51 protein-coding genes are annotated in these 57,151 nt (G+C 71.7%); 17 read left to right on the top strand and 34 right to left on the bottom strand.

Annotated features, from left to right (window positions below; translation table 11 throughout):
* Positions 1-21: 21 nt before the first annotated feature.
* From ACFWGN_RS11170 to ACFWGN_RS11155, 4 genes are all read right to left on the bottom strand, one after another.
* On the bottom strand, positions 22-327 hold the full coding sequence (locus tag ACFWGN_RS11170; RefSeq protein WP_191804654.1) for a thioredoxin family protein: 306 nt from the start codon (positions 325-327) through the stop codon (positions 22-24).
* A gap of 141 nt (positions 328-468) precedes the next feature.
* Positions 469-1,038: a SixA phosphatase family protein gene (locus tag ACFWGN_RS11165; RefSeq protein WP_377616903.1), complete on the bottom strand. Its 570-nt coding sequence runs from the start codon at positions 1,036-1,038 to the stop codon at positions 469-471.
* 14 nt (positions 1,039-1,052) lie between these two features.
* Positions 1,053-1,820, bottom strand: coding sequence for an enoyl-ACP reductase FabI (gene fabI, locus ACFWGN_RS11160; RefSeq protein ID WP_191804652.1), 768 nt, complete (start codon positions 1,818-1,820; stop codon positions 1,053-1,055).
* A gap of 130 nt (positions 1,821-1,950) precedes the next feature.
* Positions 1,951-2,679, bottom strand: a complete 729-nt coding sequence (locus ACFWGN_RS11155) for a beta-ketoacyl-ACP reductase (protein ID WP_377616902.1) — start codon at positions 2,677-2,679, stop codon at positions 1,951-1,953.
* A 172-nt stretch (positions 2,680-2,851) separates the two neighbouring features.
* Here ACFWGN_RS11155 and ACFWGN_RS11150 point away from each other — a divergent pair, with 172 nt between their 5' ends.
* From ACFWGN_RS11150 to ACFWGN_RS11140, 3 genes are read left to right on the top strand one after another with little or no spacing between them, the layout of a single operon-like run.
* Positions 2,852-3,289 (top strand): DUF3099 domain-containing protein, encoded by a 438-nt coding sequence (locus tag ACFWGN_RS11150; RefSeq protein WP_377616901.1) that lies wholly within the window; start codon positions 2,852-2,854, stop codon positions 3,287-3,289.
* Positions 3,282-3,530: a hypothetical protein gene (locus ACFWGN_RS11145; protein ID WP_056647148.1), complete on the top strand. Its 249-nt coding sequence runs from the start codon at positions 3,282-3,284 to the stop codon at positions 3,528-3,530. The genes ACFWGN_RS11150 and ACFWGN_RS11145 overlap by 8 nt, the downstream gene beginning before the upstream one ends.
* Positions 3,527-4,597: an SURF1 family protein gene (locus ACFWGN_RS11140; protein WP_377616900.1), complete on the top strand. Its 1,071-nt coding sequence runs from the start codon at positions 3,527-3,529 to the stop codon at positions 4,595-4,597. Before ACFWGN_RS11145 ends, ACFWGN_RS11140 begins: the two co-directional genes overlap by 4 nt.
* Positions 4,598-4,705: 108 nt before the next feature.
* Here the strand turns inward: ACFWGN_RS11140 and ACFWGN_RS11135 are convergent, their stop codons facing one another.
* Positions 4,706-6,304 carry an ABC-F family ATP-binding cassette domain-containing protein gene (locus ACFWGN_RS11135; RefSeq protein WP_056647151.1) on the bottom strand — a complete coding sequence of 533 codons (1,599 nt, stop codon included), beginning with the start codon at positions 6,302-6,304 and terminating at the stop codon, positions 4,706-4,708.
* 535 nt (positions 6,305-6,839) lie between these two features.
* Between ACFWGN_RS11135 and ACFWGN_RS11130 the strand changes: the two genes are divergently transcribed.
* Complete coding sequence (locus ACFWGN_RS11130) at positions 6,840-7,742, top strand: neutral zinc metallopeptidase (protein ID WP_377616899.1); 903 nt, start codon at positions 6,840-6,842, stop codon at positions 7,740-7,742.
* 175 nt (positions 7,743-7,917) lie between these two features.
* The gene (locus tag ACFWGN_RS11125; protein WP_377616898.1) at positions 7,918-8,526 is read left to right on the top strand and encodes a dihydrofolate reductase family protein; all 609 of its coding nucleotides are present in this window, start codon (positions 7,918-7,920) and stop codon (positions 8,524-8,526) included.
* 141 nt (positions 8,527-8,667) lie between these two features.
* Here ACFWGN_RS11125 and ACFWGN_RS11120 read toward each other — a convergent pair whose 3' ends face one another.
* A complete protein-coding gene (locus tag ACFWGN_RS11120) occupies positions 8,668-10,281 on the bottom strand; it encodes an FAD-dependent oxidoreductase (RefSeq protein WP_377616897.1) in 1,614 nt (537 codons plus the stop codon).
* 345 nt (positions 10,282-10,626) lie between these two features.
* Here ACFWGN_RS11120 and ACFWGN_RS11115 point away from each other — a divergent pair, with 345 nt between their 5' ends.
* Complete coding sequence (locus tag ACFWGN_RS11115; RefSeq protein ID WP_191805885.1) at positions 10,627-11,286, top strand: Rid family hydrolase; 660 nt, start codon at positions 10,627-10,629, stop codon at positions 11,284-11,286.
* Between the two features lie 570 nt (positions 11,287-11,856).
* Here the strand turns inward: ACFWGN_RS11115 and ACFWGN_RS11110 are convergent.
* From ACFWGN_RS11110 to ACFWGN_RS11095, 4 genes are read right to left on the bottom strand one after another with little or no spacing between them, the layout of a single operon-like run.
* Positions 11,857-12,633 carry a PP2C family serine/threonine-protein phosphatase gene (locus ACFWGN_RS11110; RefSeq protein ID WP_377616896.1) on the bottom strand — a complete coding sequence of 259 codons (777 nt, stop codon included), beginning with the start codon at positions 12,631-12,633 and terminating at the stop codon, positions 11,857-11,859.
* Positions 12,634-13,308: a VWA domain-containing protein gene (locus tag ACFWGN_RS11105; protein ID WP_377616895.1), complete on the bottom strand. Its 675-nt coding sequence runs from the start codon at positions 13,306-13,308 to the stop codon at positions 12,634-12,636.
* Positions 13,309-13,341: 33 nt separating this feature from the next.
* Positions 13,342-15,618 (bottom strand): hypothetical protein, encoded by a 2,277-nt coding sequence (locus ACFWGN_RS11100; RefSeq protein ID WP_377616894.1) that lies wholly within the window; start codon positions 15,616-15,618, stop codon positions 13,342-13,344.
* Positions 15,615-16,007 carry a helix-turn-helix domain-containing protein gene (locus ACFWGN_RS11095; RefSeq protein WP_377616893.1) on the bottom strand — a complete coding sequence of 131 codons (393 nt, stop codon included), beginning with the start codon at positions 16,005-16,007 and terminating at the stop codon, positions 15,615-15,617. Before ACFWGN_RS11095 ends, ACFWGN_RS11100 begins: the two co-directional genes overlap by 4 nt.
* A gap of 253 nt (positions 16,008-16,260) precedes the next feature.
* Between ACFWGN_RS11095 and ACFWGN_RS11090 the strand changes: the two genes are divergently transcribed.
* Positions 16,261-16,590 (top strand): hypothetical protein, encoded by a 330-nt coding sequence (locus ACFWGN_RS11090; protein ID WP_377616892.1) that lies wholly within the window; start codon positions 16,261-16,263, stop codon positions 16,588-16,590.
* 527 nt (positions 16,591-17,117) lie between these two features.
* On the opposite strand, the gene ACFWGN_RS11085 is transcribed toward ACFWGN_RS11090, so the two are convergent.
* The 8 genes from ACFWGN_RS11085 to ACFWGN_RS11050 all read right to left on the bottom strand — a co-directional run bounded on the left by ACFWGN_RS11085 (position 17,118) and on the right by ACFWGN_RS11050 (position 24,206).
* Positions 17,118-17,465 (bottom strand): metal-sulfur cluster assembly factor, encoded by a 348-nt coding sequence (locus tag ACFWGN_RS11085; protein WP_056647167.1) that lies wholly within the window; start codon positions 17,463-17,465, stop codon positions 17,118-17,120.
* Positions 17,462-18,010 (bottom strand): Fe-S cluster assembly sulfur transfer protein SufU, encoded by a 549-nt coding sequence (gene sufU, locus ACFWGN_RS11080; protein WP_191805886.1) that lies wholly within the window; start codon positions 18,008-18,010, stop codon positions 17,462-17,464. Before sufU ends, ACFWGN_RS11085 begins: the two co-directional genes overlap by 4 nt.
* Positions 18,011-18,085: 75 nt before the next feature.
* Positions 18,086-19,384 carry a cysteine desulfurase gene (locus ACFWGN_RS11075; RefSeq protein WP_377616891.1) on the bottom strand — a complete coding sequence of 433 codons (1,299 nt, stop codon included), beginning with the start codon at positions 19,382-19,384 and terminating at the stop codon, positions 18,086-18,088.
* 72 nt (positions 19,385-19,456) lie between these two features.
* On the bottom strand, positions 19,457-20,221 hold the full coding sequence (gene sufC / locus ACFWGN_RS11070; RefSeq protein ID WP_377616890.1) for a Fe-S cluster assembly ATPase SufC: 765 nt from the start codon (positions 20,219-20,221) through the stop codon (positions 19,457-19,459).
* Between the two features lie 44 nt (positions 20,222-20,265).
* A complete protein-coding gene (locus ACFWGN_RS11065; protein ID WP_191805889.1) occupies positions 20,266-20,607 on the bottom strand; it encodes a non-heme iron oxygenase ferredoxin subunit in 342 nt (113 codons plus the stop codon).
* A gap of 10 nt (positions 20,608-20,617) precedes the next feature.
* Positions 20,618-21,850, bottom strand: a complete 1,233-nt coding sequence (sufD, locus tag ACFWGN_RS11060; RefSeq protein WP_191805890.1) for a Fe-S cluster assembly protein SufD — start codon at positions 21,848-21,850, stop codon at positions 20,618-20,620.
* Positions 21,851-23,305: a Fe-S cluster assembly protein SufB gene (sufB, locus tag ACFWGN_RS11055; RefSeq protein WP_191791376.1), complete on the bottom strand. Its 1,455-nt coding sequence runs from the start codon at positions 23,303-23,305 to the stop codon at positions 21,851-21,853.
* Between the two features lies 1 nt (position 23,306).
* A complete protein-coding gene (locus ACFWGN_RS11050; RefSeq protein ID WP_377616889.1) occupies positions 23,307-24,206 on the bottom strand; it encodes a helix-turn-helix transcriptional regulator in 900 nt (299 codons plus the stop codon).
* Positions 24,207-24,377: 171 nt separating this feature from the next.
* Between ACFWGN_RS11050 and ACFWGN_RS11045 the strand changes: the two genes are divergently transcribed.
* The gene (locus tag ACFWGN_RS11045; protein ID WP_377616888.1) at positions 24,378-25,337 is read left to right on the top strand and encodes an ABC transporter ATP-binding protein; all 960 of its coding nucleotides are present in this window, start codon (positions 24,378-24,380) and stop codon (positions 25,335-25,337) included.
* Positions 25,334-26,149, top strand: coding sequence for an ABC transporter permease (locus tag ACFWGN_RS11040; protein ID WP_377616887.1), 816 nt, complete (start codon positions 25,334-25,336; stop codon positions 26,147-26,149). The genes ACFWGN_RS11045 and ACFWGN_RS11040 overlap by 4 nt, the downstream gene beginning before the upstream one ends.
* 59 nt (positions 26,150-26,208) lie before the next feature.
* Here the strand turns inward: ACFWGN_RS11040 and ACFWGN_RS11035 are convergent, their stop codons facing one another.
* Positions 26,209-26,970: a hypothetical protein gene (locus tag ACFWGN_RS11035; RefSeq protein WP_377616886.1), complete on the bottom strand. Its 762-nt coding sequence runs from the start codon at positions 26,968-26,970 to the stop codon at positions 26,209-26,211.
* A gap of 180 nt (positions 26,971-27,150) precedes the next feature.
* Here ACFWGN_RS11035 and ACFWGN_RS11030 point away from each other — a divergent pair, with 180 nt between their 5' ends.
* The 3 genes from ACFWGN_RS11030 to ACFWGN_RS11020 all read left to right on the top strand — a co-directional run bounded on the left by ACFWGN_RS11030 (position 27,151) and on the right by ACFWGN_RS11020 (position 30,145).
* Positions 27,151-28,089: a heme A synthase gene (locus ACFWGN_RS11030; protein ID WP_191805895.1), complete on the top strand. Its 939-nt coding sequence runs from the start codon at positions 27,151-27,153 to the stop codon at positions 28,087-28,089.
* Between the two features lie 194 nt (positions 28,090-28,283).
* Positions 28,284-29,315, top strand: coding sequence for an ATP-binding cassette domain-containing protein (locus ACFWGN_RS11025; RefSeq protein ID WP_377616885.1), 1,032 nt, complete (start codon positions 28,284-28,286; stop codon positions 29,313-29,315).
* Complete coding sequence (locus tag ACFWGN_RS11020; RefSeq protein ID WP_377616884.1) at positions 29,312-30,145, top strand: ABC transporter permease; 834 nt, start codon at positions 29,312-29,314, stop codon at positions 30,143-30,145. The genes ACFWGN_RS11025 and ACFWGN_RS11020 overlap by 4 nt, the downstream gene beginning before the upstream one ends.
* Before the next feature lie 81 nt (positions 30,146-30,226).
* Here ACFWGN_RS11020 and ACFWGN_RS11015 read toward each other — a convergent pair whose 3' ends face one another.
* Positions 30,227-33,604, bottom strand: coding sequence for a BTAD domain-containing putative transcriptional regulator (locus ACFWGN_RS11015; RefSeq protein ID WP_377616883.1), 3,378 nt, complete (start codon positions 33,602-33,604; stop codon positions 30,227-30,229).
* Between the two features lie 187 nt (positions 33,605-33,791).
* On the opposite strand from ACFWGN_RS11015, the gene ACFWGN_RS11010 reads away from it, so the two are divergent.
* The 3 genes from ACFWGN_RS11010 (at position 33,792) to ACFWGN_RS11000 (ending at position 35,914) form a co-directional block, all read left to right on the top strand.
* The gene (locus ACFWGN_RS11010) at positions 33,792-34,553 is read left to right on the top strand and encodes a DeoR/GlpR family DNA-binding transcription regulator (RefSeq protein ID WP_377616882.1); all 762 of its coding nucleotides are present in this window, start codon (positions 33,792-33,794) and stop codon (positions 34,551-34,553) included.
* Between the two features lie 83 nt (positions 34,554-34,636).
* The gene (locus tag ACFWGN_RS11005) at positions 34,637-35,224 is read left to right on the top strand and encodes an MFS transporter (protein WP_377616881.1); all 588 of its coding nucleotides are present in this window, start codon (positions 34,637-34,639) and stop codon (positions 35,222-35,224) included.
* Between the two features lie 129 nt (positions 35,225-35,353).
* Positions 35,354-35,914: an MFS transporter gene (locus ACFWGN_RS11000; RefSeq protein ID WP_377616880.1), complete on the top strand. Its 561-nt coding sequence runs from the start codon at positions 35,354-35,356 to the stop codon at positions 35,912-35,914.
* 103 nt (positions 35,915-36,017) lie between these two features.
* Here ACFWGN_RS11000 and ACFWGN_RS10995 read toward each other — a convergent pair whose 3' ends face one another.
* On the bottom strand, positions 36,018-36,647 hold the full coding sequence (locus tag ACFWGN_RS10995; protein WP_191805900.1) for a sugar O-acetyltransferase: 630 nt from the start codon (positions 36,645-36,647) through the stop codon (positions 36,018-36,020).
* A 73-nt stretch (positions 36,648-36,720) separates the two neighbouring features.
* Between ACFWGN_RS10995 and ACFWGN_RS10990 the strand changes: the two genes are divergently transcribed.
* The gene (locus ACFWGN_RS10990; protein WP_191805901.1) at positions 36,721-37,293 is read left to right on the top strand and encodes a TetR/AcrR family transcriptional regulator; all 573 of its coding nucleotides are present in this window, start codon (positions 36,721-36,723) and stop codon (positions 37,291-37,293) included.
* A gap of 174 nt (positions 37,294-37,467) precedes the next feature.
* Positions 37,468-39,762: a glycoside hydrolase family 3 N-terminal domain-containing protein gene (locus ACFWGN_RS10985; RefSeq protein ID WP_377616879.1), complete on the top strand. Its 2,295-nt coding sequence runs from the start codon at positions 37,468-37,470 to the stop codon at positions 39,760-39,762.
* Between the two features lie 138 nt (positions 39,763-39,900).
* Here the strand turns inward: ACFWGN_RS10985 and ACFWGN_RS10980 are convergent, their stop codons facing one another.
* From ACFWGN_RS10980 to ACFWGN_RS10920, 13 genes are all read right to left on the bottom strand, one after another.
* Positions 39,901-42,870, bottom strand: coding sequence for a glycoside hydrolase family 48 protein (locus ACFWGN_RS10980; RefSeq protein WP_377616878.1), 2,970 nt, complete (start codon positions 42,868-42,870; stop codon positions 39,901-39,903).
* A 263-nt stretch (positions 42,871-43,133) separates the two neighbouring features.
* Positions 43,134-43,778 (bottom strand): NUDIX domain-containing protein, encoded by a 645-nt coding sequence (locus ACFWGN_RS10975; protein WP_377616877.1) that lies wholly within the window; start codon positions 43,776-43,778, stop codon positions 43,134-43,136.
* Between the two features lies 1 nt (position 43,779).
* Complete coding sequence (locus ACFWGN_RS10970; RefSeq protein WP_377616876.1) at positions 43,780-45,456, bottom strand: CTP synthase; 1,677 nt, start codon at positions 45,454-45,456, stop codon at positions 43,780-43,782.
* Positions 45,457-45,572: 116 nt separating this feature from the next.
* Positions 45,573-47,261, bottom strand: coding sequence for a murein biosynthesis integral membrane protein MurJ (murJ, locus tag ACFWGN_RS10965; RefSeq protein ID WP_377616875.1), 1,689 nt, complete (start codon positions 47,259-47,261; stop codon positions 45,573-45,575).
* Positions 47,258-48,181, bottom strand: a complete 924-nt coding sequence (locus ACFWGN_RS10960; protein WP_377616874.1) for a hypothetical protein — start codon at positions 48,179-48,181, stop codon at positions 47,258-47,260. The genes murJ and ACFWGN_RS10960 overlap by 4 nt, the downstream gene beginning before the upstream one ends.
* Positions 48,182-48,184: 3 nt before the next feature.
* Positions 48,185-49,258, bottom strand: a complete 1,074-nt coding sequence (locus ACFWGN_RS10955; protein ID WP_377616873.1) for a copper transporter — start codon at positions 49,256-49,258, stop codon at positions 48,185-48,187.
* Between the two features lie 85 nt (positions 49,259-49,343).
* A complete protein-coding gene (gene steA, locus ACFWGN_RS10950; protein WP_191805907.1) occupies positions 49,344-50,528 on the bottom strand; it encodes a putative cytokinetic ring protein SteA in 1,185 nt (394 codons plus the stop codon).
* Positions 50,529-50,533: 5 nt separating this feature from the next.
* Complete coding sequence (recN, locus tag ACFWGN_RS10945) at positions 50,534-52,279, bottom strand: DNA repair protein RecN (protein ID WP_377616872.1); 1,746 nt, start codon at positions 52,277-52,279, stop codon at positions 50,534-50,536.
* A 2-nt stretch (positions 52,280-52,281) separates the two neighbouring features.
* Complete coding sequence (locus ACFWGN_RS10940; RefSeq protein ID WP_377616871.1) at positions 52,282-53,283, bottom strand: NAD kinase; 1,002 nt, start codon at positions 53,281-53,283, stop codon at positions 52,282-52,284.
* Positions 53,280-54,350: a TlyA family RNA methyltransferase gene (locus ACFWGN_RS10935; protein ID WP_377616870.1), complete on the bottom strand. Its 1,071-nt coding sequence runs from the start codon at positions 54,348-54,350 to the stop codon at positions 53,280-53,282. Before ACFWGN_RS10935 ends, ACFWGN_RS10940 begins: the two co-directional genes overlap by 4 nt.
* A 2-nt stretch (positions 54,351-54,352) precedes the next feature.
* Positions 54,353-54,583, bottom strand: a complete 231-nt coding sequence (locus ACFWGN_RS10930) for a hypothetical protein (RefSeq protein ID WP_191805916.1) — start codon at positions 54,581-54,583, stop codon at positions 54,353-54,355.
* A 115-nt stretch (positions 54,584-54,698) separates the two neighbouring features.
* Entirely contained in the window at positions 54,699-55,715 is a 1,017-nt protein-coding gene (locus ACFWGN_RS10925) for an HAD-IIA family hydrolase (protein WP_377616869.1), read from the bottom strand.
* The coding region (locus ACFWGN_RS10920; RefSeq protein ID WP_377616868.1) for a primosomal protein at positions 55,712-57,151 on the bottom strand (1,440 nt) is incomplete at its 5' end. The genes ACFWGN_RS10925 and ACFWGN_RS10920, both read right to left, overlap by 4 nt.

The following is a 57,151-nucleotide window of genomic DNA, read 5'->3' as shown; positions in this document are numbered from 1 at the left end:
CCAGGACGCCTGCAACGGGTGCTAGCCCACGTTCGTGAGCGCGTCGACGAGCTGTCCGACCGTGGGCGCCCCCGCGAGACCCTGCGGGGTCGGGTAGAGACGGCAGGCCAGCCCGCTCGCCTCCTGGTGCTCGAACAGGTCGCGCCCGTCGAGACGAAGCGTGGGTGACCCCGGGAAGGCGAGCGCCGCGGCGTGCTCGTCCGTCAGGACCTCGACGAGCTCGACGGGTCGACCGGGAACGCCCACGAGCTCCAGGGCCTGCGCGAGGTTGTCCCGCGCGACCGTCCAGCTCGGACACCCTTCGAAGTACAGGAGCTCGATCGTCATGGCTCCATGATGGCCGATCCGCGCGCCGTCGCCGGGGCGGACGGCCTGAGGGCACAACGGACCGCGAGCAGGTACGTCGAAGCCCCTTCCTCCCGTCGTTCGGGTGGAAGGGGCCTCGTGCTTCGCGCGGTGTGCTCCCCCTCAGCTCGAGGGGCGCCCGACGTACGACAGGTTGGCGACCGCGCCGTCCCACTCTCCCCACGGGGTCGATGACTCCAGGACGCTGTACGTCGCCGTGGGGACCCCCACCCGGACCTGGGCGAGCGCGCCCGAGTCGGAGCCGGGGCCGGCCAGGTGCGCCGCGGTCGCGGCCATGGTCGGCTCGTGACCGACCACCAGGAGCGTGCGCACCCGGGAGTCGGCGCCGCGCACCATGTCCAGCACGTCCCGCACCCCGGCGGCGTACAGGGTGTCGGTCACCACGACCTCCGGGGCGACGTCACCGAGGTGCGCCGAGAGGAGGTCCCACGTCTGGCGTGTGCGCAGGGCCGAGGAGCACAGGACGAGCTCGGGGACGAGCGAGGAGTGCGCCAGCGCGGCGCCGACCCGGCCGGCCTGGCGCCGTCCGTTGAGCGCCAGCGGGCGAAGGACGTCGTCGACGCCCCCGGCAGGCTCCGCCTTGGCGTGCCGGAGCAGCACCAGGCGGTGCGTGCCGCCTGCCGCCCCGGAACCGGCGGCGTCGGACGCCACCGACGATCTGCCGTCTCGCACGTTCGCCCCTCTCGTCACAGCCCCATGGCGTGCACGCCGCCGTCGACGTGCACGATCTCCCCCGTGGTCGCCGGGAACCAGTCTGACAGCAGCGCGACGACCGCGCGTGCGGCGGGCTCCGCGGTCAGCTGGTCCCAGCCGAGCGGCGCACGCGTGGGCCAGCCGTCCTCCATCTGCTCGAAGCCGGGGATCGACTTCGCCGCGGTCGTGCGGATGGGTCCGGCGGAGACGAGGTTGGTGCGGATGCCCTCCGGGCCCAGGTCGCGCGCGAGGTAACGGTTCGCCGACTCGAGCCCGGCCTTCGCGACGCCCATCCAGTCGTACACGGGCCACGCGAACTGCGCGTCGAACGTGAGCCCGACGACGGCACCACCGTTGGTCATGAGCGGCTTGGCGGCCACGGCGAGGGACTTGTAGGAGAAGGTCGAGACCTGCAGCGCGGTCGCGACGTCCTCCCACTTCGCGGAGAGGAAGTTGCCGCCCATGACGCTCTGGGGCGCGAACCCGATCGAGTGCACGACGCCGTCGAGCGTGTCCACGTGCTCGCGGACCGCGTCGGCCAGTCCGGCCAGGTCCTCCTCGTTCGTCACGTCGAGCTGCACGACGGGCGCCTCGACCGGCAGACGCTTGGCGAAAGCCTGCGTGAGCTTCATCTGGCGACCGAACGAGGAGAGCACGACCGTGGCCCCCTCCTCCTGCGCGAGCCGGGCCGCGTGGAACGCGATCGAGGAGTCGGTGAGGACGCCGGTGATCAGGAGCTTCTTGCCTTCGAGCAGACCCATCAGTTCTTCTTCCGTTCTTTCGTCGTGCGCTGCTTGAGCGTACTCATGGACGACCTGCCCGGGGTAGTTCTCGGGGGTCGTGCGGTGTGTCGAGGAGCACGCCGTGCGCCTCGACGACGTCAGGTGGTGGTCAGTGCCCCATGCCGAGGCCGCCGTCGACCGGGATCACGGCGCCGCTGATGTAGCCCGCGTCGGGGGACGCGAGGAACTGCACGACGCCCGCGACCTCGGTCGCCTGGGCGAAGCGTCCCGCGGGGATGTTCGCCTTGTACTGCTTCTGGCGCTCCTCGGGCAGCTCGGCGGTCATGGCCGTCTCGATGAACCCCGGGGCGACGACGTTGGCCGTGATGCCGCGACCGCCGAGCTCGCGCGTGATCGAGCGCGCCATGCCGACCAGCGCGGCCTTCGAGGCCGAGTAGTTGACCTGTCCGGGACCGCCGTAGAGGCCCACGACCGAGGAGATGAGGATGATGCGGCCGCGACGCAGGCGGATCATGCCCTTGGAGACGCGACGCACGCACCGGAAGGTCCCGGTGAGGTTGACGTCGATCACGGACTCGAACTCGTCGTCGGTCATGCGCATGAGGAGCTGGTCGCGGGTCACGCCCGCGTTCGCGACGAGGACCTCGACGGGGCCGAGCTCGGCCTCGATCGCGGTGAAGGCCGCGTCGACGGCCTCGGTGTCGGTGATGTCGCCCACGACGCCGAACACGCCCTCGGGCAGGTCGCCGCTGCGGTAGATCGTCGCGACACGGTCACCGTTGGCGACGAACCGCTCGGCGATCGAGCGACCGATGCCCCGGTTGGCGCCCGTGACGACCACGGTGCGCGGGCTGGGGGAAGCGGGGGCTTCGGACACGACATCTCCTCGTTCGGGTGGCCTGGGAGGCGTCGTCCGCGGCGGGGTGTCCCCCGCTCGTCCGGCACGTCGCCGCAACGACCGTACCGCGAGCGCCCGACGACGTGCGCGCAGGGACCATCACAGGCGACCGGGGTCCTTTGTCGGGTTCCGACAAACGTAGGATGGAGGGGTGAGCAGCAACAACAAGGTGCCGAGCATCTCGGACGCACCGGAGTCGCTCGCGCAGGACCAGGCCCGGCGCACCAAGCGCTACCTCATCCAGATGGGGATCCGGCTCGTGTGCTTCGTCGGGGCCGTGATCGTCCACGGGTGGTTCTCGTTCGTCCTGATCGGGGCCGCGATCGTCCTCCCGTACGTCGCGGTGCTGCTCGTCAACGCCGGCCGCGACCAGCGGACCTACGACGTCTCGCCCATGGAGCGCCTCCAGGTGGAGGCCGCCCCCGACCACCCGAGCCTCGGGCGGGTCGTCGAGCTCGACGAGGACGGCCAGGTGCGCAGCGACGCCTCGGACTCCCCCACCCACCCCGGCGACGGCACCGACGGGCCCGCCGACCCCGCCGGCCGGACCACCGACCGAACGAACACGCAGGAGCCGCACGATGGTTGACCTCCTCCACCTCGCCGACCCCGTCGACGAGGGTGAGTTGCTGTGCAGCGCCAAGGGTTGCCGCGCCGAGGCGGCGTGGGGCCTGCTCTGGAACAACCCCAAGCTCCACACGCCTGAGCGCCGCAAGGTGTGGCTCGCGTGCGACGACCACCGCGAGCACCTCGAGACGTTCCTGGGCGCCCGGGACTTCTGGAAGCAGACCGTGCCGGTCGCCGACCTCGAGCGTCGGCCCGAGCTGTGACGCCTCCCTCCCCCGAGCGCCCGGACGCCCCGGCGAACCCCGAGCCGCCGACGCCCCCTGAGACCTCGGGACCGCAGGCGCGCACCCCCGACGCGGCCCAGCTCGCCCACGACGTCGCCCGCGACGCCAAGGCCGAGCCCCGGACCGTCCGCCAGTGGATCACGCTCGCGCTCGGCGTCCTGCTCGTGGCGGCGCTGTGCGTGCTCGCGGGGCGCTGGCAGTGGCACCGCTACGAGTCGCGCTCGGCCCAGATCGAGATCATCGAGTCCAACTACGACGCGACCCCGGTCCCGCTCGCCGACGTCCTGCCCGGGCCGGGCGCCGAGCTGGACCCGCAGCGGGTCTGGCAGCAGGTCACGCTCGAGGGCAGCTACGTCCCCGAGGCGACCGTGCTGCTGCGCAACCGTCCGGTCGCCAGCAAGGCCGGGTTCCACGTCCTGGTCCCGTTCGTCACCGAGCCCACGGACGGCAGCGAGCCGGTCGTCATGGTAGTCGACCGCGGCTTCGTGCCGCTGGGCGCCGACGCGAGCGCACCCGACGAGGTGGCCGCTCCGCCGTCGGGCAGGGTCGAGGTGACCGTGAGCCTGCGCGTCGACGAGCCCGCGTCGAGCCGCGAGGCCCCGGACGGGCAGGTCCAGGCCATCAACACGGCCCAGGTGCTCGCCGAAGGGCCCGACGGCGGCGCGTGGGCCGACGGGATGACCGTCGGCGCCTACGGCTCGCTCCGCGCCGAGGACCCGGCCCCTGCCGCCTCGCTGCGAGCCCTGGCCGTCCCGGACACCGATCCCGGCTCGCACCTGTCGTACACGTTCCAGTGGTTCGTGTTCGCGGCGGGCGCGATCGGCGGCTTCCTCGTCCTGATCCGCCGCGAGAAGCGCGAGACCGTGACGGCGGGAGACCTCCTGGGCGAGCAGCGCGCGTCGGGCCGCGCCCCCGGGGAGCCCGCTCCCCGGCGTCGTCGCGGACCGACCGCCGAGGAGGAGGAGGACGCCCTCCTCGACGCGCAGGCGGCCGCGCAGGACCCCGCGGCGCACGGGCCCGCGACGCACGACGACGCGCGGACCTGACCGGCCCGCCCGCCGCGCACGCTCCACCGGGAACGACGAACGGCCCGCCTGCTCCGAGGAGCAGGCGGGCCGTTCGTGTCGCTGCAGGTACCGGTGGCTACCGGTCGCTCAGGCCAGCGAGATGAGCTCGGCGTAGGAGTCGTTCCACAGGTCCTCGTCGCCGTCGGGCAGCAGCAGGACACGCTCGGGAGAGAGCGCCTCGACCGCGCCGTCGTCGTGGGTGACCATGACCACGGCTCCCTCGTAGTTCTTCAGGGCATCGAGGATCTCCGCGCGCGAGGCCGGGTCCAGGTTGTTGGTGGGCTCGTCGAGGAGCAGCACGTTCGCGCCCGACACGACGATGGTCGCGAGCGCGAGGCGCGTCTTCTCGCCGCCGGACAGGACGTGCGTGGGCTTGTTGGCGTCGTCGCCCGAGAACAGGAACGAGCCGAGCACCGAGCGCACCTGCGTGTCGGTGAGGTCCGGCGCCGCGTGGCGCAGGTTCTCGACGACCGTCACGTCCATGTCCAGGGTGTCGTGCTCCTGGGCGTAGTAGCCCAGCTTGAGCCCGTGCCCCGCGATGACCTCGCCCGTGTCGGCCTTCTCGACGCCCGCCAGGATGCGCAGCAGCGTCGTCTTGCCGGCACCGTTGAGCCCGAGCACCACGACCCGGCTTCCCCGGTCGATCGCCAGGTCGACGCCCGCGAAGATCTCCTGCGACCCGTAGGACTTGGACAGCCCCTCGGCCGTGATGGGCGTGCGCCCGCACGGGGCCGGCGTGGGGAAGCGCAGCTTGGCGACCTTGTCGCTCACGCGCTCGCCCTCGAGGCCCGAGAGCATGCGCTCGGCGCGCTTGATCATGTTCTGCGCGGCCACGGCCTTGGTCGCCTTGGCGCGCATCTTCTCGGCCTGCGCGAGCAGCGTGCCGGCCTTCTTCTCGGCGTTGGCGCGCTCGCGGCGGCGACGACGCTCGTCGGTCTCGCGCTGCTCGAGGTACGCCTTGTAGCCCAGGTTGTACTGGTCCAGGACGCCGCGGTTCGCGTCGAGGTAGAAGACCTTGTTGACCGTCGCCGAGAGCAGCTCGACGTCGTGGCTGATGACCACGAACCCGCCCGAGTAGTTCTTGAGGTAGTCGCGCAGCCACAGGATCGAGTCGGCGTCGAGGTGGTTCGTCGGCTCGTCGAGCAGGAGCGTCTCGACGCCCGAGAACAGGATGCGTGCGAGCTCGATGCGGCGGCGCTGACCACCCGAGAGCGTGTTGAGAGGCTGCGCGAGGATGCGCTCGTCGAGGCCCAGGTTCGAGGTGATGCGCTGCGCCTCGCTCTCCGCGGCGTACCCGCCCGCGGCCGTGAAGCGCTCCTCGAGCTTGGGGTAACGGTCCATCGCGGCCAGGTGGGTGTCCGCGTCGGCGCTCGCCATCTCGCCCTCGGTCTCGCGCATCTTGCGCACGAGGACGTCGAGCCCGCGCGCCGAGAGCACGCGGTCCATCGCGATCACGTCGAGATCGCCCGTGCGGGGGTCCTGCGGCAGGTAGCCGACCTCGCCCGTGCGCACGATCTGCCCGGCCGTGGGCTGGGTCTCCCCCGCGAGGGTCTTCGTCAGGGTGGTCTTGCCCGCTCCGTTGCGACCCACCAGACCGATCCGGTCTCCGGCAGCGATGCGGAAGGACGCCTCGTCCAGCAGGACGCGGGCGCCGACGCGCAGCTCGACGGCATGGGCAGTGATCACAGAGAGTTCCTCCGGCGGGGTCGTGGGGTGTCCAGGAGTCTTGCCCGGCGCGGGACCGCGCCGTGTGCGAGACACAAACGCCACCGATTCTAGTGCCGCGCGGCTGCGGACGGAACGGGATTTCGCGGGCTGGTCCGTCACAGTGGGTGACGCGGGTGCGGCAGGGCGACCCCGGCGCAGGTACCGGTCCCGTTCCCGGTCGAGGCCGCGCGCGCCGACGGGGCTGCCGGGGTAGCCGGCGTCGACAACGTTGCCGGGTAGCCGGCGTCGAGAACGAGGTTGCGTTCGTTCTGAGGCCCAGGACGGACGCGACCTCGTTCTCGGCGACCACCTTCCCCGCCCGACGACGTCGCTCGCCTCCCCGGGGCACGCCGCGGCGGGGCGAGACGACGGCGCGCGGCGAGCTGCGCCGTCGGGCCGGAAGGGGCGGCTCCCCCGCTGACGGAGCCCGCCCACGGCGAGGCGCGCCAGGAAGTCACCGACCGAACCGCGACCGCAGGGCGCCGTGACCTGCGGCGACGGGTAGCGTTGACCTGTGACGTTCAACGAGGGTGGTTCATTCGAGGGCGGCCGTGTCCGCAAGGGTGGCCGGGGCAAGGGTCCCGTGATCGCGGGCGGCGGCATCGCGGCCGTGCTCGTGGCGGTCGTGGTCGCGCTGCTCAACGGCGGCGACCTGGGCAGCGTGCTGGGCGCGGTCGGCGACCAGGTCCAGACGACCAGCACCGAGGACACGGGCCAGCAGCAGTTCGTCGACGACTGCACGGTCGAGGAGGCCAACACCGAGCGCGAGTGCAGGCTGTCCGCGACGTCGTACTCGCTCGACGACTACTGGTCCGAGGCGCTGCCCGCGCAGGTCGGTGTGGCCTACGTCGTGCCCGACGTCGTGAGCTTCACGGGCTCGACGCAGACGGCGTGCGGCGCCGCGACCAGTGCCGTCGGGCCGTTCTACTGCCCGCCCGACCAGAGCGTGTACCTCGACGTGTCGTTCTTCGACGAGCTGCGCGACCGCTTCGGCGCCTCGGACGGGAGCCTCGCCGAGATGTACGTCGTGGCGCACGAGTTCGGTCACCACATCGAGCAGCTCTCAGGGGCCATGTCGTCCGCGGACCGCTCGGGCACCGGACCCGACTCCGACTCGGTCCGCATCGAGCTCATGGCCGACTGCCTCGCGGGCATGTGGGTCGGCAACGCGTCGAAGGTCGTCGATCCCCAGACAGGTGTCAAGTACCTCGCCCCCATCACGCAGGCCCAGCTGAAGGACGCCCTGTCTGCGGCCTCCGCCGTCGGTGACGACCGCATCCAGCAGTCAGCGACCGGCTCGGTGAACCCCGAGGCGTGGACGCACGGCTCGAGCGAGCAGCGCCAGCGCTGGTTCATGACGGGCTACGACGGCGGGACCGTCCAGGCCTGCAACGCTCTCGAGGCGTCGACGCTCTGAGCGCTCTCGTTCCCGCTTCCCCTGACGGCGATCGTCGGACTGCGCACTATTGCCGAGCGCAAGCGCTCCTCCGGCGGACCGATGAGTTCTCGGTCGCGCACCCGTCTCACTGGTGAGACCAGGCCGCCCTCGGGCGGCATCACCGCACGGGAACACCGAGGACGGGGACGGACCCATGGCTGAGCTGCTCGTCGACTTCATCACCTCGCTCGACGGCTACGCGTCGGGAGAGGGCTGGCCCGGGTTCTGGGGGCTCGAGGGCCCCGAGTACCTCGGGTGGCTCCAGGAGCAACCCGAGGTCACCTATCTGATGGGCGCGACCACCTACCGGCTGATGTCGGGCTTCGCGGCGGGCCAGGTGCCGGAGGGGACGGACGAGTTCACCGCTGACGAGGAGGCGTCCGTCGACGAGCTCACGGCGGCACGGAAGGTGGTCTTCTCCAGCACGCTCGACGAGCCGCTGACGTGGGCCAACTCCACGCTGGTGCGGGGCGACGCGGTGGAGGCCGTCCGCGCCATGAAGGACCACGAGGACGGCATCCTCAGCACGATCGGCAGCCTCAGCGTGGCGCGCGCGCTGCTGCGGGCAGGGCTCGTCGACCGGTTCCGGGTCGGGATGTTCCCCGTGATCACGGGCGCGACAGGATCGGAGCGGATCTACGACGGCTATCCCGACGTCGCCCTCGAGATGACCGTGCACCATACCTTCGACACGGGCATCCACATCGTCGAGTACCGCCCCCGCGTCCTGGAGCACCCGCCCCTGCTGCCCGCCGACGGGTGAGAGCGCCAGGTCGGACAGGAGCCCAGCGTTCCGGTGCACGGGCTCTGAGCCCTGTACCCCGGCGCTGACGAGCGCACCTCGGGCGGCGAGCAGAGGTCCGGGCCCCTCGGACGAGCCGAGGAACCCGGACCGGTTATCGTGTCAGCTCGACATGACGCGCTGGTGGAGGTTCTGCACGGCGTACCGCGCCGACCAGAACGCGCCGTGCTGCCAGGCGGAGATCTCGGACATCCAGTCGCCCGCGAAGTAGACGTTGCCCGCGCCCTGCTGGAGCTGCTTGAAGCGCGCGGACGCGGTGTTCGGGTAGGCCCAGGCGCCCTCGATGTACGGCACCTTGTGCCACGCGATCGAGAACGAGCTCTCGAGCTCGGTCCGGTACTTCTCGCCGTGGATCTTCACGCCCTGCTCGACCGCCCGCAGCTCGCGCTGCTTGGGCGACATGTCGGCGTAGGCCCGCGCGTTGGCCCCCGTGTTGTAGTAGCCGACGACGAGTCCCTTGCGCTCCCCGTAGCCGTAGGACGGGTACCAGATGTGGGCCAGGTCCATGTCGGTCTCGGTGATGCCGCCGTAGATGCGGTGGTCGTCCTCCCAGAACCGCGACCGGTACTGCAGGCCGATCTTGCCCGCGGGAGAACCGACCGCGAACTCGCCCAGGGCCGCGTCGATGTCGGGGCCCCAGTTGGTGCTCCAACGACGCATGAGCCCCGCCGGGGCAGAGACGATCGCGAAGTCGGCGTCGATCTGGCGGGCCTTGCCGTTCGCCGCCGTGTAGGTGACCTTGACGCCGCGGCTCGTGTTCTCGACCCCGGTCACCGGCGAGCTGAAGAGCACGTTCTGCTTGCCGATGGCGCGCACGAAGTACTCGTAGGTCGTGTCCATGCCGCCCTTGGGCTGGAACATGAGCATCGACTGCTCCCAGTTGATCTCGAACGGGAAGTACTGCCCCACCTTCGAGGCGAGCACCTCCGAGACCGTGCCCGGTCCGGGCAACGGCGTGCCGTGCTCGTTCCACGCCGTCGGGTACACCGAGTACCCGCGGTTGCTCCCGCCCTGGTACTTCCCGTCGGCCGTGAGCGACCCCCAGCTGCGCAGGAAGGACCGCAGGTTCTCCTTGTCCGCTGCGGTCAGCTTCTGGTCGAGCGCCCCCTGGTCGGCCGCCATGCTGAGCAGCTCCGAGGTGTAGCCGAACACGTCGGCCTTGGCCGTGCGGTACCGGACCGGGTTGCCCGGGGTGGCGCCCGAGCGCTCGTTGTAGAGGTAGGCGTCGGCGTTGGCGTTCGTGAAGACCTCGTACGGCACACCCAGCTCGCGCAGGTAGTCCATGGCGACCATCCACTGGGCGATGCGCCCGGCGCCCGCGTTCATGTACGTACCGTCGGAGAACCGGGCGGTCTGCTTGACGCCGTTGACGTCCGTCTCGGAGTCGCCGTTGCGTATCGTCAGCGTCCGGCCGCCCGCGCGGTGACGCGCCTCGAGCACGGTCACCCGGTAGCCGGCCTTCTGCAGCTCGTACGCCGACGCGAGCCCGGCGGGGCCCGCTCCGACGACCACGACCTTCTTGGCGGAACGCCCGGTCAGCGAGAAGTCGCTGCCCCTCGGGGGCGTCCAGGACTCGTTGCGCGGCTGTGCCGCGGCCGTCGGCGCGAGCCCGACGGCGCCCATCGTCGCGAACATGACACCGGCGCTGGAGCCCACGCCGACTGCCTGGAGGAAGTTGCGGCGTGAGACGCCGGAGGAGCCGTTTTCTGAGACCACGATGCCCTACCTCTCGTCTGTCGGTCTGGCGGACGGGGGTCCCACGGCCGCGAGCGCCGGGTGCCGCCGCCAGCACCGTGCGTGACGCTAGGCACTGCAGGTTCCCTGGACGGTTCCTCGGCGTTTCCTGGCAGTTGCCAGTGGTAACAAGTCTGTTTCGCACCGTTCCGCCTGGATGCTCCTCCGGGCAGATGGTGCGATTCAGGGCATCCGGGCCGACTTCAGCCCGAACCGCGGTGTTCATCGCGCCGAAACGGCACCTCACTACGGTCCTCGCCATCCGGTACCCACCGGACCGACACGTGCCAGGCGCCCCCGCGCGCTGCACCGCCACTGGAGGTCCTCATGAAGAGCAGCGTCAAGATCATCGCCGCGGTCGTCGTGACCGCAGCCGTCGCCGTCCCGGGCACCGCCTACGCGAAGGGCAAGCTCTTCGAGCCCGCGCCGACCGAGGCCGTCTCGTTCATCACGGGCGACACCGCGTCGATCGCCGACGGCGTCGCGATCGGCAAGAACGTCGCCTGGTACAAGTCCTCGGGGCTCGGACCGTCGGCGATGAACACGGCCCCCGGCGTGTCGGCCGAAGCCAGGTACATCCCGACCGACGTCTTCCCGGGCGGGCAGCTGCCGGCAGGGGTCACGCTCACCGAGGCCCAGGGCATCAACGCACTCATGCGCATCGGCGAGAACCTCACGAAGGCCGGGTTGTCCTACGAGGACGTCGTCTCGATGCGGGTCTTCCTCCAGAACCCCGAGGGCGAGGCGAAGATGGACTTCGCCGGGTGGAACCGGGCGTACCGGCAGTTCTTCGCCAACACGAACCTCGCCACCGGGGCGACGCTCGACGTCCAGCTCGGTTCCGTGACGACCACACCGATGGTCGTGAACGAGGCGCGTCCCTCGCGGTTCGCGCTCGAGATCGAGAACCTGCCGGTCAACGGCTGGCTCGTCGAGGTCGAGGTGGACGCCGTCTACCCGGGGACGGACCACAAGCACTCGAAGTGAGGTCGGGCGGCGCGGCTCGCGGGGACCGGGACGGGGCCCCCCGGGTCGGCCGTGGCGTGAGCCGACGGGCACGGCGAAGGGGCCGTCGTTCCGGGAGGAACGACGGCCCCTTTCGGTGCACGACCTGCGGGCGGGGCGAACGTCAGACGTTGCTCTCGACCTTCAGCGCTGAGCCGGTCAAGCTCCACTGCGACCTCCGCCTGATAAGCGGCCGCCCCCGGGCGCGCGGCGCGCACCCCCCGGCGACGGCGTGACCTTCGCGAGGCGTCAAACTTGCGCGCAATGTTGAGGTCCGGGCAGTAGTACCAGACCGTACGGCCGTTGTGAGGCGGTGGCATCCGTCGGGGAACGGGATGTTCCTCGGTGTGCTTCAACAGCTTCGCGCGAAGGTACTCAGGCGGCTTCACCGACCGAAGGTCCGCCTCAGCGAACTAGTGCTGGTTCGCCTTGAGCACTTCCTCGACCAGCAGTCCGAGTGTTCAACTTGTCCGCACCCTCTCGCCGCTGCCCTCGGCGAGCTTCGCGTTGTCGGATTTGTGATAGCAGACCTTTGATGCTGGCTTGTTTTGGTCAAGCCGTGCCATCGGCTCCGCTCCCTGGAAAGTCTCGCCCGAGTACCCCGATGGAACAGTCGTCCTTGGTGGCGTTGCGGACGGTGATGTCGACAAACTTCCGCAACTGCTTCTTGTACTTCGAGGTCTTGCTCTGCTGGGCAGGCGCGGTTCCCACGGCGGTGATGAGCTTTGAACATGCACCCGCCAACTGGCGCGTCCGCGGGTTGTAGAGACTGTCGCCAGTGCCGTCGCTCATGAGGACAAATCCCGCAACTCCGTCCAAGGAGCCGCGAAACAGCCGGATCGACTCTGCCGCACCTCCTGAGGTCACGAAAGTTGTCTGGTTGGCGAACTCATTGTTGTCGGGGCCCGAGACGACTCGCAACTGTCCGTCCTTCAGGTAGCCGATGAGGCCGTCGCCAACATGAGCGCCGAGAAACTTGTCGCCCGACACCGCGACGCTCATGAATGTCGAGGCCAGGTCGCGCACGTGAAGTCCTTGCCGGTCGGCGACACCCGCCAACTTGTCGAGCAACCGTCCAAGGATCTCCAGCTTGACGCTGGCACCGTCTGACCTCTCAGCGTAGTTGTCGAACCGCTCCAGCAGGAGGGCGCACCCCTCATCTACCACCGCCTGGGCGCCAAACTGCGAGTGGCTTGCAGAACCGGCGCCGTCGGCAAGGCAGAGGACCTGGATGCCGGCACGCGAGAGGAACTTGGTCCGGTCTTGGACCGGTGTGCCGTCCCGCAAGTGCCCGTGGCCCCTGACCTGGTAATGAAACTCCTTGAACACCTACAGCTCCGCCCAGCCGGCGAGTCCGTCGAGGTCGAGCTTCACCGCGTCCCCGGGCGTCGAACGAGAGACGCGCGCGACGGACTTCGACAGCCACTCGAAGAACTCCTTGAACTTGAGTCCGTCGAGACGAAGTGGAGGGCGGTTGGGGCTGAAGCGGGCCAGGGTCCTCATGTCCGCATGAGGCCCGATGCCGATCGGGAAGACGGTGAGCTTCTTGGCGTCGACCAGATCGACGACGCGTGCAACTGCGCTGTCGATGTTGTCGGTCGGCGCGCCGTCCGTCATGAGGACCAGCCAGGGCTGGTAGTACAGGACGCCGCTGCCCGAGTAGGTCGCCTTCCGCTTCTCCAAGGTGTCGAGGGCGAGATTCACGCCCGCACCCATTGCGGTGGTCCCGCTGGCGGCCAGTTTGGTGATGCGCTGCAGCCGTTCGATGCTGGCAAAGTCGTGGACCAGTCCTGCGGCGGAATTGAACTCGACGATGTTTATCTCAGCCGAGTCGTGTGCGTCGTCGTCCTCGTCGATGGCGTCATAGAAGAGGTTGACGCCTCGGACGAGTTCCTGGATCGGCGAGCCGTTCATGGATGAGCTCGTATCGAGGCACAGTGAGACGGGGACGCGCGGGGTGGGGTTGTCAATGAGATCGTCGGCCCCAATGTCGAGTCGTGCCATTTCCGTTTCCTTTCGTCAGCCTTGTGGTGGTGGCTAGTTGTCTTGAAACCACTGCTTCAGTCGCGCCCAGAATCCGCCCAGGGGCTGGGCGCCGGACTTAGGTGCCATGCGCTGCTTGGCAGCGGTCACCGGCGGGCAGGACTGCTTGATTGCCGCATGCGACTTGGGTACGTCCAGGAAGCGGCTCGTGAACCACCCGATGTGGTCGTAGGTGATGAAAGGCTGCCGGCAGTCCACGCAAAGCCGAGCCGGGTCCAGCGAGTTCGCCTTGGTGGTGCATGTCGGGCAGCGCCCGTAGGTAAGCTGCGCCTTCGAGTAGTTCTTGCCGCAGTCCTTGCAGGCGAAGGTCGCCGGAGTCGCCACGCGTGGGGGGACTGCTCGCGGCGCGGCACCTCGCACGGCCGCGGTCCGTGTGGGTTGGGAGTCCTTGCACTTGTTGCACTGTCGCGGAACGAAGTACTCCTGGTTGTCGTCGCTCCAGATTCCGGCGATCGCGTTTTGGCGACCGCAGCCCGGGCAGTCCTGGATCGGGGTGTCCGGCCGGAAGGCCTTGTTGCGGATCGGGTACACGTCGTTCGACATGGGGTCGAAGTTCAGGCGCTTGTTGGCCAGGTAGGCCTTGTACGCCCTGAACGCGTCGAGCCACTCGGTCGCCGTCGGGCGCTTCTTGTAACGCTTACCCTCCTTGTGGAAGGTGTGCCAGAAGAGGTCCTTGACCGGCTTGTGTATGTGGCTCCACATGTACTTCCAGTCGCCGTTAGGCTGGTCCTTGTTGTTGCGGTTCTCATACTGGAAGGCGAAGTTGCCCTCCTTGATCAACTGGACCACGTCGCCGTCGGTGCCGGTCCGGATGTACGGAAATTGGCCGGTCATGACGACCATGAACAGCATTGTGGCAACCGCGAAGAACTCGTCCTCCATGGTCCGCAGGTCCTCTGCATATGCCTTGCCGAGCATCGCGGGCGAGGTGAACATTGGCGTACCCACCGGACAGGGGTAGCCCTCCGCCTGCCACGAGTCCACGTCGATGATGAAGACGTTCTTCCTGTCGTCGACCATCAGATTCTTCGGGTTGATGTCGCCCACGACAATGTTCAGAGAATGCAGATACTGGACCTTCTCCAGGAATGAGATGCAAACGTCGACTAGATCTGCCTTCGTCCAAGTCGGGAACTCCTTGGCGAACTTGCGCTTGTTGAAGATCGTGCGCTGGAACTCGCGGCCGCTCGCTCGCGGCATGACGTATCCGACGAACTCTCCATCGCTGTTGCGCACCAGCGCGGAAGGGACACACACTCCCTGTAGCTGAAGGCCGTGGCTCACCAGCAGGTGGATCTTTTCCTGGCGATGCCGGGTGACGTGGTCCTTGTCGAAAATCTTCACGACGGTCTTCTTGTCGGCACCCTCATAGACCGAGCCTTCGCCGCCTTCGCCTACGAGAGGGCCCAGGACGAACGTGCCGCTCTCGCTCGCGGATTCCCAGGTGACTTTCTCGCCTTGCGTAGGGAGGGACGCGAACGGCAGTGCCGTGTCGCGCGGCTTGATCTTCCTCGTCGCTGCAAACGGCTTCACCAGTGCGGAGCCAGTCGCAACGGGCGTCGGCACGGGAGTTTCGCCGCGCCTGAACCTCACTCTCGGGTCTGGCTCTATGAGGCGAACGGCCTTGCGGAACTCATCGAGCAGAGGCCCAAGCGTTGCGACCTCCGACTCGTCCTTGAAGTTGCCTGTGTTACTGGCAATGCGTTCTGCATGACGGTCGCGCTTGCGGTTTCCGCGCTCGAACAGGGCCTGGTCGTGCTCGACCTCCAGGTCACCATCCTTGGTCAGCACGCCAACGATGAGGCGCCCGCCCAGGCGATGCGCAAGGAGGCGGATGCGCAGCTTGATGGTGATGTCGTGGGTGAGCAGGCACATCTCGTACCTGCCGGCGAACTGCTCGAAGAGCCGCAAGAACAGGTCGTCCGCGTACGGATTGGTGTCGTCACCCAGGTCCGTGCGGATTAGGCGGACCCGGCTCGCGCTCTCCAAGAACGTGAGTGCGGCTCCAGCCTTCCTGACGGCCTCGGCCCGCTCTGCGCTCTCCGTCGAGGTGTCGATGCAGCTCTGCTTGATCAGCTCGCCGACGACCTTCGTCGGGACCACGATCGGGTTGTCGTTCTTCAGGATCGCGCCCTGGCCTCGCTCGAACAGGCGCTTCAGACCTCCGGCGCGACGTGGGTCGGTGTCCATGAACATGTTCGTGTCGATGAACAGCCGACGGTTGGGCTGGAGGAACTCGACGGGATCGAGCAACGTCAACTCCGCGCTCACTGGTTGCTCCCGAACGAGATGTTGCTCTTGAACTCGTCCACAGCGGCGGCGGTCTCCCCACTCTCTCGCTGGCGACCTCGCTGGTACTCGACGATTGCACGAATCGGAATGCGGTGGTGCGTCCCGACACGGACGTGCTCCAGGGTTCCGGCATCCACGAGCTTCATCAGCGTGGGACGAGACATGCCGAGCATTGACGCCGCCTCCGTCGTGGTGAAGAGGTCCTTGACCGGAATAATCACCGCCCCGGTCGAGTGCTCGGCTTCCAGCAGTTCGAGCACCTTCTCCGCGCTCTTGCGGGTCAAGCTGAGAGTGACCGTCACCTCCTCAGGCGAAGCGGCGAGGGCGTCGCGCAAGGCCTCGACATCGTCCGGCAGGATCTCAGGCATCTTCACCTCCAACTGAAGCAAGTGCAACCAACTGCAACAACTGTAGCCATGTGCAGCAAGTGCAGTCAATGGCGGCAATGTGATTCACCCGCTCCATCGCCCGGCCGATGCTTATCTGAGTGACGCGTACGCCTCCTCACATCCGCAGTGCAGCTGTCGATGATCTCGTCGGGGTCCAAGCAGGCGTTCTCCCGCCTGAGATCCCGCGTTCCAGCGCACGGACGAAGGTGGGTTCACCGAGATCGACCCGACAATGACGACCCTGCAGTTCGCCGCCCTCGCCGTGCGGGAGTTCCGTGAGGGCGAGCAACTCGTGGCTTTCGGACGCGTCGAGCACTTCCACAGCGCCGACCGGTTCGCGGCCCGCCGCATCGACCATGACGCGACCCGCGCGCCCCGGCCTGAGAACGCACGAACCAAATCGCGACCCGAGCAGCCCGCCAAAGATGCGGCGTCGAGGCCACGACGGCGGGTGGCGCCGGGCATGCCCGCGCAGCCGAAGCAACGTCCGGCACGGCGGCGCGCTGCCGGCCGTCTGGCCTCTGCCGCCGCGAAGCGCGACGCCGTCGGGCACTATCTGTGAAGGGCGATGACGGACGATCACCGCCCCACGTGACGACCGCGACTTCCCGCGGCCGAAGGACCTCCTTGCCGGGCTCTTCGACTGGCCTCAAGCCGACACCATCGGCGCCCCGGCCGCGCACGAGGAGCTCACGACGATCAACTGGCTGTACCTGACCGAGGACGAGGCGATGGTCGCCTGGCTCGATCTTGACGACTGGGTCACCCGGTGGCTGCAGGTCCGGGGCTTCCTGCGGCCGAACTTCGGCCGAATGTTCGCTTTAGTGTGGTATTCCGTGCCATGAGCGTCCCTCCCAGCCGACAGGTGTGCTCCGCGCCCCGTCCTGTGGGGGAATCACGCGCGTTCGCCAGCCCTCGATCCGAGCTCCGAACTGCGCCTACGGCCCGAAATCTGCGGGGGAACCGTGGGGGAATGAGATACCTCCAGAGGCCGTCTCAGTCCATTTCGGACCCTCACCCGAAATCGCGTCGTGCAGGTGAGGTGCCTTTCCGGCGGGATCTCGCGATCCCGCCGGACTGCCCGGAACGTCAGACGTTGAAGCCCAGCGCGCGCAGCTGGTCCTTGCCGTCCTGCGTGATCTTCTCGGGGCCCCACGGCGGCATCCAGACCCAGTTGACCCGGAAGCCGTCGATCAGACCGTCGAGCGACTGCGCGGTCTGGTCCTCGATGACGTCCGTGAGCGGGCAGGCCGCGGACGTGAGCGTCATGTCGATCACGGCGTGGTTGTTCTGGTCGACCTGGATGCCGTAGACGAGGCCGAGGTCGACGACGTTGATCCCGAGCTCGGGGTCGATGACGTCGCGCATGGCCTCCTCGACGTCGGCCGCGGTCGGCGGGGTCGGTGCCGCAGAGGCGGCGGGGGTCTCGGTCGTCATCGGTTCTCCTGGGGGGACTGCGGGGACAAGGGCTGGTCGAGCGGGGGCTGGGAGGCTGCGCCCGGGCCCGCGAGGACCCCCGACGTCGCCAGGGTGTCGCGCAGGGCGGCCCAGCCGAGCAGCGCGCACTTGATACGGGCCGGGAACTGCGCGACCCCGGTGAAGGCCGTGGCGTCGCCCAGCTCGTCCTCGCGGTCCTCGTCGAGGCCCTTGCCGCGGGACTGCATGAGCTGACGGAAGAGGTCGCCCAGGTGCTCGGACTCGGCGACCGGTGCGCCCGTGACGAGGTCGGTGAGCACCGAGAGCGAGGCCTGCGAGATGCTGCAGCCCTGCCCCTCCCAGCTCACGCGGGAGATCGTGGGGACCTTCGGGTCGGCGGTGTCGAACTCGACGCGCATCGTGACCTCGTCGCCGCACGTCGGGTTGATCTGGTGCGACTCACCGTGCAGGTGCCCCTCCGCGAGCTCCACGAAGCCTCGCCCGTGCGGGGACTTCGCGTGGTCGAGGATCACCTGCTGGTACATCTGCTCCAACGAGCTGCTCATTGCTGGGGTCCTGCTCCTTCGGTACGTCGTGCGGGTCGTGGGACCGCGCAGACAGGGTGGGGCGTCGGGCGCACGTCAGTCCACTGAGAAGAACGCCCGGACCCCCGCCAAACCTTCCCGGAACGCCGTGACGTCCTCGGACGTCGTGTACACCGAGGCCGAGGCGCGCGCCGTGGCGGCGATCCCGAACCTGCGGTGCAGGGGCTGCGCGCAGTGGTGACCGACCCGCACGGCGATCCCGGCGGCGTCGAGGACCTGGCCCACGTCGTGGGCGTGGACGCCCTCGACGACGAACGAGACGACCGCGAGGCGGTCCTCGGGCGTCCGCGGGCCGATGATGCGCACGCCCGGGACGTCCGCGATCTTGAGCATCTCGACGGCGAGGTCGTGCTCGTGGGCCGCGACGTTCTCCATCCCGAGCTCTTCGAGGTACTGCGCCGCGACGCCCAGGCCGACGATCTGCGCGACGGCCTGCGTGCCGGCCTCGAAGCGCTGGGGCGGCGGCATGTACGACGCCTCGGTCATGGTCACGACCTCGATCATGGACCCACCGGTCGTGACCGGGGGCAGCGCCTCGAGCAGCTCGCGCCGCCCGTAGAGCGCTCCGACCCCGGTGGGGCCGAGCATCTTGTGACCCGAGAACGCCGCGAAGTCGACATCGAGTGCGTGCAGGTCGACCGGCAGGTGCGGCACGGACTGGCACGCGTCGAGGAACGTGAGCGCCCCGACCTCCTGGGCCCGCGCCACGATGGGTGCGACCGGGGTGATCGCGCCCGTGACGTTGGAGGCGTGCGTGAACGCGACGACGCGCGTGCGCTCGGTGATGACCGAGGCCGCCTCGTCGACGCGGATGCGGCCATCGTCGTCGACGTCGAACCAGCGCAGCACCGCTCCGGTGCGCGCCGCGAGCTCCTGCCACGGCACGAGGTTCGCGTGGTGCTCGGCCTCGGTCAGGACGATCTCGTCGCCCGGCGCGAGGGCGAAGCGGCGGGCCGCCTCTCCCCCGCGACCGATCGTCGCGTTGGACAGCGCGTACGTCACGAGGTTGATCGCGGCGGTGGCCCCGGAGGTCCACACGATCTCGTCGGCGTCGGCCCCGACGAAGCGCGCGACCGCCGACCGGGCGTCCTCGAACGCCTCGGTCGCCTCCTCCGCGAGCTGGTGCGCACCGCGGTGCACCGCGGCGTTGCGCTCCTCGTAGAAGTCGACCTCGGTGTCGAGGACGACCTGGGGCTTCTGGGACGTGGCGCCCGAGTCGAGGTAGACGAGCGGACGGCCACCCCGCACCGTGCGGGCGAGCAGCGGGAAGTCGGCTCGCACGGCGGCGAGCTCGGTGGCGCTCAGCCCGGCCCGCACGGTGTCGGTGGTGGTCATCGAAGTCTCCTCGGTGTGTCAGGTGCCCGCCGGCTGGCCGACGGGCGGGCGGCCGGCGGGCCGCGGGCCGGGTCAGGCCGTGGCTGCGCCGGTCAGGAAGCGGTCGTAGCCCTCGTTCTCGAGGCGGTCGGCGAGCTCGGGGCCGCCCTCCTCGGCGATACGGCCGTCGACGAACACGTGAACGAAGTCCGGCTTGATGTACCGCAGGATGCGCGTGTAGTGCGTGATGAGCAGCACGCCGACGTCGGTGTTCGCCTTGGCGCGGTTGACGCCCTCCGAGACGATGCGCAGCGCGTCGACGTCGAGGCCCGAGTCGGTCTCGTCGAGGATCGCGATGCTCGGCTTGAGGAGCTCCATCTGCAGGATCTCGTGGCGCTTCTTCTCACCGCCGGAGAAGCCCTCGTTGACCGAGCGCTCGGCGAAGGACGAGTCCATGCGCAGGTTCTCCATGGCGCCCTTGACGTCCTTGACCCACGTGCGCAGCGCGGGGGCCTCGCCGTCGATCGCGGTCTTCGCGGTGCGCAGGAAGTTCGAGACGGACACGCCCGGAACCTCGACGGGGTACTGCATGGCGAGGAACATGCCGGCACGGGCACGCTCGTCGACCGTCATCGCGAGGACGTCCTCGCCGTCGAGCGTCACGGTGCCGCTCGTGATCGTGTACTTGGGGTGACCGGCGATCGAGTACGCGAGGGTCGACTTGCCCGAGCCGTTGGGGCCCATGATCGCGTGGGTCTCGCCGCTGTTGATGGTCAGGTCGACGCCGCGCAGGATCGGCTTCGGCCCTTCCTTGGTCTCGACGCTGACGTGCAGGTCGCGGATCTCCAGAGTGGACATGTGGTGTTCTCCAGTATTCGGAAAGTATCGAGAAAGCTCAGGGGTCAGGACGGGGAGACGGTCTGGTCGATGTCGACGAGCACGCGCTCGCCGTCGATCGTGACCGGGTAGACGGGCACAGGGCGCATCGCGGGCAGCGCGGTGGGCATGCCGGTCCGCAGGTCGAACTGCGAGCCGTGCAGCCAGCACTCGATGAAGCAGCCCTCGACCTCGCCGTCGGACAGCGAGACCGCACCGTGGGAGCAGATGTCCGAGATGGCGTGCCAGTTCCCGTCGCCGTCGCGGACGACCGCGACCTCCACGGGACCCTTCTCGCCCTCGAGCTCCACGCGCAGCGCCTCCTCGGGCGCCACGTCGTCGGTCATGCAAGCAAGCTGTGCGCTCATGCGGGTCGGGTCACCGGCCTTCGATGACGCTCATCGACTTGGCGAGCTCGGCCTCGATCGAGGTGAGCAGGCGCTCCTCGACCGACGGGACACCGATCTCCTGGATGAGCTCCGCGAAGAAGCCACGGACCACGAGGCGACGCGCGTCGGCCTCGGGGATGCCGCGGGCCTGCAGGTAGAAGAGCTGCTCGTCGTCGAAGCGACCGGTCGCCGAGGCGTGCCCGGCTCCCTCGATGAGGCCGGTCTCGATCTCGAGGTTCGGCACCGAGTCGGCCCGCGCGCCGTCCGAGAGGACGAGGTTGCGGTTGAGCTCGTAGGTGTCGGTGCCCTCGGCCTCGGTGCGGATCAGCACGTCGCCGACCCAGACCGTGTGCGCGCCCTCGCCCTGCAGCGCGCCCTTGTAGGTGACGCGCGACTTGCAGCTCGGGACCGCGTGGTCGACGAAGAGACGGTGCTCCTGGTGCTGGTCCGCGTCCGCGAAGTACAGGCCGACCATCTCGACCTCGCCACCGGTGCCGGTGAACTCGGCGTCCGGGGTCACGCGCACGACGTCGCCGCCGAACGTCACCACGACGTGCTTGAGCTTGGCGTCGCGGCCGATGCGGGCGCGGTGCGAGCTCGCGTGCACGGCGCCCTCGCTCCAGTCCTGGACCGAGACGACCGTGAGGTGCGCGCCGTCCTCGACGACGATTTCGACCGTCTCGGTGAGCGTCGCAGAGCCCACGTGGTCGATGACCACGACGGACTCGCTGTGGCGCTCGGCCTGGATCAGCAGGTGCGTCGCGGTGGGCTCGTCGGACAGGCCCTCGATGCGCACGGACGTGACCTCGCTGGCCACGGCCTCGGCCGGGATCGTCACGACGGTCGCCTCGGCGAACGCGTTCCACGCGGTCACGGCGGTGCGGTCGCCGGGGACGCCCGCGCGGCCGAGCCGCTCGTCGTCCCGGCCGACGATCTCGACCGTGACCTCGGGCGCGTCGACCACGGTCGTGCGCACGCCGGCGCTGCCGAGCTCGGCAGCGAACAGCGGGGCGAGGCGCGGGACCGGCGAGAAGCGCCACTCCTCCTCGCGCCCGGTGGGCACGGTGATGACGGTCGGGTCGAACGAGGTGATGCGCTCGGCGCGGGATCCCTGCGGCGTGCCGCCGACCCCGTGCGAGTGAGCGCCGTCCTGGACGGCCTGCGTGTGGTCCGTGCTCAGGCCGATCGGCTCGGTCTCTGTGGTGCTCGCAGTAGTAGTCATTTAGCCGACGGACCCTTCCATCTGCAGTTCGATGAGGCGGTTGAGCTCGAGCGCGTACTCCATGGGCAGCTCGCGCGCGATGGGCTCGACGAACCCGCGCACGATCATGGCCATGGCCTCGGTCTCGGCCATGCCTCGGGACATGAGGTAGAACAGCTGGTCCTCGCTCACGCGCGACACGGTCGCCTCGTGACCCATCGAGACGTCGTCCTCGCGGACGTCGACGTACGGGTAGGTGTCGGACCGGGAGATCTGGTCGACGAGCAGCGCGTCGCACAGAACGGTGGAGGCGGAGTGCTCCGCTCCCTCGAGGACCTGGACGAGGCCGCGGTAGGACGTGCGTCCACCGCCGCGCGCCACGGACTTCGAGACGATCGAGGAGGACGTGTGCGGGGCCGCGTGCACCATCTTGGCGCCCGCGTCCTGGTGCTGGCCCTCGCCCGCGAACGCGATCGACAGCGTCTCGCCCTTGGCGTGCTCGCCGAGCAGGTAGATCGCGGGGTACTTCATGGTGACCTTGGAGCCGATGTTGCCGTCGACCCACTCCATGGTCGCGCCCTCGGCCGCCGTCGCACGCTTGGTGACGAGGTTGTACACGTTGTTCGACCAGTTCTGGATGGTCGTGTACCGCACGCGGGCGTTCTTCTTGACGATGATCTCGACGACCGCGGAGTGCAGCGAGTCGCTCGAGTAGATCGGGGCGGTGCAGCCCTCGACGTAGTGCACGTACGAGCCCTCGTCCGCGATGATCAGCGTGCGCTCGAACTGGCCCATGTTCTCCGTGTTGATGCGGAAGTAGGCCTGCAGCGGGATCTCGACGTGGACGCCCGGGGGGACGTAGACGAACGAGCCGCCGGACCACACGGACGAGTTGAGCGCGGCGAACTTGTTGTCACCCGAGGGGATGACGGTGCCGAAGTACTCCTGGAAGAGCTCGGGGTGCTCGCGCAGCGCGGTGTCGGTGTCGAGGAAGATGACGCCCTGCTTCTCGAGCTCCTCGTTGATCTGGTGGTAGACGACCTCGGACTCGTACTGGGCCGCGACACCGGCGACGAGGCGCTGCTTCTCCGCCTCGGGGATGCCGAGCTTGTCGTAGGTCTCCTTGATGTCCTCGGGCAGGTCGTCCCACGACGTGGCCTGCTTCTCGGTGGACCGCACGAAGTACTTGATGTTGTCGAAGTCGATGCCCGACAGGTCGCTGCCCCAGTTGGGCATGGGCTTCTTGTCGAACAGGCGCAGGGCCTTGAGGCGGTAGTTCAGCATCCACTCGGGCTCGCTCTTGAGCGCGGAGATGTTGCGCACGACCGCCTCGGAGAGGCCGCGCTGCGCCGTCGCACCGGCGTCGTCCTTGTCGTGCCAGCCGTAGCCGTAGGAGCCGATCGAGGCGATGATCTCCTCGTCGGACTGGCCGGTGCTCTGGGACACGCCGGCGGTGTCCTGGGTGGGAGCGCTCATGTCATTCCTTCCACGTTCCGTCGACGACGGAGGGGGGCGGTGGGGCGGTGGTCGATGAACCTGTCGGTTCGGTGTGTCGTGCTGGGGGGTGCGCCGGGGCGCGCGGTCCGCGCGCGGTGGCGCGTCGTGCGGTGGTCTCGTGCCCGACGGCGTCGCTCGCCTCGGGTACGCGGGTCGCCGCGGGGAGCACGGGGACGTTGGTGGTGCACGCGTGCCCGCCGCCCGCGAGGGTCGCGAGCCGCTGGACGTGCGAGCCGAGGAGCTGGGAGAAGACCTGGGCCTCGGCGTCGCACAGCTGGGGGAACTCCTCGGCGACGTGCTGGACCGGGCAGTGCCCCTGGCAGAGCTGGACGGTCGCGGTCCCGGCGACGGGGCGCACGCTCGCGGCGAACCCGTCCTCGGCGAGGACCGCGGCGAGCTGCTCGGCGCGGCCCGCGACGTCGTCGGCCGTGATGCGGGGCGCGTAGCGGTCCGTGAGCTCCTCGAGGCGACGACGAGCGAAGTCCTCGACGGCGTCCTCGCCCGCGACGTCGCGCAGGAAGCGCAGCGCCTGGGTCGCGAGGTCGGGGTAGGCCCCCGAGAGCTCGGACTGCCCCCTGTTCGTCGCGACGTAGTGCCGGGCCGGTCGTCCGCGCATGCCCGTGGTGGCGCCCGAGTCGTGGACCGAGATGAGTCCGTCGGTCTCGAGCTGCGCGAGGTGGCGGCGGACGCCTGCGGGCGTGAGGCCCAGGTCCGTCGCGAGCGAGGCGGCGCTCACAGGTCCGTCGGTCACGATGAGGGACAGGACGCGCTCGCGCGTGGTCCCGTCGCCGTCCGCGGCGGCGTGGGATGCGTCACTGCCGAGCGCGACGGCAGGCAACGAGCGGGGCGCTGCACCCGTGGTGCGTGCACCGTGCGTCATGCCTCACCTCCACGTCGTCCGGCCTGCTGGGATCGGTCTCGCCAGGTCCGCGGGCGCGCAAGGGCCCCGGGGACTGGTCGATATAGGTAACAGTCTCATGTGCTAAATGGTCCGACGCAAGCAAGGCCTACCTCACAGCGGGCCCCAGGCGGCTCCCCTACAATCGCCACCGTGCCCGACTCCCCCGCCGTCGTCCTCCAGGACGTGGTCAAGCGTTATGACGGCCGGGCGGTCGTCGACCACCTGAGCCTGACCGCCTCCCGAGGCGCCGTGACCGCCGTCCTCGGCCCCAACGGGGCCGGCAAGACCACCACGATCGAGTGCTGCGAAGGGCTGCGAGCACCGGACGCGGGCACCGTGCGGGTGCTCGGGCTCGATCCCCTGCTGAGCGCGCGCGACCTGCGCCCGCGCGTCGGCGTCATGCTCCAGGACGGCGGCCTGCCCACGGGCGTGCGCGCGCTCGAGATGCTGCACCACGTCGCGTCCATGTACGCGAACCCCCGCGACGTGGCGGAGATCACGGAGCGGCTGGGTCTCGCGAGCTTCGCGCGGACCACGGTCCGACGCCTGTCGGGTGGCCAGCGGCAGCGCCTCGCGCTCGCCGCGGCGATCGTGGGCCGCCCCGAGGTCGTGTTCCTCGACGAGCCCAGCGCGGGCATGGACCCCCAGAGCCGGCACGCGGTGTGGGAGCTCGTGCGCGAGCTGCGCGCCGACGGCGTCGGGATCGTCCTGACGACCCACCTCATGGACGAGGCCGAGGACCTCGCGGACCACGTCTACATCGTGGACGACGGGCAGGTCATCGCCTCGGGCGCGACGCCCGACCTGCTGCACTCGGGGCCGTCGGCGGACGGAAACCGCACGCTGCGCCTCGAGGCGCGCGCGGGACTGGACGTGGAGGCGCTGGCCGAGCGAGTCGGCCCCGGCCCGACGACGTCGCCCGCCTCCGCGTGGACCGTGACCGAGACGCAGCCCGGCTCGTACAGCGTGACGGGGCCGGTCGACCCGTCGACCGTCGCCGTCGTGACCGCGTGGCTCGCGGACGAGAGCGCGCTCGCCTCCCGCATCACGATCGGCCGCCGCACCCTCGAGGACGTCTTCCTCGACCTGACAGGACGAGAGCTCCGATGACCGACCAGACCGCCACCGGACCGGTCGCCGAGCGGCCCGCCCCGACCGACGGCGCGTCCCCCGCGGACGGGGCTGCCCCCGCGTGGCGTCGGGTGGCGTCGCAGACGGCGTTCGAGACCCGCATGATCCTGCGCAACGGCGAGCAGCTGCTCGTGACGATCATCCTGCCCGTGATGCTGCTCGTGGGCCTGGCGCGCACGAGCTTCATCGACCTCGACACGCAGGGACACTCGCGCATCGACTTCGTGACGCCCGGTGTCCTGGCGCTCGCCGTCATGTCCACCGCCTTCACGTCGCAGGCCATCGCGACGGCCTTCGACCGCCGCAACGGCGTCCTGCGCCTGCTGTCCACCACGCCCCTGGGCCGTGGCGGCCTGCTCGCGGGGAAGATCCTCGGGGTGCTCGCGGTCGAGGTCGTGCAGGTCGTGGTGCTGGGCGGGGTCGCGCTCGCGCTCGGCTGGTCCCCGGACCCGGCCGGCATCCTGCCGGCGCTGCTCGCGGTGCTGCTCGGCACCGCGGCGTTCACGAGCCTCGCGCTCCTGCTCGCGGGGACGCTGCGCGCCGAGGGCGTGCTCGCGGTCGCGAACCTGCTGCTGGTCCTGCTGACCGTCGCGGGGGGCGTGCTGGTCCCGGTCGAGCAGCTTCCCGGGGCGCTCGAGCAGGTCGCCCTGCTGCTGCCCTCGGGTGCGCTGGGCGAGGCCATGCGCGGTGCGCTGCTCCTGGGCGAGGTCCCCGCGTTCTCCGTGGTCGTGCTGCTCGGGTGGACCGCGGCGCTCGGCTGGGGAGCGGGCAAGCTCTTCCGCTGGCACTGAGCGCGCGCCCCGGCGCTGCGGACGCCCCGGTCGTCAGTCGGCCGGGGGACGGTCCCGCGTCACTCGTCCCGCCACGCGCCGGCCGTCTCCCCGCCCGCGAGCGGCAGACGGACCTGCGCCAGCGCCGCTCCCCAGGCCGCCTCGTCGATCATGCCCCCGGTGCACTCGAAGGCCACGAACGAGCTCTCGCGCAGGCCTTCGCCCGAGTAGAGGCGTGACCACACCGAGCGGACCAGGACGCGGCTGCGCACCACGGTGCCGGCACGCTCGACGGTCCACTCCTGCAGCACCGCGTTCGTCCCACGGGGCTCGCCCGGGCTGCCGTCGGTCGCGAGCACCTCGGAGACGCTCGACGGGTCGCTCGCCCGTGGCTCGCCGGCCAGGAGGTCGGCGAGCGCGGCGAGGGAGACGTCCCGCTCGCGGGCGACCTGGTCCTCGTCGGGCACGCTCGTCGCGGTGCTGGACGCGGTGCACCTGCCGGTCGATCCGAGCGTCGTCCAGCCTGCGCGTGACGGGAAGGCGCTCGCCGAGGTGAAGCCCTCGGGACGGACGACCAGGGTCGCGGTCCGGTCGAAGGATCCGGCCGTCCCTGCCCCGGCACCGGCCTCCGTCTCGGACTCCTCACCGACCGTCTGCCCGGGGGGCGCCTCGCCGCCCGCCGCTTCGTCGGTCGAGCCCGTCCCTCCCGGGCCGGACGACGTCTCACCCACGACAGGCGGCTCCTGCGGTCCCACCGCGGACGTGCAGCCCGTGAGCGCCAGCAGGAAGACCGCGAGCGCGCCGATCCCCTGGGTGCGGCGGGCCGGTCGGGAAACGGTCACGGAAACCCCCTGATATGCGACGAAAGGTCTAGCGAGGATATCGAGTCAGTCACGATTCGTCGGGATCGGCGCGCTGTGCCGTCACGGTTCTCCCCCGGCGGTCTCCTGCGGGCCAATCTCACACCCGCTCGGGACCTCGTCGATTGAGGGCCGCGCTCGCCCCGCGGCTACCTTTGGACGGTGAGCAGCGCAGAACTCGCCCCGGTACCCACGTCCCCCGCCTGGTACGCGAAGGTCGACCGCTTCCGCCGCTGGACCCGACCGGTCCTCGTCGCGAACCTCGTCGGCCAGATCGGCATCATCGTCACGGGCGGCGCGGTGCGTCTGACCGGATCCGGCCTCGGCTGCTCCACGTGGCCGCTGTGCGAGCCCGGGAGCTTCACGCCCGAGTTCCACTCGGCGATGTCCATCCATCCCCTCATCGAGTTCGGCAACCGCACGCTCACGGGGGTCGTCGGGATCATCGCGCTCGCGGTCCTGGTGCTCCTCTGGACCGACACGACGCGTTCCGCGTCGTTCCGGCGCGCGAGCTCGCTCCCCCTGATCGGCGTTGCCCTGCAGGCCGTCATCGGTGGCGTCACGGTCCTGCTGCACCTGCACCCCGCCGTCGTCGGGGTCCACTTCCTCGTGTCCGCCGCACTCGTCGCGGTCTCGGCCTACCTGCTGTACCGCTCGGGCGAGGGCGACGGTCAGCCCGCACAGGTCGTGGACCGACGGACCACCCTGGTCGGCCGGGTCCTGGCCGTCCTGGCGGTGCCGCTGCTGATCCTGGGCGTCCTCGCGACGGGCTCGGGCCCGCACGGCGGCGACGACGAGGTGGCCTACCGGTTCGCTCTCGACCCGGCACTCATCAGCAAGGCGCACGCGGCCTCCGTCTGGCTCTTCCTCGCCGTGCTGGTCGTGCTGACGGTCCTGGTCCTGCGCCAGGCCACCGCCCCTGCCCGGGCCCGCAAGGCCGTCGTCGTGCTCGTCGCGGTGACTCTCCTGCAGGGCCTGATCGGTTACGTCCAGTACTTCACGGGGCTGCCCGAGGTCCTGGTCGCCGCGCACATGCTGGGGGCCGGGCTCCTCATCACCTCGCTCACCTGGACGCTGCTCACGTTCCGCGTCCGCGACTGACGTTCATCCCTGCCGCCGCCCGCCGCCGCCCACCTGCCGCGCGGCCCGCAGGAGTGGAGAGGGCCGTCGTTCCTGCGGGAACGGCGGCCCTCTCCCGTCCTGCCGCCTCCCCGGACAGCGACGTGACAGCGACGTGACACCGGCGTGACAGGCCCCTCCCGGAGGCTGGACCCACCAGCAACCAGGAGGAATCCATGACCCACGAATGGGCGGTCGAGGCGCACGGCCTCGTCAAGACGTTCGGCGAGAACCGGGCGGTCGACGGCGTCGACCTGAACATCCGCACCGGCTCGGTGTACGGCGTGCTCGGCCCCAACGGCGCCGGCAAGACCACCACCATCAGCATGCTCGCCACGCTCCTGCGCCCCGATGCCGGCGCGGCCCGCGTCTTCGGGCACGACGTCGTCCGCGAGGCACAGGTCGTGCGCCAGCTCATCGGCGTCACGGGCCAGTACGCGTCGGTCGACGAGACCCTCAGCGCGACCGAGAACCTCGTGATCTTCTCGCGCCTGCTCGGCCTCGGACGCGCAGAGTCGCGGCGCAAGGCCGCCGAGCTGCTCGAGACCTTCGGCCTCACCGAGGCCGCGACGCGGCCGCTCAAGAACTTCTCCGGCGGCATGCGCCGGCGTCTCGACCTCGCGGCGAGCCTCATCGCCCAGCCGCCCCTGATCTTCCTCGACGAGCCGACCACGGGCCTCGACCCCCGCACGCGCGCCCAGATGTGGGACACGATCCGTGAGCTCGTCGCGACGGGGTCGACCGTCGTGCTCACGACGCAGTACCTCGACGAGGCCGACCAGCTCGCCGACCGGATCGCGGTCATCGACCGCGGCCGGGTGGTCGCCGAGGGCACGGCCGACGAGCTCAAGGACGCGGTCGGGAACCAGTCGCTCCAGCTCGGGCTGGTCGCGGCCGCGGACCTGGAGTCGGCACTCGACATCGTCGAGGCGACGTTCGGCGTCGCCGCGACCACGTCCCCCGAGGCCCGCCGCATCACGGTTCCGGTGACCGGACCGGACGAGGTCACCGACCTCCTCGTCAGGCTGCGCGAGGCCCGCATCGCGGTCGACTCGATCAGCATGGACAAGCCGAGCCTCGACGAGGTCTTCCTGACCCTCACGGGTCACGGCGTCGGGTCGGAGGACCCTGCGGAACCCGGTGACGGGCGCCCCGCGGGCGCGGACGCGCCCGCATCCACGACCACGCGAGAGGCGGCCCTGCGATGACCACGACCCTCACCGCTCCCCGGGAGCAGATCCAGGCCGCGACCGACCGCGACCTGACGAACCGCACGAGCCTCGGGCAGACGGTCCGGAACACGTTCACCATGGCGTACCGCGGGATCCTCAAGATCCGTCGGACACCCGAGCAGCTCGTCGACGTGACCGTCCAGCCGATCCTGTTCACGCTCATGTTCACGTACATCTTCGGCGGAGCGATCGCCGGGGACGTCGTGAGCTACCTGCCGACGATCATCCCCGGCATCCTCGTCCAGACCGTCATCACGACGTCGGTCGTGACGGGCGTCCAGCTCCGTGAGGACATGGACAAGGGCGTGTTCGACCGGTTCCGCTCGCTGCCGATCGCACGCATCGCGCCGCTGTCGGGGGCGCTGCTCGCGGACACCGTCCGGTACGGCATCGCGACGACCCTGACGTTCGCGATGGGCTACGTCATGGGCTACCGCCCCGCGGGCGGCCTGGGCTCGGTCGTCCTGGCGGCCCTGCTCGTGATCGTGTGCTCGTGGGCCGTGAGCTGGATCTTCGCGTTCTTCGGCGTGATCGCCCGGACCGCGGCGAGCGTCCAGGGGATCTCGATGATCGTCCTGTTCCCGCTCACGTTCCTCTCGAACGCGTTCGTGCAGCCCGACACCATGCCGGGCTGGCTCCAGGGCTTCGTGAACGTCAACCCGGTCTCGCACCTGGTGACGGCGGTCCGTGAGCTGACGAACAACGGCGTGCTGGGCTCGGACGCGGTGATCTCGCTGGTCGGCGCGGCGGTCATCGTCGCCGTCTTCGCGCCGCTCACGGTACGGGCGTACATGCGCAAGGCCTGACAGCCTGCGCGGGCGGCACGGGCGGTACCCCTGGCGAACGCCGGGGGTACCGCCCGTCGTCGTGCCTGCTCCCCGGGGTGGTCAGGCGCCGGGGCTCGGGGGCTCTGCGGGCCGCGTCCAGGGACCCGCGCGGAGGATCTCGAGCGTCCGGGCCGGGAGGTCCTCGTACGGCAGCTGCCCGACGGCGTCGCGCACCTCGTCGACCCGGGCGTCGCCGTGCAGGGCGCGCGCCCAGGCGTCGTGCGGGGCCGTGCGCAGCGCGGGCACGTCCTGCCGGGCCCCCATCCGGTGGGCCAGGTGGAGCAGCGCGAGCCCGTCGTCGACGCGGCCCAGGCCCGGCGCGGCCCACAGGTAGGCGCCGAGCGCGATCGCGGCCGTGCCCAGGACCGGGTAGTCCACGAAGGCCGAGGACGCCCGGTAGGAGGCGACCATGCGCACGCGTAGCTCGCGCGCGAGGCGCTCAGCCTCGGGGGACGGCACCGGGTCGGGTTCCCACGGCCCGTCGCTCTCGGGAGCGGGCAGGACCATGGTCGAGAGCCAGCCGGCGGCGAACATGGTGTACCAGGGTGAGCGACGGGAGACCCTGCCCCCGAAGACCGCGTTGGCGAGCTCGAGCTCGCGCAGCGCGAGCTCGTGGTCGCCGCGCGTCAGGGCGATCTCGGCGAGCCCCGCGTGGCCGATCGAGCGCAGCTCGTGCGCGGTGCCGCCCAGCCCGGACGGCACCGGGTCGTCGTCGGTCTCGACGAGCGAGGTGAAGACCAGCTCGGCCTCGGCGGCGCGCCCGACGTGGACGAGGTTCGTCGCCTCGAGCCAGTCGAGCTGACGCAGGTCCTCGTCGGCGTGCAGCCGACCGAGTCCCTCACGGGCCCGGGCGGCCCACTCGAGGGCGCGGGGAGCGTCGCCCTGCTCGCTCGCGAGCTGGGCGAGGAAGAGCGCCGACGTCGCGGCTCCCCACGTGTCCTGCCCCTGGGTCGCGAGCGCGTGCGCGTGCGTGACCTGCTCGATCGCGACGCCCAGCCGCCCGTGGTTCTCCGCGAGCTGAGCGCTGAGCAGGTGCGCGACGAGGGCGACGAACGGGTCGCCGGAGTGATGGAGCGCGGCCAGTCGCGGCCCCATGCCCAAGGGGTCGCCGGCGTCGGTCAGGAGGTCGGTGAGCGCAGCCGCCCGCGGGCCGATGTCGGAGTCCCGGTGCAGGCGACGCAGTCGCGCGGCGGCACGCACGCCCGTCGCCGGGTCGCCGTTGGGGGTCGATGCCGTGAGCAGGAACAGCACGATCCCCGCCTCCTGCGTGAGCTGGTCGTCAGGCTCGTCGTGGACCCCGCGGACGCGCCTGCCCTGCCAGCCCTCCACGACCCCGAGCACGTCGCGTGCGAGAGCGACGACCTCGGTGTGCGCCCCGCGCAGGCTCCAGTGCAGACCGAGCGCGTGGAAGACGGGCAGGACCACGTCGGCCCGGTCCTCCGCGAGCGCCGTCCGCAGCACGTGCAGGAGGTTCTCCTGCTCGAGGCGCAGCGTGAGCATCGCGGCGACCTGCGTCGGTCCTTCGAGCCGCGCGACCTCGCGTCGTGAGAGGTCGACGGCCCAGCGATAGGTGGCCTCCTGGGCGATCTCGCGCTCGCCCGCCTCGTCGAGCGCGAGGGCGCCGAACTCGCGCACGGTCTCGAGCATGCGGTAGCGGGCGGTGTGGGACAGGGGCTCATCGGTCACGGTCAGGAGCGACTGGTTGACGAGCGCCTCGACGTCGTCGAGCCCGACGCCGGAGGCCGCCTGGGCGGTCTGCACCCCGAACCCGTCGGGCAGCAGCGACAGGCGTCGGAGCAGCGCCTGCTGCGCAGCGGTCAGGAGGTTCCAGCTCCAGTCGATCACGGCGTGCAGGGTCCGGTGCCGCTCGGGGGCGCTGCGGTCGCCGGTCGTGAGCAGGGCGAACCGCGCGTCGAGCCGTCGTTCGATCTCCTGGACCGACAGGGAACGGACCCGCGCCGCGGCGAGCTCGATCGCGAGCGGCAGCCCGTCGAGCCGCGCGCAGAGCCGCTCCAGGACGTCTGTCGGCAGGTCGGCGCCGGGACGGGCCGCCAGCGCGCGCTCGCGGAAGAGCTCGACCGCCGGTCCCGGGTCCGTGCGGGTCGCCTCGTCCTGGGTGTCCTGGGCGGCGGGGGGTGACGTCGTGGCCAAGGGGTCGAGCGGGAAGACCTGCTCCCCGCCGACGAGGAGCGGGGACCTGCTGGTCGTGAGGATCCTCAGCCCCGGGACGACGGCGATCAGCTCGGCCGCCCACCGGGCGGCCGCCTCGACGACGTGCTCGCAGTTGTCCAGCACGAGGAGGGTGTCGACCTCGCCGAGCCGGTCGGCCAGGAGCTCGTGCACCTCGGTCCGGGCGACCTGGTCGCCGAGGCGCGGGCTGCGTGTCACGTCGCGCACGCCCAGCGCAGAGGTGAGGGCGAGGCCGATGTCCTCGCCGGTGCGCACGCTCGCGAGCTCGACGACCGCGACGAGCGGCGTCGTCTCGACGGACCGGCGCGCGACCTCCTGCACCACGCGTGTCTTGCCCATACCTCCCGGACCGAGCACGGTCACGAGCCGGGACCGTTCCAGGAGGTCGAGGACCGCGGCGACGTCGTCCTCTCGTCCGACCAGGGCGTTGGGTGCTGCCCGCAGCCCGAGCGCGGCGCCTCGCCGCGCCGGGCGGGCGGTGGGCACGGCCTCGGTCTCGGGCGCCTGCAGGATCCGCGTGTTGAGCGCGACCAGGTCGGCGCGCGGGTCGGTTCCGAGCTCGGTCGCGAGCCGGGTCCGCAGAGCCCCGAAGGCACGCAGTGCGTCGGCCGGTCGGCCGGCACCCGCGTAGGCCCGCAGGAGCGCGAGGTGGGCGTCCTCGTCGAGCGGAGCGCGCTCGACGGCGCGCTCGGCCCAACCGACCGCGGCGTGGTGGTCGCCTGCGGCGAGGAGCGCGTCGAGCAAGGCCTGCTCGGCCTCGGCCCGGAGGCGTCCGGCCGTCGCGACGAGGTCCTCGCCGATCCCGGTACCCGCCAGGTCGAGCAGGTCGTCGCCCGGCTCGCCGCGCCACAGCCCGAGCGCCGCGCGTGCCGACCCGGCGGCCCCGCGGGGGTCCCCCGCCGCGAGCGCCTCGGCTGCTGCGCGCGTCAGGTCCCGTGCGGCGCCGAGGTCACTCGCGGCGAGCGACGAGTAGCCACCGGGGCCGGACGTGAGCAGCCCCTCGGCGAGAGTCGAGCGCGTCCGGGAGACGAGGCTCTGGAGTGCGGCACGGGGGTCCGTGGGCTGGGTGTCCGGCCACAGGTCGTCGATGAGCGCTGCGGTGCTCACCGTGCGGCCGTGCGCGAGCACGAGCGCGACGACGAGCGCACGGGCACGCGCGCTGGACGGGGAGACGAGCGTCCCGTCCCGACCTTCGACGAGCACCGGCCCGAGGACGAGGGCGCGGGGGCGCGGGACCGACGAGGACACCCGCCCCACTCTAGTGCGCACGGACCTCGCGCCCGGGAGGGGTGTCGAGCACCCGCGGGGTGAGCGACGTCGTCGGGCGGGCGCCGCAGACCTCACCGGTCTCGCCGAGCCGTCGGCAGGTACGAACGATCCCCTCAAACGAACAGCGGCCGTTTGCATTCGTAACCGCAATGTGTACGTTTGAGCGATGGACAGTGCCACCACCAGACAGCAGCGGATCGTCCAACGACTCCGTGAGACCGAGCGCGTGGACGTCGCCGACCTGGCCCTCGAGCTCGACACCTCCGAGGTCACGGTCCGCCGCGACCTCGACACCCTCGCGGCCGCCGGAGCGCTGCGTCGCGTCCACGGAGGCGCCGTCAGCCTGCTCCTGCGCGGCGAGGAGCTGCCGTTCGCACTGCGCGAGATCGAGTCGACCTCGGCCAAGGAGCAGATCGCACAGACGGTCGCCGACCTGCTCAGCGACGGCGAAGCCGTGATCGTCGACAGCGGGACCACGGGGCTCGCGATCGCCCGCGCGCTCGTCGGGCGCCGCCTGACGGTCGTGCCCCTGTCGATCCCCGCGGCTCACGTCCTCTCCGCGAGCGCCTCGACCACCCTCAAGGTCCCCGGCGGCACGTCCCGGTTCGGGGAGGGCTCGCTCGTCGGTCCCCTGACCGAGGCCTCGCTGCGCTCGCTGCGCGTCGACACCGCGATCATCAGCTGTTGCGGCCTGTCCGTCGTCGACGGGGTCACCGCGTACGACGACGTCGAGGCGGCGACCAAGCGTGCCGCGATGGCCAGCGCCCGCCGCACGATCCTCGTCGGGGAGGCCGCGAAGTTCTCCCGCACCGCGCTCGCGGTCGTGTGCCCCCTGACCGACTTCGACGTCCTCGTGACCGATCCCGAGGCCCCTGCCGACGCGGTCGCCGGGCTCCGCCAGGCGGGGGTCGACGTCCTCGGTATCTGACGCCGACACCCTCCGCGCGAGGTGTCGCCACGCACCGCCCCCGACACCTCGCCCGACCCACGACCCCGAGAGAGCACCCACTCATGACCGACCCCACCGTGGCACCACCACGCCCCCGCACGGCCCGAGCCGGCGCGGCCCCCCACGACCTCCGACGGGCCCGCGTCGCCGTCGCGACCCTGTTCTTCACGAACGGCGCGATCTTCGCCAACCTCTTCCCCGAGTACCCCGCGATCAAGGCCGAGCTCGGGCTGAGCAACGCGCAGTACGGGCTCGCGATCGCGGCCTTCCCCACGGGGGCGCTCGTCGCGGGTCTCGCGGCAGGGGGCCTGATCCGGCGGCTGCGCTCGTCGCGGGTCGCGGTGGCCGGCACCGTCCTGACCGGTACGGGCGTCCTGGCCGCGGGCCTGTCCTCGACCTGGACCTTGCTCGCGGTCGGGCTCCTGCTCGCCGGGGCCATGGACGCGATCACCGACGTCGCCCAGAACGCCCACGGCCTGCGGGTCCAGCGTCGCTACGGCCGGTCGATCCTCAACTCGTTCCACGCGGTGTGGAGCATCGGCGCGGTCACGGGTGGGCTCATGGGGGCCGGGGCCGTCGCGATCGGCATGTCGCGCGGGCTGCACCTGGGCCTCTCGGCCCTCGTCTTCGCGATCGTCGCCCTCTCGTGATACCGCTTCCTGCTGCCCGGCCCCGAGGACGGCGACCGCACCGCGGCAGGTGCGGGCGAGGGCGCTACCGCCCGCGGCGCCGCAGGGGCGGTCGAGCCCGAGCACCCCTCGCGCGTCCCGGGCCTGCTCGTGCGGGTCGGCACGCTCGCGGCCCTGGTCCTCATCGCCGCGGCAGGATCGGTCGTGGAGGACTCGGGCAGCACCTGGGCGGCCGTCTACCTCTCGCAGTCGCTGGGCGCCCCGCTCTCGCTCGCCGCGTTCGGCTTCGTCGCACTGACCGGCGCCCAGTTCGTCGGCCGCCTGGTCGGAGACCGCGTGGTCGACCGGTTCGGGCAGCGTGCCGTGGCCCGCTCGGGTGGCGCCCTGGTCGCGCTCGGCATGGGGCTGGCCCTGGCCTTCCCGACCGTGCCCGGCACGATCGCCGGGTTCGCCGCGGCGGGCCTCGGCATCGCGACACTGGTCCCCGCCGCCATGCACGGGGCCGACGAGCTGCCCGGGCTGCGCCCGGGGACAGGGCTGGCGGTCGTGAGCTGGCTCATGCGGATCGGCTTCCTGCTCTCGCCGCCGCTCGTCGGTCTCGTCGCCGACCACGCCTCGCTCCGGGCAGGGCTCCTGGTTGTCCCGGTGGCGGGGCTGGTCGTGGTGCTCGCCTCCCAGGTCCTCGACACGCGCCGCGCCGGCCGGGCCTGACCCGCCGCGGCCAGGCCGCGACCGCGCCGCGAAAGGGCTGCCGGGGCACCGCGGACGCGAGGGGCCCGACGCCGTCGGGCCCCTCGCGCTCGAGCGCGATCCCTCAGGCGCCGTCGACCGGCAGCCCCGCGGCGACCGCGGCGCGGTCCTTCTCGTCGACCGGACGGAGCACCCGGCACGGCGAGCCGACCGCGACCACGCGCGGCGGGACGTCGCGCGTCACGACGCTGCCCGCCCCGACGACGGAGCCCGCACCGATCGTGACCCCGGGCAGGACGACGACGTTCGAGCCGATCCAGACGTCGTCCTCGATGCGCACGGGCAGCGAGAACTGGGTCCCGTCGCGGCGCGCCTCGGGGTCGACCGGGTGGCCGGCGGTGCTCACGGTGACGTTGGGGGCGAACATGACGCGGTCGCCGATGTGGATGTCGGCGTCGTCGACGAGCACCAGGTTGAAGTTGACGTAGACGTGGTTCCCCACGTGGACGTGCGAGCCGTAGGACACGCTGAGCGGCGGCTCGACCCAGACCCCCTCGCCCAAGGTCCCGAACAGCTCGCGCAGGATCCGCCCGCGCTCCTCGACCTGGCTCGGGCGCGTGTGGTTGAAGTCGTACGCGAGCTCCTTGCCGGCGACCCGCTCGGCCTCGAGCTGCTCGAGGCCCTCGCCGTAGTCCACGTAGGGCTCGCCCGTGTTCATCCGCGCCCGGACGGTGCGGTACTGCTCGGTCGTCATCGTCTTCTCCTGGTCGTTCGGTGGTCGTCCGACGCTACCGGTCGGCAGCGCTCGTCCCGCATAGGATCGTCGGGTGGCGAGGGATGGTGTGTACGCAAAGGGACGGCTCAAGCGCGAGGAGATCCTCGACGTCGCGCTCGAGGTCTTCGCCGACGAGGGCTACCGCGGCACGAGCCTGCGGACCATCGCGGCGCGGTGCGGCCTGACCGTCGCGGGGGTCATGCACTACTTCGACTCGCGCGAGGACCTGCTGGCCCAGGTGATCGTCCGCCGCGACCAGACGGGCCGGCCCATCTACCACGACGCGCCGCGCACGCTCACGGAGAACGTCCGCGGCAACGCCGAGCGCCCGGGGCTCGTCGAGCTCTTCGTGTCCCTGACGGCCGCGGCGCGCGACCGCGAGCACCCGGCCCACGAGGTCCTGGCCCACCGCTATGCGGGGCTGCGGGCGACGCTGAGCGCCGACGTCGTCGAGCGGCAGGAGGCCGGCGAGCTCCCGTCCCACCTGGATCCGGACGCGATCGCGCGCCTGATCATCGCGACGGCCGACGGCGCGCAGCTGCAGTGGATGGTCGACGACGAGGCCAGCCTCGACGGGCCCCTGAGCACGCTGCTGTACGACGTGCTGGGGCTTCCGCGCCCCTGACCCCGGGCAGGCCGCAGGCCGGCGCGCACGACTCACCCTCACTGCCCTCCCCCGGTCCTCACGACAATTACCTAGCAGTGTATGGTTTTCTCGAAGCGTCGACGAGCCGTCTCCTCGGATCGATTCGACAGCTCCGTCCACGTCACCGTCGCCGTCTCCGAAGGGACACCGCACATGTCCGACCGCCTGCCCTACCAGGACCCCTCGCGGCCCGTTCCCGAGCGCGTCGCCGACCTCGTCGGGCGCATGACGCTCCCCGAGAAGGTCGGGCAGATGATGCAGCTCAACGCTGCCGACGGCGTCGAGCGGCTCGTGAACGAGGTGCACGTCGGATCGATCCTGCACACCTCCCCCGAGAACGCCCTCCTCGCGCACGAGCTCACCGCAAGCACCCGCCTGCAGATCCCGCTGCTCATCGCCGAGGACTGCATCCACGGGCACTCGTTCTGGCACGGCGCGACGATCTACCCGACCCAGCTCGGCATGGCCGCGACCTGGAGCCCCGAGCTCCTCGAGCGCGTCGCCCGGGCCACCGCGGTCGAGGTCGCGGCCACGGGCATCCACTGGACCTTCTCCCCCGTGCTGTGCATCACGCGCGACCTGCGCTGGGGCCGTGTGAGCGAGACGTTCGGCGAGGACCCGTTCCTCATCGGCGAGCTCGCGTCCGCGATGGTCCGCGGCTACCAGGGCGACGGGCTCGACGACCCGACCGCGATCCTCGCGACAGCCAAGCACTTCGCCGGCTACTCCGAGACCCAGGGTGGACGCGACGCGAGCGAGGCCGACATCTCTCGCCGCAAGCTCCGCTCGTGGTTCCTCCCGCCGTTCGAGCGGGTCGCCCGAGAGGGCTGCCGGTCCTTCATGCTGGGCTATCAGTCGATGGACGGCGTGCCGATCACGGTCAACGAGTGGCTGCTGAGCGACGTCCTGCGCGGCGAGTGGGGCTACACCGGAACCCTCGTCACGGACTGGGACAACGTCGGCCGCATGGTCTGGGAGCAGCACATCCAGCCCGACCACACGCACGCGGCCGCGGCCGCGGTACGGGCCGGGAACGACATGGTCATGACCACGCCCCAGTTCTTCGAGGGCGCCCAGGAGGCCGTCCGCCAGGGACTGCTCGACGAGGCCCAGCTCGACGCCGCGGTCGCCCGCATCCTCACCCTCAAGCTCGAGCTCGGCCTGTTCGAGAACCCCCGGCGCCCCGACCAGGAGCGCCAGGCGCTGGTCGTCGGGTCCGCCGAGCACGCCGACCTCAACCTCGAGGTCGCCCGCCGCTCGCTCGTGCTGCTCACGAACGACGGGACGCTCCCCCTCGACGGCGGTCTCGTCGCGGGCCCGGACGGTCGTGCGCTCGCCGCGGGTGCCGGCGCCCCGACCCGGCGGATCGCGGTCGTCGGACCCAACGCCGACGACCCGCACACCCAGCAGGGCGACTGGGCCGGGGCGTCCGGCCAGGTCGACTGGCTGCCCGACGGCCACCCGCGCGAGATGACCCAGACCGTCCTCGACGGCTTCCGGGAGCACGTCCCGGCAGGCTGGGAGGTCACGCACGCACGCGGCGCCGACATCCTCACCCTCGTCCCCGACCCCGAGGGCGAGCTCTTCCCCGACGGGCAGCCGCGCCCCCAGGTGGTCCAGCCCGCCGAGACCGACGCGGCGACGATCGCGGAGGCCGTCGCGGCGGCACGCGACGCGGACTACGTCGTCGCGGTGGTCGGGGACCGCATCGAGCTGGTCGGCGAGGGCCGCTCGACCGCGACGCTCGACCTCGTGGGCGCCCAGGTCGCCCTGCTCGACGCGCTCGCGGAGACCGGCACGCCGCTCGTCGTCGTGGTCGTGGCCTCCAAGCCGCTCGTCCTGCCGCCCTCGGCGCGCGACGCCGCGGCGATCGTGTGGGCCGCGAACCCCGGCATGCGCGGTGGGCGCGCGGTCGCCGAGCTCGTCCTGGGCCTGATCGAGCCGTCGGGGCGCCTGCCGCTCTCGTTCGCCGAGCACGTGGGACAGCTCCCGGTCTTCTACAACCAGCTCCCCGGCCAGCACGGCACCCGCTACGCCGACCTCACGCAGCGTCCGCCCTTCGCGTTCGGCGAGGGCCTGAGCTACACCACGGTCGAGTACGCGGACCTCACGGTCCTCGACACCGTGGTCGGACCCGACGACACCGTCCGGGCACAGGTCACGGTGAGCAACACGGGCTCGCGGCCCGCGCGCGAGACCGTGCAGGTCTACGTCCGTGACACGGTCACGTCGGTCACGTGGGCCGAGAAGGAGCTCAAGGCCTACCGGCAGGTCGAGGTGGCACCGGGCGAGTCCCGCGTGGTCGACCTCGCGGTCGCCGTGGCGGACTGCACGCTCGTCGACGCCCAGGGGCGTCGCGTCGTGGAGCCCGGTGCGTTCGAGCTGCTCGTCGGCCCGTCCTCGCGCGACGAGGTCCTGCTCGTGGGCGAGTTCACGGTCAAGGGCTGAGCAGGGCGCCCGCCGTTCGTCCGGCGGAAGCGCACCGCACAGCGGTGCGACGAGGGCCCGACGGCGGTACGCGCCGTCGGGCCCTCGTCGTGCCTCCTGGGGTGACGCCCAGGACGAGCGCCACCCCCGACCGTCAGGTCACGGCGCGGCGCACGTGACCGGTGCGCTCGCCGGCGGGGCCCCCGTTCCGATGAACCCGAACGACGTCGAGCTGCCGGCCGCCAGGCTGCCGTTCCACGACAGGTTGCTCGCCGTGACGACCGTGCCCGTCGTGGCGTGCGAGGCCCCCCAGAGCTGGCTGACCGTGGCCGGGGCGAGGTCCCACCGCACGGTCCAGCCCGTGACGGCGGCGTTGCCCGCGGTCACGGTGACCTCGCCCTGAAAGCCTCCCGACCACGAGCCGACCGTCCGGTAGGTCGCCGTGCACGCCCCGGTCGCCACGGGCGCCGTGGTCGCCGGGACGGCCGCGGAGCGCGCCGAGACGTTCCCCGCGGCGTCGCGGGCCGCGACGCTGAACGAGTACGCGGTCGCGGGCACCAGGCCCGTGACGGTGTGGCTCGTGCCCGTGACCGTCGCGACCTTGACCGCGCCCTGGTAGACGTCGTACCCCGTGACGCCGACCGCGTCGCTCGACGCGTTCCAGGTGAGCGGGACGGTCGTCGTCGTCACGGTCCCGGCGCGCAGCCCCGTGGGGACGGTGGGCGGGGTCGTGTCGGCGGCGGGGGGCCGGGTCGTGGCCGTCACGGCGCTCGACGGCGCGGACAGGTTGCCCGCCGCGTCCCGCGCCCGGACCGTGTAGACGTACGCCGTGGCCGGGGACAGGCCCGTGTCGGTGAAGATCGTCCCGGTCGCGGTCCCGACCACGGCACCGTCGCGCAGGACGTCGTACCCCGTGACGCGCACGTCGTCGGTCGACGAGGTCCACGTGAGGGTCGCGCTCGACGAGGTCGTCGACGCGACGGCGAGCGCCGTCGGGACGGTCGGTGCCGTGGTGTCCTCACCGGCAGGCTCGCCGAAGAAGCGGTCGTAGTTCGCGAGCGCCACCGCGACCGCTGACTGCGCCCAGAACCGGTGGTAGCGGAACTCGGGCGCCTCGCCCCCGTCGAGGTACGCCTGGACCTTGGGCCAGTCCGGGTCGTCGAGGTAGAAGCTGCGCAGGTCGAGGAAGCTCACGCCGGGCTCGATCTCGTCGCCGTTGGGCATGGTGCCCTGCCAGCCCGAGGGGACGTGGACCCCGTCGCCCGTCGCGGTGGTCAGCACCTCGTCGAAACGCTTGTAGTCCTCCCGCACCTCGACGGCCGAGACCCCCTTGTCGTCACGGTTGTGCTCCCAGATCGAGTCGAGCAGGGACTTGGCGACGGCCTGGGCCTCGTCGTCGTGCGCGGCCGCGGCGTAGTGGATCAGCGTCCCGGCCAGGGCTGCGGCGACGCCGACGTCCTGGCCGTGCGAGATCACCTCGACGTGCAGGCCCGAGTTGTCGCCCGGGTTCGCGGCGTCCCACGCGTCGGGCGCGCCGGTCCACCGCAGGGTCGAGGGCACGGCCCAGTCGGCGCCGCCCGTGGCGTGCGTGTTGGCGATCGCCCACGGGACCCACTTGTCGAGCAGCGCCTTGGCCTGCGCGTCGCCGGACTCGTAGTAGAGCTGCGCGACGCGCTCCATGGACCAGACCTGCATGCCGAACCACTGGTTCGAGGGCGGGTCGCTGTAGACGGGCGCCTCCTGGTAGGCCATGCCGTAGAAGGTCGGCGTACCCGCCGGCGGCGTGCCGTACGCGCCGCCCCAGCTGTTGGTCGCCCCGCCCGCGATCCCGCCCTCGTCGGACTGCAGCCACTGGTAGAACTCGAGCTGACGCTCGAGGCTCGTGGACCAGTCGTCGACGGCGGTCGGGGACTGCGGCTCGAGGGCCGGGGACGTGGACAGGGCCCACGCGGCCATCGGGTTCTGGTAGCCGAAGTGCGCGTGGCTCGACCCGATGCGCCAGGCCCACCCGGCCGCCGGGTCGAGAGCCCCGCCCCACGCGTAGTACCAGGACATCAGGTAGTGCGCCGAGTTCTTGCCCGTCCCGGCAGGGCAGCTCGGCGAGGTGCAGCCCGGCTGCTTGAAGTACTTGTCGAACATCGCGTAGCGCAGGTAGTCGCCCATCTTCGCGGCCTTGGCGACGGTCGCGGCCACGGCCTCGGGCTGCCCCTGCTCGGACGCCCAGGTGTGCGCCCAGTAGGCGGCCTCGACCGCGCGCGCGTCGGCGTCCGACGCGTTGGTGTACTTCCACTGCTTGGCGTAGCTCGAGTCCCCGGTGAACAGGTCGAGGAAGCCGTTGGTCCCGCCGAACGAGAAGTCCTCGCACGACGGCTGCGGGACCGTCTCCCAGACCGACTCCTGCGTCCCGCGCTGGAACGTGTTGATGTACGACGTGCCCTCGGCGTCGGGACCCAGGAGGCAGCCCGCGCCGGGCGCTGCGCCGAACCCGTAGGTGTTGTCGACGTCCGCGAGCCAGTGCATGCCGTAGACGTCCGAGGTCCCGTACGTCGCCTTGAGCTCGTTCGCGAGCGGGTCGACGCCGGACCGGACCCCGCTGTTCAGTGCGGCCGGGTACTTGCTCGGGTGGTCGTACTCCGCGGCATAGGTCGCGGGGCTCTGGGGGTTGTAGAACGAGTTGGTCGGCTGGTCCTCGTGCTGCGGGATCATGTACGTCTCCATCGTCGCCCAGGCGTCGTTGAAGCTCGTCCAGTCCGCGGTGGCCCGGCCGTAGGCGGCCTCGAGCCAGAGCCAGAAGCTGTACGCCTCGGACGTGGTCTCGTGCCCGTGGTCGGGAGCCTCGACGATGAGGGTCTCGACCGAGTGGTACGGGATGCCCTGCGGGCTGAAGTACCCGTTGGCGGGGTCGTGGATCTCGTCGTACATCTCGAGGAAGCGCTCGGCGTACTCGGAGCTCACGGCCACCCGCGGGGCGGCGGTCGCGGTGCTCACCGCCGTGCTCGCGCGGGGCGCCTGCTCGGCTGCGGGGGCCGCGCCCGCGGGCTGGACCGCGGCCAGGGCGAGGAGCGACAGCAGCGCGGCGCCGGCCGTCGAGGCCGCTGCCCGTCTGTGCCGCCGGAGGGATCGTGACATCTGACTACCTCTCTGGGTGGCGTCGCGCCGGGGCCGGCTGCGCTCGTCCGCGGGACGGCGTCGTCCTCGCAGGGTGGAAGCGCTCCCACATCGTCGGTGATGCGGGGCGACACCCCTGGACACTGCGGCCGGCGAGGCACGGGGTCAACGCACCTAAACCTTTCGGTCCGCGGGTCCGCGGGCTCACGCGGGCCGGGGTGCGACGAGGGCCCGACGGCGCGTGACGCCGTCGGGCCCTCGTGTGCTGCTGCGCGGTGCGCGGCTCAGGCGCGGGCGTCTCCCCCGCGCCGCTCGGGCCACGGGCTGTCCGCCGGGCGCAACGACGACCAGCCGGTCGCGCGCGCGGCAGCGGCCGCCAGGATCCCGACGACGGCCGACGGGTTGTGCAGGTCCCCGGCCAGGACCGCGGACACCGCCTCGTCGAGCGGGACCCAGCGCAGCTCCATGCCGAGCTCCTCGGCCTCGCGCGCGTGGCGCTCGGCCGCGGGCACCTCGGAGAAGTCACGCGCGAGGAACACCCGCAGCGCCTCGTTGCTGCCGCCCGGGGTCGTGTAGTAGTCCACGAGGACGTCCCAGCGCGCGGCACGCAGGTCGGCCTCCTCGAGCAGCTCGCGCGCGGCCGCGGCCTGCGCGTCCTCGCCGTCCACGTCGAGCAGACCGGCAGGCGGCTCCCACAGCTCGCGCCGCACCGGGTGACGGTACTGGTGCAGCAGCAGGACCCGCTCGTCCTCGTCGAGAGCGATGATCGCGACGGCCCCGGGGTGGTCGACGAACTCACGCGTCACCACGCCGCCCTCACCCAGGTCGACCTGCTCCGAGCGCAGGTCGAAGATGCGTCCGGCGTGCAGGACGCGCGCCTCGCTGACGTCCCGGGCGACCGGGACGTCAGCGAGCGGGCGGACCGTCACGTCAGGCCGTCCGGGCCTCGAGCGCCGCCGCGACCAGTCCCGCGAACAGCGGGTGGGCACGCGTCGGACGGCTCTTGAACTCGGGGTGCGCCTGGGTGCTCACGTAGTACGGGTGCACGTCCTTGGGGAGCTCGACGAACTCGACGAGCGACGAGTCGGGCGAGGTCCCGGAGATGACCAGGCCGGCCTCCTCGAGCTGCGCGCGGTAGGCGTTGTTGACCTCGTAACGGTGGCGGTGGCGCTCGGTCACCGACTCCGCGCCATAGGTCGTGGCGACCACGGAGCCCGGCGTCAGCGCGGCCTCGTACGAGCCCAGACGCATGGTGCCGCCCAGGTCGCCCGCGCCGTCGACGATCGCGAGCTGCTCCTCCATCGTGGCGATGACCGGGTTCTTGCTCTCCGGGTCGAACTCGCTCGACGACGCGTCCTCGATGCCGAGCACGTTGCGCGCGTACTCGATGACCATCGACTGCAGGCCCAGGCAGATGCCGAGCGTCGGGACCCGGTTCTCGCGGGCCCAGCGCAGCGCGCCGAGCTTGCCCTCGATGCCGCGCACCCCGAACCCGCCAGGGACCAGGATCGCGTCGGCGCCGCCGAGCGCGTCCTCGGCGCCCTCGGGCGTCTGGCACTCGTCGGACGGGACCCAGCGGATCGTGACCTTGGCGTCGTTCGCGAAGCCGCCGGCACGCAGGGCCTCGGTCACGGACAGGTAGGCGTCGGGCAGGTCGATGTACTTGCCGACGAGCGCGACCTCGACCTGGTGCTCGGGCTGGTGGACGCGCTCGAGGAGCTGCGACCACCCGTCCCAGTCCACGTCGCGGAACGCGAGACCCAGACGGCGCACGACGTACGCATCGAGGCCCTCGGAGTGCAGCACGCGCGGGATGTCGTAGATGCTCGGGGCGTCGATCGCGTTGACGACGGCCTCGTTGTCCACGTCGCACATGAGCGCGATCTTGCGCTTGACGGGCTCGGGGACCACGCGGTCCGCGCGCAGGACGATCGCGTCCGGCTGGATACCGATCGAGCGCAGGGCCGCGACCGAGTGCTGCGTGGGCTTGGTCTTGAGCTCGCCCGAGGGGCCGATGTACGGCACCAGGGAGACGTGCAGGAAGAAGACGTCGTCGCGGCCCAGCTCGTGGCGGACCTGGCGGGCGGCCTCGAGGAAGGGCTGGGACTCGATGTCGCCGACCGTGCCGCCGATCTCCGTGATGATCACGTCGACGTCCTCGCCCGCCTGAGCGCGCATGCGCGACTTGATCTCGTCGGTGATGTGCGGGATGACCTGCACCGTGTCGCCCAGGTACTCGCCGCGACGCTCCTTGGCGATGACCTGCGAGTAGACCTGGCCCGTCGTCACGTTGGACGAGGCCGGGAGCTCGACGTCGAGGAAGCGCTCGTAGTGACCGATGTCGAGGTCCGTCTCGGCGCCGTCCTCGGTCACGAAGACCTCACCGTGCTGGAACGGGTTCATGGTGCCGGGGTCGACGTTGAGGTAAGGGTCGAGCTTCTGCATCGTGACGCGCAGGCCACGGGATCGGAGCAAGCGACCCAGGCTCGAGGCCGTCAGCCCCTTACCGAGAGAGGAGGCCACGCCGCCGGTCACGAAGATGTGCCGGGTGCTGTGGTCCGAGCGGCCGCCGTTGACGGCGAGGGGTCTGTTCAGGTGATCTGCCACGGAACTCCATGCTAACAGTGACTCGTCGGGGGCGCGTCGGATCCAGCGTGGGATGACTCTCAGTCGGGTGCTCGTCCACCCGTCCGAGCGCCAGATGCCCGCGGCGCTCCCACGTCCTAGCTCGGGTCCGCGACCTTCGGCGCGCTCCCCCGGCCACGACGCACCAGCCCGACGACCGAGGACCTGTCGGCGACGAGCGCCAGCCCGACGACGAGCGCCGCAGCGACCAGCGCGACCCCGACGCCCACGGCGAGCGCCACCGCGACGTGCGCGTCGTCGGGCAGGAGGACCGTGCTGAGCCCCCGCCCTGCCGCGCCGCCGAGCGCCACGCCCACGACCAGCACGACCAGGGTGCGCGGCACGCCGCGCACCGCCTCGGGGCCGGAGTGGCGGCGCACCGCGAGCAGGAGCAGGAGGCCCGCGACGCTCATGCCCACCGCGGTTGCCACGCCCAGGAGCGCGAGCACCCGCACCTGGTCGCCGTCACCGAGCGTCGCCGGGCCCACGACGGCCAGCACGGCGACGACCACCCAGCCGGTCGCTGTCGCCACGACGGCCGCGCGCTGACGGTCCAGGACGTAGAGCGCACGCGAGAGGTGCAGGATCAGTGCGAAGCCCACGATGCCCGGCGCCATCGCGGCGGTGGCCGCGCCCAGCCCCTCGACGGACCCGTCGGTGACGACGGCGAAGACCGCCTCGACCGCGGCCGAGGCGGCGACGAGCGCCGCCACCCCCACGCCCGAGACCAGGAGGATGGTCCGCGTCGTCGACGCCAGGAGCCTGCCGAAGAGCTCGTGGCTCCCCTGCGCGACGTGCTCGGCCAGGCGCGGGAACGCGCTCGTGGCGAGCGGGAACGCGAGCACGGCGTACGGCAGCAGGTAGACCTGCTGCGCGTAGAAGTACGTCGGGAACGTCTCCTCCGGGCCGAAGTTGTTGGCCGCGTACATCGCCGCGAGCACCGACACCTGCTGCGCGACGAGCGCCCCCACCCCGGCGAAGGCCAGGTTGCGGGCCCGGACGCCCTCCCCGCCGGGGAAGCGCAGGGTCGGGCGCAGCCGCGTCCCCGTCCGGGCGACAGGGACGACCAGTGGCAGTGCCAGCGCCGCGACCCCCAGGGTCGTCCCCCAGCCCAGCCAGGCGATCGCGCTCGTCGACAGTGCCGCGACGTCCGCCTGGTTCCCGTCCGCCATGCCCGCGAACACCAGGTACACCACGATGACCACGACGCTCGAGACGAGCGGCGCGAACGCCTGCCAGAAGAAGCGCTTGTGCGCCTGGAGGATCCCCCCGAGGATCACCGCGACCCCGTACAGGGGGATCTGCAGCGCGAAGACGCGCACGAACAGCGCCGTGACGTCGACGAGCTCCGGGTGCTTGGCCGCCATCAGGACGTGAGCGATCGGGTAGGCGAGCGCCGCGAGCAGCGCACCGAGGGGTACCAGGACCAGGAGGGTCCAGCCCAGCAGTGCCGACGCGATCTTCGACACGTCGACCCGGGCGCCTCGCGCGATGGGGCCCGCCAGCAGAGGCACGACCGCGCCCGCGAGCGCACCGCCCGCTGCGACCTCGAACAGGACGTTGGGCAGGATGTTGGCCGACGTGTAGGCCGCGCCGACACCAGGGGTGCCGACAGCCCACGCCATGACGAGCGAGCGCGCGAAGCCCACGAGCCGGCTCGCGATCGTCACGGCCGTGATCATCAGGGCCGCGCCCGCGAGCGTCTGCGTACCCGCACGCACCCGGGAGGTGCGCGTGGGGCGTGGCGCGGGCGCGCTGTCCTGGCCCGGCGTCACGTCCTGGCTCAAGCTGGTGCGTCCTGACCGGGCGACGGCTCGCCGACGGGCGATGCCCCGGACGTTGCCGGCGGCGTCGGGCGGGCGGCGGGAGCCGCAGGACGCCGCCCCCACTGGTCGAGCCGGCGCAGCAGCGAGTTGCCGTCGATGACCTTCGAGAAGCTGACCTTCTCGCTCGCGACGTTGAGGCCCAGGACACCGGCGAGCGCGAGGAGACGCACGGCCCGCGGCGTCCCGAACGCCACCTGGGTGCCCACGAGCGCCCCCAGTGCGTTGGCTCCCCCGTCGCCGAGCATGTCGCGCTCGCTCAGGTCACCGGGCGCGGCCGCGGCGGCCGCACCGAGCACCGCGCCCGAGGTCGCACCCACGGGCGTCAGCGCGAGCGGCAGCGCGAGCGCCGTCCCCGACTTGAGCGCGCGCCCGGGACGCAGGTCGAGGAGGTTGAAGAGGTTGGCGCTCAGAGCCACGATCGAGCCGTTGACCGCGACGTCGGTCAGGTAGCCGAGCGTGGACCCGGTCCTGCGCGTGCCGACGAAGGCCGCGGCGAGCGACGTGGTCCCGATCCCGAGGACCTTCAGGCCACCGGTGGTGACCTGGCCCTTCAGGAGTGCCCCGACGTGCCCCTTGATGCCCTTGGTCCGCGTCGAGGTGTCCTCCGCGAGGTCGTCGACCAGGCCGAACGCTCCGCCCCCGGCGGTCGCGAGCGCGGTCGCCGTCCGGGTGCGGGCGTCGGGTCCCGCGACGAGAGCTCCCGCGACGAGGCCCGTGGCCACCGCGGGGCCCTCGAGCAGGCTGATGGGTTCTCCCCGGTGGTTCGTGCGCGTCCACCGCTCGGGCCCGCCGGGCGAGACCGTGTCGAGCACGCTGCGTGCCCCACCCGTCACGACGGCCGACACGACGCCTGCGCCGAGGGCGCGGAGGAAGGTGCCCATCGATCAGCCCTCGGCCGTCTCGCCGGTGGTGCCGGCGCCGTCGGTCCCGTCGGTGCCCTCGGTGCCGAGCGGCGTGTCGGGCGCTCCTGCGGGCGTGCGGTCGACCGGGGGCAGCTGCACGGACGGCGGGATGACGGCGGTCGCGCCGTCCTCGAACCCGAACTGTCCCACCTTGTCGCCGATGCGGGCAGCGAGGGCGAGCGGGACGGAGATCTGGCCGGCCGGGGCCTCGATGCCGCTCACGGTCGACAGGACGGCCGCGAGGTCCGCGTCGGCCGTGATGGTCGAGATCAGATCGCCCGGCACGGGTGTCGAGCCTGCGACGAGCGATCCCTCGGAGCGCGCCTGGGCGGCCTGTGCGAGCAGGACCTCGATCGAGACCGCGTAGGTGTCGGCCTTCTCGTCCGCGGTCCCGGTGGTCGTGCCGGTCGTCGGGGCGACCTTGCTCTCGGGCGCGAGGAGCAGGACGACGTCCGCAGGGACGTCCTGCTCCTGGACGACCTCGATGAGCTCTGCCTGCGCGAGCTTGAGCTCGATCTGGACCGCCTCGGGGGTGCGCTCCTCGGGGGCGGCGAGCTGCTTGGCCGTGAGGGACGTCGCGAGCCCGGCGGCCAGCTTCTCGTCCGTCCCGGACTCCGTGACGCCCGTCACGAGGTCGGTGATCTCGGTCGCCGTCGCCTTGCGCGCGTCCTCCTGCTTCTTGTCGGTCCACGCACCGTCGAGCCGGACGTGCCCGACGATGCTCGCGCCGGCGCCCTCGAGCTGCTCCTGCACGGCCTCGTACCGCTCGTCGTCGACGTCGCCGAGGTCCACCACGGCGACGCGCCGGTCCTGGAGCGTGCCCGCGACCAGCTGCGGGCCCGAGGCCACGATGAACTCCTGGTCGTCGGCGACCTTGAGGTTCGTCGCGTCGAGCTGGTCGCGCAGCTCGTTGCGCTCGAGGCGCAGCTGCTCGACCTGCCCGGTCAGCTGGTCGCCGATCGCGCCCTGCAGCGGTCCGGCGCCCAGGATGATCCCGACCGCCAGCGCCAGGAAGACCGAGATCAACGAGACGATGTGGTACCTGAAGTCGATCACTGTGCTGTTGCGTCCTTCGTGTCCGTGCGGGGCGACGTGCGGGCGGCGCGCGTCAGGGAGGTGGTGGGTGCGTACGGTCCGGGGCTCATGCGCCCCCGAACAGTGCGCCGATCCACGAGGTGAAGTCGTCGAAGCGGGCACCGATGATGCCGAAGACCGTCTGCCCTGCGGCCGTGGACCACATCGCCATGATCACGGCGAAGAGCCCGGCGAGCGAGAGCAGGGTCAGCTGCAGGTTGGAGATCCGGTGCTGGTACAGGCGTGAGACGCCCTTGGCGTCGACGAGCTTGCCGCCCACGCGCAGGCGCGTGAGGAACGTGCTGGCCATGCCCGAACGGCCCTTGTCGAGGAACTCGACGAGCGTCGCGTGCGTGCCGACCGCGACGATCAGCTCGGCCCCCTTGTCGTCGGCCATGAGCATCGCGATGTCCTCGCTCGTGCCCGTCGCCGGGAAGACCACGGGCTCGACGCCGAGCGCCTGGACGCGCTCGAGGCCGGGAGCCTTGCCGTCGCGGTAGGCGTGCACCACGATCTCGGCACCGCACGCGAGCGCGCGGTCCGAGACGGAGTCCATGTCGCCCACGATCATGTCGGGCTTCCAGCCCGCGTCGATGATGGCGTCCGCGCCGCCGTCCACGCCGATCAGGATCGGACGGTACTCCTTGATGTACGGGCGCAGCGTCGCGAGGTCCTCGCGGTAGTGGTAGCCGCGCACGACGATCAGGACCTGACGGCCCTCGATCACGGTGCGGATGTCCGGCACGCCTACGCCGTCGAGCAGGAGCTCACGCTCGCGCCGCATGTAGTCCATGGTGTTCTCGGCGAAGCGCTCGATCTCCTCGGAGAGCCCCGCGCGCGCCTCCTCGAGGCTGACCGCGATGGTCTCGGAGGTCTGGCGGACGCCCTCTGCGAGCAGGTCCTCGCCCGCGAACACCTTGCCGTCCTCGAGGCGCAGCTCGCGCCCGTCGGAGATGCTCATGATGCCGCTGCCGAGGTCGTCGATGAGGATGATCCCGGCGTCGACGAGGATCTCCGGGCCGAGGTTCGGGTAGCGCCCGGAGATCGACTTCGCCGCGTTGAGCACCGCGAGGGGCTTGGCGGTGACCAGGGCGTCCGCCGCGACGCGGTCGATGTCGAGGTGGTCGATGACGGCGACGTCACCGGGCTTGAGCCTCTTGGTGAGCGCCTTGGTGCGGGCATCGACTCGTGCGGGGCCGCTGGTTCCCGGCTCCGTCACGTCGGACGTGGATCTGCGCAGACTGATTCTCATCGCGGCTATCGTCCCACGACCGAGGACTCGAGCAGTTCGAGCGCGTGCTGCCGTGCGGCGTCCGACTCGTCCTGGCCGGAGAGCATGCGCGCCAGCTCGCGGACGCGCTCCTCGCCCGTGACCTCGTGCACGCCCGTGACTGTGACGGGATCGGCTCCGTCCCCGCCGTGCGACTTGGTCACGACGAGCTGCGAGTCGGCGAACGCGGCCACCTGCGCGAGGTGCGTCACGACGATCACCTGCGCGGACCGCGCGAGCGAGGCGAGCCGTCGACCGACCTCGACCGCGGCGCGCCCGCCGACCCCCGCGTCGACCTCGTCGAAGACGAAGGTGGGGAGCGGCGCGGCAGCGTCCGTCCCTGCGTCGGCACCCGACGTGGCGAGCGCGACCTCGATCGCGAGCATGACGCGTGAGAGCTCACCGCCCGAGGCCCCCTTGCCGAGCGGGCGCGGCGGCGAGCCCGGGTGCGGGACGAGCGAGAGCGTCACGACGTCGGCGCCCCACGGGCCGGGCTCGTCGGCGGGCGTCACGTCGACCTCGAGCCGCGAGCCGCTCATGGCCAGGCCGGCGAGCTCCTCGGTCACGGCGTGCGCGAGCCGCACGCCCGACGCGGTGCGCGACGCGGTGATGCGCGCGCCCAGCGCGGACAGCAGGGCCGTGAGCTCGTCGGCGCGCTCGGTCATCGAGCGCAGGCGCTCACCGCCGTCGTCGAGGTCCAGCAGGCGCAGCCCGGCGTCGCTGGCCCAGGCCAGGACGTCGTCGATCGTCTCGCCGTAGTTCCGGGTCAGGGCGCTCAGCGCGGCCAGGCGCGTGTGCGCCTGCTCGAGACCCCCGGGGTCCGCCTGGAGGTCCTCGACGTAGCCCGAGACCTCGGTCGCGATGTCCGCGAGTGCGTACCCGACCCCGGCGATCCTCTCGACGAGCCCGGCGAGGCTCGGGTCGAGCTGGCTCGCGGCCTCGAGCGCGCGGCGTGCGCGCTCGACGGCGGAGCTCGCGTCACCGGGGACGTCGCCCCCGTCGAGCGCGTCGTCGCTGACGATCGCGTCGTGCGCGGCCTGCGCCCCGAGACGCAGCTCCTCGGCGTTGCCGAGGCGGGCGACGAGCGCGGTGAGGTCGGCGTCCTCGCCCGGCTGGGGGTCGACCCGCTCGATCTCGGCGAGCCCGAAGCGCAGCAGCTCGGACTCGCGCGCGCGTTCCTGGGCGCGCGTGGTCAGGTCGGCGATCTCCTCCAGGAGCCCGCTGCGCTCGGTCCACGCGGCGCGGTACTCGTCGAGGAGCGCGGCGTGCGCGTGGCCCGCGAACGCGTCGAGGGCCGCGCGCTGGTGGCTCGGGGTCCGCAGGCGCAGCTGGTCGGCCTGCCCGTGGACGGTCACGAGGTCGTCGGCGATCTCCGCGAGCACGCCCTGGGGCACGCTGCGGCCGCCCAGGTGCGCCCGCGAGCGGCCCTCGGCCGCGACGGTGCGCAGGACCACGACGGTCCCGTCGTCGTCGACGCTGCCGCCGGCCTCGTCGATCCGCTGCCCGACGGCGTCGCGCCCGCTCACGCGCAGGCGCCCCTCGACCACGGAACCGGTCGCGCCGGGGCGGACGGTCGACGGGTCGGCCTTGCCGCCCATGAGGAGGCCGAGGCCGGTCAGGACCATCGTCTTGCCTGCGCCCGTCTCACCCGTGATCACGGTCAGCCCAGGGTGCAGGGGGACGCGGGCGGAACGGATCACGCCCAGGTTCTCGATCGAGATCTCCTCGAGCACGGTCACTCCCCCTTCGGGTCGGGTGCGGTCGGGCGTCCGCCGTCGGGTCGCTTCGCGGCGTCCACGGCGGCGGTCGCCGCCTGGCGTGCGACGCGGGCCGCCTCGGCCGCGTCCTCGGCCACGCGTCCTCGCCACCCGACGACCGGCAGGGAGAACTTGGAGACGAGCCGGTCGGTGAACGGCGCCGTGCTCAGGCGGGCGAGCCGGATCGGCGAGTCGCCGCGCCGGACCTCGACGCGCGAGCCCGCAGGCAGGTCGATGCGCCGGCGTCCGTCGCACGTGAGGACCCCCGGGCCCGCGGAGCGTTGCAGCAGCTCGAGCGCGAACGTCGACGAGGGACCCACGACGAGCGGGCGGGCGAACAGCGCGTGCGCCGCGAGGGGCACGAGCAGCATGGCGTCGACGTCGGGCCACACGATGGGGCCACCGGCCGAGAACGCGTGCGCCGTGGACCCGGTCGCGGTGGACATGACGACGCCGTCGCAGCCGAACGAGGACAGCGGACGACCGTCGACGCCGATCGCGACCTCGATCATGCGTTCGCGGGACGCCTTCTCGACCGTGGCCTCGTTGAGGGCCCAGCCGACGCGCGGCTCGTCCTCGCCGGGGAGCGTGACCCGGACCTCGAGGACACCGCGCTCCTCGACCACGTAGTCGTGCGCGGCCAGGCGCTGGACGGCGGCGTGCAGGCCCTCGCGCTCGGCCTCGGCGAGGAAGCCGACGTGCCCGAGGTTCACGCCGAGCAGCGGGACGCCCGTTCCGTGCGTGAGCTCGGCCGCTCGCAGGATGGTGCCGTCACCGCCCAGGACCATGACGACCTCGGACTCGGCGACGCCCTCGCGCGTGCGGAGCTGGGCCATGTGGTCGCCGAACGTCTCGGCGAGGTCGTCGTCGTGCAGCCCGACCTCGAAGCCCGCGTCCTGGAGCTCCTTGACCGCCTCGTGCAGCGCGACGACCGCCTCGGGTCGTCCACCGTGCGTGACGATCAGCACTCTCCTGGTCACAGGGCTCCTCCGGTCGATCGGTGCGGGTCCGTGCCGACGGCACGGCCCAGGTGGTCGGTCTCGCCGACGCGCGACGGTGCCTGGTCGCGCCGTCCTGCGTGGTCGCGCGGCGCAGCCTGGTCGTCGGGCACTGCGAGCGAGTCTGTCAGGTCGACGGACCGGGCGCCCTCCGGTTCGCCGGCAGGTTCATCGACCAGCGCGACGAGGGGCTGCTCGCCGAGCGGCGAGCGGACGGCACGTTCGATCGCGCTCTCGAGCCCGGCGGGGCGGAGGTCCTGGTGAGTGCTCCTCGGCCGGTCCCCTGCTTGCGGTTCGGGGCGCAGCCACAGGAAGAACTCGCGATTGCCGCTGGGGCCGGGCAGCGGGCTCGGGATCACGCCGAGCGGGCGCAGGCCCAGGCGGGCGGCGTCGAGCGCGACGTCGAGCACGGCGCGCGCGTGCAGCGCCGGGTCGCGGACCACTCCCCCGGTGCCCAGGCGGTCGCGGCCGACCTCGAACTGCGGCTTGACCATGAGGAGCAGGTCGGTGCCGGGTCCGACGACCCTCGCCACGGGGGGCAGCACGAGCCGCAGCGAGATGAAGGACAGGTCCGCGACGACGACGTCGGGCGTCACGTCGAGGTCCGCCGGGGTCAGGTCTCGGACGTTGAAGCCCTCGCGGACGGTGACACGCGGGTCGTCGCGCAGCGCGGGGACGAGCTGGTCGTGCCCGACGTCGACGGCCACGACCCCGCGCGCACCACGGCGCAGCAGGACGTCGGTGAATCCCCCGGTCGAGGCTCCGAGGTCGAGCCCCAGGGCCCCCTCGATGCGGGGAGCCTGCTCGGGCGTCCGAGCACGGATCGCGTCGAGGGCGCCGGCCAGCTTGAACGCGGCACGGGACGCGTACCCCTGGTCGGCCGGGTCGGGGTCGACGTGGATCTCCTGGTCGGGTCGCACGGGCAGGGAGGCCTTGGCCACGACGCGTCCGTCGAGGCTGACGCGCCCTGCGCCGATCAGCTCGGCGGCGCGCCCGCGTGAGCGGGCGAGGCCCCGGCGGACGAGCTCGGCGTCCACGCGTGCGCTCACGCTCAGTCCTCCGCGTCCGCGAGGCGGACCTGCAGGGCCTCGTGGATCGCGTCGAAGACGGTGACGTGGTGCTCGAGGGGCGCGTCGGTCAGCTCGTCGAGCCGGCCGAGGGCCGCGGTGACCGCGTCGTCGGTGGGTTCGCCGCCCGACGCCGTCACGCCGGTCCGCACGTCTCCGGGGGTGGGGACGGGGGTCGGGGTGGGAGCGCCGTCGTCGACGGTGTCCTGCGCCATGCGTGTTCCTCCAGTCCGTGTCCAGGGGTCGGGTGCGTCGCACCGGTGCCGTGGTGCGCGGCTGAGAGCCGCGCGGTCACCGCACCGGTGCAACGCTACCGGTCAGGACAGGATCTCAGGCGTTACCGACAGCGAGATCGGGCACGCTGTCGGCATCCACCGATCCCCCCGCGTCGACCGTCGCCCATGCCGCGCCGCACGCGGCACGGATCAGGTCGACGCCCTGAGGTCCGGTCAGCTCGAGCACACCCTCGGTCGCTCGCGCGGCGGACTCCCCGCACGTCCACCAACCCTCGGCGGCCTGGACCGGCGCCTCGTGGGGCACCAGGAGGCTCAGGAGGTCGGCACCGATGTAGTGCGGGCGCAGTCCGGGCTCGGCGAGGACCGCGTCGCGGCCCCCGTTGACGCCGGTCAGGACGTGCAGGCCCGGGTACCCGCCCGAGCGCGCGCCGGCGAGGTCGGTGTCCAGACGGTCACCGACGACGAGGGGCGACGAGGCCCCTGCCCGCTCGACCGCGAGGTGGTACATGGTCGGCGAGGGCTTGCCCGCGCTCGACGGCTCGACACCCGTGGCGGCCTGCACGGCACGCACGAGCGAACCGTTGCCGGGCGCGAAGCCACGGGCCGTGGGGAGCGACAGGTCGAGGTTGCTCGCGACGTGCCAGGCTCCTCGCTGGATCGCGTACGCGGCCTCGGCGAGCTGCGCCCAGCCGAGCTCGGGCGCGAAGCCCTGCGCGACCGCGACGGGCTCCTCGTCCGCGCTCTCGACGATCACGAAGCCCGCGTCGTGCACGGCCGTGAAGAGACCCGCTCCGCCGACGACCAGGACGCGAGCCCCGGGCTCCAGCCGGGTCCGCAGGAGCGCTGCGGCGGCCTGGGCGGCCGTCATCACCTCGTCCGAGGACGTGGGGATGTCCAGCTCGGTGAGCTGGGAGGCGACCGACTGCGGCTCGCGCGACGCGTTGTTCGTCACGAAGACGAGGCGCATGCCCGCGGCACGGGCCCCCCCGAGGCCGGTAGCGGCGTTCGGGATGGGCTCGTGCCCGCGGTAGGCGACGCCGTCGAGGTCGACGAGGGCCAGGTCGTAGCGTTCTGCGAGCGGGATGTCGCTCGCGATCAGCCCCAGGCTCACTTGGTCTCCTCGTCGTTCTCCGTGCCCGACGCCGCAGCGTCCGTCTCGTCCGTGGGCGCGGCCTCGGTGTCGGGGGCGTCGGAGTCCGACCCGTCGGTCTCGTCCTCGTCGGACGGCGCGGCATCGGCCTCGTCAGAGTCCTCTTCGGTCTCGTCCTCGTCGAGCTCGACGGCGTCCTCGCTCAGGTCGTACACGACGACCTCGTCGTCGAGCGACGTGCCGAGTGCCGCGGCGAGTGCACGGGGGTCGACGTCCGCGAGGATCGCGGCGGCCTCGTCGAGACGACCTGCGGCCTCGAGGACGCTCGCGCGCGCCTGGAGGACTCGCAGTGCGAGGTCTCCCTGCGCCTCGGCAGCGGGGATCTGGTCGAGGACGGCCAGAGCAGCCTCGAACTCACCGAGGTCGGCACGTGCGCCGCTCACGACGAGCGCGAGCTCGGTGCGGCCGTGCGCGTCGAGCGTGCTCGCCTCCTCCGATGCAGCAAGGGCCAGGGCGCGCTCGGGGCGCTCGAGCCCACGCTCGCAGTCGGCCATGATCGGGAGGTGCTCCGAGGAACCGTTGAGGCGGCGAACGGTGCGCAGCTCACGCAGCGCCTCGGCGTACCGGCCCGTCTGGTAGGCCGTCAGGCCGGCGGCCTCACGGACCACGTCGACGCGGCCTGCTCGGCGGACGGCAGCCTGAGCGTGCTCGTAGGCGAGCTCGGGGTCCGTGTCGATCAGCTTCCCGGCCATGACCAGGTGGCGTCCGACGACCGTCGCGTTCTCCTTGCTCAGGGTGCGCAGACGGCCCCGCACGTCACGGTCGAGGTCCGAGAACTGCACCGCTTCGTCGATCTCCGGGCCCGCGTGACGCTGGTCCTGCGGAGGACGCGACTGACGCTCTCCCTGATCGGTCGAACGCTGCGGGCGGTCGCCGTAGCTCTTGCGCTCGCCGCCACCGGTCTGGGGGCGGTCGCCGTAGCTCTTGCGCTCGCCGCCACCGGTCTGGGGGCGGTCGCCGTAGCTCTTGCGCTCGCCGCCACCGGTCTGGGGGCGGTCGCTGTAGCTCTTGCGCTCGCCGCCACCGGTCTGGGGGCGGTCGCCGTAGCTCTTGCGCTCACCACCACCGGTCTGGGGACGGTCGCTGTAGCTCTTGCGCTCACCACCACCGGTCTGGGGACGGTCGCTGTAGCTCTTGCGCTCACCACCACCGGACTGAGGGCGGTCACCGTAGGAGCGACGCTCGCCAGAGCCCGAGGACTGGGGACGGTCGCCGTAGGAGCGACGCTCGCCAGAGCCGGAAGACTGGGGACGGTCGCCGTAGGAGCGACGCTCGCCAGAGCCCGAGGACTGGGGACGGTCGCCGTAGGAGCGACGCTCGCCAGAGCCGGAAGACTGGGGACGGTCACCGTAGGAGCGACGCTCGCCAGAGCCGGAAGACTGGGGACGGTCACCGTA

It is taken from the genome of Oerskovia sp. NPDC060338 (assembly GCF_042726295.1).
Lineage (GTDB): Bacteria > Actinomycetota > Actinomycetes > Actinomycetales > Cellulomonadaceae > Oerskovia > Oerskovia merdavium.
Note: the sequence above shows the minus strand (reverse complement) of the source record. Positions and strands in the feature narration are given on the sequence as shown.

What these genes read in the sequence shown, in the direction of transcription:
- ACFWGN_RS11010 (WP_377616882.1), top strand. Translation starts at nt 33,792, where the DNA reads ATGGACAGTGCCACCACCAGACAGCAGCGGATCGTCCAACGACTCCGT.
- steA (WP_191805907.1), bottom strand. Translation starts at nt 50,528, where the DNA reads ATGAGAATCAGTCTGCGCAGATCCACGTCCGACGTGACGGAGCCGGGA.
- sufD (WP_191805890.1), bottom strand. Translation starts at nt 21,850, where the DNA reads ATGACTACTACTGCGAGCACCACAGAGACCGAGCCGATCGGCCTGAGC.
- ACFWGN_RS11020 (WP_377616884.1), top strand. Translation starts at nt 29,312, where the DNA reads ATGACCACGACCCTCACCGCTCCCCGGGAGCAGATCCAGGCCGCGACC.
- ACFWGN_RS11095 (WP_377616893.1), bottom strand. Translation starts at nt 16,007, where the DNA reads ATGCCTGAGATCCTGCCGGACGATGTCGAGGCCTTGCGCGACGCCCTC.
- sufC (WP_377616890.1), bottom strand. Translation starts at nt 20,221, where the DNA reads ATGTCCACTCTGGAGATCCGCGACCTGCACGTCAGCGTCGAGACCAAG.
- ACFWGN_RS11040 (WP_377616887.1), top strand. Translation starts at nt 25,334, where the DNA reads ATGACCGACCAGACCGCCACCGGACCGGTCGCCGAGCGGCCCGCCCCG.
- ACFWGN_RS11170 (WP_191804654.1), bottom strand. Translation starts at nt 327, where the DNA reads ATGACGATCGAGCTCCTGTACTTCGAAGGGTGTCCGAGCTGGACGGTC.
- ACFWGN_RS10985 (WP_377616879.1), top strand. Translation starts at nt 37,468, where the DNA reads ATGTCCGACCGCCTGCCCTACCAGGACCCCTCGCGGCCCGTTCCCGAG.
- ACFWGN_RS10980 (WP_377616878.1), bottom strand. Translation starts at nt 42,870, where the DNA reads ATGTCACGATCCCTCCGGCGGCACAGACGGGCAGCGGCCTCGACGGCC.
- ACFWGN_RS11025 (WP_377616885.1), top strand. Translation starts at nt 28,284, where the DNA reads ATGACCCACGAATGGGCGGTCGAGGCGCACGGCCTCGTCAAGACGTTC.
- ACFWGN_RS11065 (WP_191805889.1), bottom strand. Translation starts at nt 20,607, where the DNA reads ATGAGCGCACAGCTTGCTTGCATGACCGACGACGTGGCGCCCGAGGAG.
- ACFWGN_RS11050 (WP_377616889.1), bottom strand. Translation starts at nt 24,206, where the DNA reads ATGACGCACGGTGCACGCACCACGGGTGCAGCGCCCCGCTCGTTGCCT.
- ACFWGN_RS11125 (WP_377616898.1), top strand. Translation starts at nt 7,918, where the DNA reads ATGGCTGAGCTGCTCGTCGACTTCATCACCTCGCTCGACGGCTACGCG.
- ACFWGN_RS11075 (WP_377616891.1), bottom strand. Translation starts at nt 19,384, where the DNA reads ATGACCACCACCGACACCGTGCGGGCCGGGCTGAGCGCCACCGAGCTC.
- ACFWGN_RS11115 (WP_191805885.1), top strand. Translation starts at nt 10,627, where the DNA reads ATGAAGAGCAGCGTCAAGATCATCGCCGCGGTCGTCGTGACCGCAGCC.
- sufU (WP_191805886.1), bottom strand. Translation starts at nt 18,010, where the DNA reads ATGAGCAGCTCGTTGGAGCAGATGTACCAGCAGGTGATCCTCGACCAC.
- ACFWGN_RS10960 (WP_377616874.1), bottom strand. Translation starts at nt 48,181, where the DNA reads ATGGGCACCTTCCTCCGCGCCCTCGGCGCAGGCGTCGTGTCGGCCGTC.
- sufB (WP_191791376.1), bottom strand. Translation starts at nt 23,305, where the DNA reads ATGAGCGCTCCCACCCAGGACACCGCCGGCGTGTCCCAGAGCACCGGC.
- ACFWGN_RS11090 (WP_377616892.1), top strand. Translation starts at nt 16,261, where the DNA reads ATGACGACCCTGCAGTTCGCCGCCCTCGCCGTGCGGGAGTTCCGTGAG.
- ACFWGN_RS11005 (WP_377616881.1), top strand. Translation starts at nt 34,637, where the DNA reads ATGACCGACCCCACCGTGGCACCACCACGCCCCCGCACGGCCCGAGCC.
- fabI (WP_191804652.1), bottom strand. Translation starts at nt 1,820, where the DNA reads ATGGGTCTGCTCGAAGGCAAGAAGCTCCTGATCACCGGCGTCCTCACC.
- ACFWGN_RS11085 (WP_056647167.1), bottom strand. Translation starts at nt 17,465, where the DNA reads ATGACGACCGAGACCCCCGCCGCCTCTGCGGCACCGACCCCGCCGACC.
- ACFWGN_RS11105 (WP_377616895.1), bottom strand. Translation starts at nt 13,308, where the DNA reads ATGGCACGACTCGACATTGGGGCCGACGATCTCATTGACAACCCCACC.
- ACFWGN_RS10995 (WP_191805900.1), bottom strand. Translation starts at nt 36,647, where the DNA reads ATGACGACCGAGCAGTACCGCACCGTCCGGGCGCGGATGAACACGGGC.
- ACFWGN_RS10930 (WP_191805916.1), bottom strand. Translation starts at nt 54,583, where the DNA reads ATGGCGCAGGACACCGTCGACGACGGCGCTCCCACCCCGACCCCCGTC.
- ACFWGN_RS11145 (WP_056647148.1), top strand. Translation starts at nt 3,282, where the DNA reads ATGGTTGACCTCCTCCACCTCGCCGACCCCGTCGACGAGGGTGAGTTG.